The following is a 47415-nucleotide window of genomic DNA, read 5'->3' on the forward strand; positions in this document are numbered from 1 at the left end:
CGATGAGTATGACAGCGACGATGATGATGACGATGACGACGATGATGATGACGATGATGATAAATAAGATTGTTTACGACATAGACAAGACAAAAGACGAGGAGCGAACTCCCCGTCTTTTTTACATCGTTCGACTAGAACCCTCGATGCATGAGCAGGATGTGCCGATGGAACCCCCTAATCACTCGTCCCATAAGGTTGAAATACCTCACTCCAATTCCATCGCTCATAGTAATTGGTCCCGAGTGTCAGATTTGGAATCCACACATGCGCATTCTTGCCATCAGGTCTTGACAGCATAACATCTGCTGTCGAACGATTACTTCGAATCCACGCTACCTTCCTTCCATCTTCCACGAACACAGGCGCATAATCGCCGAATCCCATGGCGGGAGCCGACAGCATCGCTTGTTGCCCTGAATCAAGGTCAACCTTCACAAGCTTAGGCAACGGCCTCTTCTCCGCATCGCTTGACCACAACGCTTCGTCAGCTCTCGACGCGACAATTGTACGATCATTGTACCAAGTGAAACCAGTCTCTACTTTGCCCGCAGGAGTATAGATTTGCTGTTTCATTGGTGTCAAGCTGCTTAATAAGGTCAATTTTTTATTGCTTGTTGCTTCTCTTCCCTCACCCGCAATATAAGCAAGTTGATTTGCACTTGGTGCCCAGTTGAACCATTCTTCATCATGGAGCATTGTTCCTACTTTCAGAAAGGTTGTCCCATCTGAAGACAGCAAGCAGAGTGTATTGCTATCTGCAGATAATGAAGCAGTGGGAACAGCAATAAAGGCGATCCATTTCCTATCAGGAGACCATTTGAATGTGCTGGTTAACACGGCGAAGAAATCATCAGTTTGATTGGGAATCCGATACAGCAGTACTTTATTGGGTGTACCTGTTTCGGTGTCTAGGCCAATACGATATAACAATATATCCTCCCATTTCCCAGTTGGCAGCAGCTTAGAGAGTGTGGATACCAAAAAACCATTTCCGCTCGGATTCCAAGCATAGTTCCCGATGTTGTCTTCTATCGTTGTCACAATTGGGGTGCTAGGTGTATCCACATTGGCCATTCGAAGCGTGTAATCGGTTTGAAATGCGACTATGCCGTGCTTGGGCGACCACTGTATATTCTGACCCTTTCCTACTCTTCGAAGCGATTTCGTAGTCATATGGTATACCCAAACCTCATTTTCTTCCTTGCCTTTTGTAAAAGCGACCCACATCCCGTCATGCGACCATTTGGGATTCCGGATGTACTCCCCTGTTGTGATCTGTGTCTCTTGTGTGCCGCTAGTTATCCATAAATCATTGTTGCGAATAAACGCAGCTGTATAGGACGAATTTGTCGGCCATCCACTAGAGGGTGTCGACCATACGAACATCAGCACGAATACAACTATGGCTTGTATGCACTTTCTCATGACACACCTACTTATCATTTTCCTTAGTGTGCCACTGAAGCGAACAGCATATGTGTTGGCCAGATCATGCATGGATACATTTACAAAAACGTCCGTAACTCTAGTCGATTATCTTTTTAGAAATTCAATCGAATATGATCTTCCTCATGATACTATGCGAATTCCTAACATATAAAAACACTCGATTTATAAGCTGCCGTCAGCTTCATAAATCGAGTGCTATCACTCTTACAATTGGCATTATACTAATCGACAAACCGATATTCCCAGAATACTTCCTTACTATATTTAGCTCGAAATGCCGGATCGTCCAACGTTCCATGGTCTAATAAGAACCTCACTTGCGATTGATGGGCATGAATGGCATAAATCTTTTGCTCGACAAAGTCACTAACATCATTCACTACGCCCGGCTCGCCTAGCACAGCCTTACGATTCGAAGAAAATGCGATGCACAGTACTGTAGGGCGCTCGCTCTCAGGCAGCAGCTTCACCGCTTGCACGACGGCAGCTCCAGTTGCATCGTGATCTGGATGCACACTATGTCCTGGATAGAACGTGTATACAATCGCTGGCTTAAGCTCTACCAGCAAGTCTGCAACTCTTCGCGCCAGCTTCTCCTGTTTTTCGAACTCAATCGTTTTATCATGATACCCCCACATGCGGACATCCTCGATTCCGATCCGCTTGCACGCCTCCAGCAATTCTTGCTTGCGGATGAGCGGCAATGTCACCCGATTGGCAAAGAGAGGGTTACCCATGTTCCGCCCCATCTCTCCCAATGTCAAGCATGCATAAGTAACGGTCATGCCTTGATGAATATGTCTCGCCAATGTACCTGCCATAATCCCTTCATCATCGGGATGAGGCAGCACGACGACAATGCGCTGTTGTGATTCCATTTGATGTCCCCTCTTCAGTTGTCTCCTAATAATGATCATTCGCAATCAGCAGTGAGAAGGCTTGTTCCTTAGAATGGCTGCTCACTAAGCATGAAGCTGACAAGCAAACGTCCCTCCGAATCATGGCCGGCCATAATCAGGCGTTTCTCGTCGCTCTCTTCCCAATGTGTCAGCCCTTCCGCATAAATCCACCCTTGCTCTGTCTTTAGGCCGATACGATAAGGGCCTGTTCCTGCCAATGTGCCATGTGAATAGCGGACGGGGGCATTTTTAAAAAATACGGATGCTGTCATTTTTGATTTATCCCGATGTGCCGCATAAGCACCAGTAGTCATTTCAAGATGCGCATATAACAACTTATCCTGTAAGCTTTGCAGCTGCTGTTGAACGCGATCTGGTTGTATAAGTTGCATGATTCGTTCCTCCATGGATCAATTAACCGCTGACTTTATGATATGAATTTCAGTTCTCATTGTATCATATAAAGTTATAGCTTACGTACCTATTCGAGCAAACAACCCGCATCCTCCCCGTACCCTGCTTTAGCTTGCAATTAATGACCTTTCTCGTCTCGACTTCACATTAACAAGGTATATGCTGAACAAAATGAAGACAAGTCCTACTACCAAATTGATCGTAAATTGTTCATGCAAAAATATGACACTTGCGATATTCGAGATGAGTGGAATTAAAAAAGTAAAGGCCCCCACCTTGCTGGCCTCCCCAGACCCGATCAGCACAAAGTAAGTCAGCCAGCCTAATGCGATGACGAAAATAGATATAAACAATAAATTCAAGATAAACGCCAAGTCCCATACAATATCTGACCAGTTCTCAATGAATGCCCCCGAACCCGTTAGCAGCAAGCCTCCGATCGTTTGCTGCAGCGATACGACCCACAGGGAGTCGACACGCTCGCTAATTCGCTTCATATAGACGGTTCCGAATGCCCAGCTAAGTGCCGTACCAAGTGCGAGACCAATTCCAATCACCGATGCATGCCCAATAATGCCAAACGCACAAATGACGGCAACACCCAAGAAACCAAGCACTAAGCCGAACATTTTTCTCGGATGCATCGATTCGCCCAGCCATAGCCATGAGAACACGCCTAGCAAGACAGGCTGAAGAAATACAACTGCTGAAAAAAGCCCTGCAGGCGTATAGAGCAAACCGAATGTCATTTGGCCATAGTACAGCACAATATTCAAAAAGGCAGACACTAAATAAATGGGCCACGTTTCCTTGAGTCGCAGGCTTTTGTATCGCGGCAGCGCAAGCAGGAGCAAAATGATCCCCCCGATAAAGGTACGCAGCTCCGCAAATAGCAATGGCGGCGCATACTGAAGGCCTATTTTCGTCAAGGGCCAATTCACGCCCCACATAATCACAAGAAAGACAAGCAGCAAGATCGTTTTATGTTTGGACAGCTGATTCATCATATTCATCCATTCCTTCCCTACCATTCTATCTGTAAAAGTTTACTTACACCTCCATGTATCATGTTATATTGTTTATGTGCATAAATAAAATGAATCATTGTTATAAGGAGCATATCAAAATTGTTATGACCATTACACAATTGCGTACTTTTTTGACCGTAGCTGAAACTTCCAGCTTTACAAAAGCCGGAGATATTCTTCATATGACGCAGCCTGCAGTTAGCCGTGCCATTTCAAGCTTGGAAGCCGATCTAGGCGTTACTCTTCTGATTCGTGATCGAAAGAACGGCATACTGCTAACAGATATAGGAAGGCGCATGCTCATCCATATTCGCGACATTATGAATGGAATTGAGAAGCTGGAGCAAGAGGCAGCTGCGGAGAAGGGATTAGAGATTGGCACGATCCGCATTGGCTCATTTCCAACCGCATCTGCCTTTTTCTTACCTAAGATTATTAGCCGTATCGAGCACAGATTTCCTCAATTGGAAATCGAACTGTATGAAGGGACAATAAACGAGGTTAACAAATGGTTAGCTTCGCGCGAGATAGACGTCGGTATTGTTACACAGCCTAATAATGAATTTGAAGCCATACCGCTGTATAGTGACAAGATGGTTGCACTGTTGCGGGAAGATCATCCCTTATGTCACAAGCCCATTATTTGCATTCAAGATCTGAATGATGAACCGCTCATCATTTGCAAGGGAGGTAATGAAATCCCCATCATTGACATTTTTGAGAAGACGGAAACCAGTATGAATATCAAGTTTGTCGTTCATAACACGGGGGCTCTGCTCAATATGATCCAGGAAGGGCTGGGAGTGGCCATTTTATCAGAATTATCACTGATTACTACACCTCCTCATATAGTGACACGCGAGCTCGATCCGATGGTACGAAGAGAGATTTTATTAGCTGCCCCTTCCCTAACGGAATGTTCACTTGCCGTCCAATTATTCATACGAACAGCTCAGGAGTTATTTTGTCATAAAGAAGAGCCTTGATACTCAGATTCTGTTCTGATTCCATCAAGGCTCTACATTATTCCAATTTTGCTTCTAGCACAAACAGCCCTGCCTCAATTGAGAACAGGGCTGTTCTTCATTTTATTCACTCTTCGACTACTTACCGACTACTAACGCCATAACAAATCCATCATAGCCTTTGCTTCCAACGGTTTGGATCGCCGTAGCATTTAAGCGAGGCTCCGCAGCAATCAGTTCGAAGAAGCTGCGCACGCCTAGTACGCTTGGATCATCGCTATACTCGTCCACGACAGCGCCGCCGCGGACGACATTGTCCCCGATTATGAGCGTTCCCGGACGGGATAGCTTTAAAGCCCATTTCAAATATTCCGGATTGCCCTGCTTGTCTGCATCAATAAAAATAAGATCGAAGGGACCGCGCGCTTCTTCTTCAAGCTGAGCAAGCGAATCAGCGGCAAGTCCTGTTCGAATCTCCACTTTATCCGCTACGCCTGCGTTCAGCAGGTTCGATTGTGCGACTTCAGCGTGCTTGAGACTGGCTTCCAGCGTGTATACCCGGCCATCCTGCGGCAGTGCACGGGCAAACCAAATCGTGCTGTAGCCGCCTAATGTGCCGATTTCTAATATCGTTCGAGCAGCTTGAAGTTTGGCCAGAAGATGCAGCAGTTTGCCTTGATTGGGCGATACATCATGAGCCGGCAAGCCTGCTGCGGCATTTGCTGCCAGTACCGCTTCCAGCACAGGATCGGAAGGAATGAGTTGCTGATTAAAGTAATGATCAACTGCTGTCCATGTATCTTGTTGATTCATGTCCTTGCCTCCTATTGATTCATATACTCTTACCTGTTTAGATAGAGACGTTCTACGATCTCTTTCATATGCGTCAACTTCTGCGTACTCCTGCTGCAATATTGATGGGTACGCTGCTCTAGACCGTAACGATCTATGATCACAACCACCCCTCTCATGATCCAGAGGTGGATATTTTCTAGCAGTAAGTCAGCGTCTACCTTCCCGTATAGCATATATCCCTCTATGAAACTGTGCAATGACCTAATACGATCTTCTTGTTCGCCAGTCCACTTCACACTAGAATCCAGCAGGGCAGCAAGATCAAAATGAGTATTGCCGTAACGCGCTTCACCAAAATCAATGATGCGGCATCCTGAATGCGTATATATGACGTTCCACATGCCAAGGTCGGCATGAATCATACCATTCTTCTCATGCTGGTAGGAAATTGCTTGCGTGACTGGAGCCTGGAGTTCACACAGCCATTCTGCTTCCTCATCACGGTATCGCTTTTGCACTCGATTCCATGTCGCGTCCAAGTCATACCGATCTGGCTGATCTGGGATGTTATCCTCATGCTGCATGACAAGATGCATTTGCCCCGCCGTTTGTCCCAATTCAAAATAGTCGGTCTCCTCGCACGCTATCGAATCCATATAAGGTTGTAGGTTGTAGTAAGCTTCATCCAACTTGATACTAACATCTTCCGCTGCAAGAAGGATTGGAGGTGTAATGTTATAGGATTAACGGCTCACTTATCATCTTCTGCATTCCATTCATTATGAAATTGCTCCAAGAACTCTTCCATAACAAGATGACGCTTATGAGCCAATTGTTTGCCACTGTTTGTATTCATGAGCGTCTTCAGCTTTAACAGCTTCTCGGAGAAATGATTAATGGCCGTGGAAGGCTGCTGCCTATACTCGCTTTCGGTCATCGCTTCCCTAGGAGCAAGATAGGGATCATGCATAAGGTGACCCTTGCATCCAGCATATGCGAATGTGCGTCCGATTCCGATTGCCCCCATTGCGTCCAATCGGTCTGCATCCTGCACGACTTGTCCCTCAATCGAGTCCATTGGCGGATTATGACCGCCATTGTAGGACATATTCGCAATGATCGAAAGGACTTTGTCGCGAATCTTTGAATCGACGCCATTTGACTCCAGCCACTGTGCAACTTTCTGCAAGCCGCTGTCATGATCCGGATTAAGCTTGGCATCTGCCACATCGTGAAGCAGCGCCGCCATTTCACATATGAGCACGTCCGCTCCTTCTTCACCTGCGATGCGGACTGCCAGGCGCCTTACCCGAACAATATGCCACCAATCATGCCCGCTGCTGTCGCGGCACAGCTCTTCGTGGACATATTGCTCTGCTCGTTCAATCCATCCTCGCTGCTCCTCGTTCATCTTCATTCTACTGCCTTCCGAATGTCCGCAAGCTGTGGCGACGCCGGATGTCGCAACGCCTCCAGGACAGCCTGAGCTTCATACCCATCACGAAAATCGAAATAATCTGCATGCTCTCCGTGAATGGCCCGAATGACCTGAGCGACTATCGGAGTTTGCTCGATTTCTTCAACGGCAACTTTCTCCAGTGGCTGTCCAATTGCTCCAACATGCAGCTCACTCCAATTTTCAAGGGCAATTGTGCCTTTACTGCCATAAACAACGAGAGAAACACGTTCCGCGCCTGCCATGCCCGATAAGCCATTCACATAGATCGGAACCTCACTGTTCAGCAGCATTTTTGCGCGTATCCCTGTTTCACAGCGTTCTTCATCCGCTGGCAGTTCCAACTCGCTCTGTACATGCGTAATCGTGCCGAACAGTTTCTGTATAACGTTAATCCAGTGAACGCCTACTTCTAACACGAATCCACCCTGTGCTCGTGTCGAAATCCAGCTATTATGCTGCCAGCTGCGCGGCCATGTCGGAAAATGCAGGATAAGCTCCATACTGCGGATCGTTCCAATGGCCTGCTCCTTAATCATCCGTTCCATTCGTTTCACAGATGGCTCGTGTGGCATCGAGAAATGAATAGCATGAACAACGTTCGCTTCTTCTGCCAGCTTGAGCAATTCAGCAGCTTCTTGTAAATTGTTAGCAAGCGGCTTCTCACAGAAGACATGAATTTTTTTGCGTAATGCCGCGCATACGAAATCATAATGATAGGCAGGAGGGACAGATACGTATAGAAGATTGATATCCAATTCTTCTATCATTTTGGAATAGTCTGTATAGTACTGCACATGCGGATAATCCTTCTGATATTGTTCATGTGCAGCCGCATTCGCCTCACATATCGCAACCAGCTCCACCTTTTCTGCCAACCCTGGATTGGAAATGGTTCGAATCATGTACCTCCCCATATTTCCTAAACCTACAACAGCTAATTTGATCTTGTTCTTCGTCATTGTTCGTTCTCCATTCCATTCGCATGTTGTTGTATGTATAAGTTCCACAATTCGGCAACAGGGACAGCTTTTCTGCTGCTGCGCTCCGCCGAGCCTTCTTCCGTCCACAACGGTGGATAATAACTGATTGCTTCATTTCCTTTCAGCGCTGCTATATCGTTTTCCCAGCCATCCCATCTGAATGTACGGTAAAAAAGCTCCAAGTCCCCATCGGCCAGCCACTCACAAAAATCGGAGTAAGACAATTCCGTATCCTCCCACTCTAATGTATCCGGGGCAAAATAATAGACGTTATGTCCTTCGCTAGCGAAACAGCCGCCATTCAAGGCAAAGAAACCACCTGCCAAGTCATAAGCAATTATGCATGCACCATGTAGCAGAGTGATGCCAATGTCATTACCAAAGCCATTCCAGCTCAGTAAATCGCCAAATACAGCATCATTTCCGGAGCCAAGCAGCTTAATCCAACCGCCATCTACGAGGACACCTCCCGAATGACGCGCAATCGCGCCTATATAACTATTTTCGCTTACTTGCAGACTCGATACTGTATTCTGTGCTCGTGCAGGATCAACGAACAAGACGTTAATGCGGTTGGTTCCTTCGTCAAAAATACGGATTATCTCGTTCCATGTCTGCTCATTCACGTTCACGTCACCATTCACATCACTGCTCAATATCTCATCCCCTTTTCCGTCATGATATTCTTGTTGATAGAAAGTGCAAATAGCGTTATTAGCCTCACAGTTTCATGTCTCTGTCCTACTATGCGCTATATGAACCAAGACCGTCAATCAAAATGAATGCCTTAAATTTGAAATGGTAGTTATGCAAAATCTGTTCTCTCCTTCTTCCTGATGTAAAATGAGTAGATCTTACGCAGTCGGAATTGATATATTTCTCAACATGTAATGGTGATTGAGGCCTGTTCCATTACCGAACGGCACTTGTCTCATCGTTCACGAAAAACAAAATTAGGTAGCAAGAGGCAAGAGGCATCCCATTGGTCGGGATGCCTCTCATTTGCAGCATTGTTATTTATATGGACGATTCGCTGCTGCTATATACCTGAGCTTTTCGCTCCCTTTGCCGTATGACAGATTATAGTCCAAGTTCTGCAGCATAGTTGCCCCAGTGAGGTCGGTTCCCATCCTCATCTACGAAATCATACTCGTCAGACAACCCCCACGAGCTAAGGGATTGCCCCGTCTTTTCCATTTTGTTCGGATCTGCCGCAAGCGCCGCAATTGCTCTTCCGACATACATCGGTGTTTCCGACATGATGAAATGCGGATCCTGCTTCACCGCATCCTTCCAATTCTCCTTCGTCACACCGAAGAGTTCAAGCATCGCCTCCGAACGCAAAAATCCAGGCGTAACCGCTACAGCAGTTACTCCGTGTGGGCGCAATTCTTCCGCCATCGCTGCTGCTAAGTGAATAGCTGACACCTTAGCTAAGCTGTAATACAGATTGCCGCGATAACGATAGTCAACGCCGTCTGTAATCTCAATAAGGAGCCCTTGCTTACGCGCTACCAATAGCGGAGATCCATAATAACTTGTGATCATATGCGAGTGAACCGCACGCTCCTGCATGAGTAGACCGCCCGCAAGCGAATGTTCCCAGAACGGCGTTCCCCATTCGGTTAATGGGTCTCCTCCCCATACATCATTGACCAATATATCAAGACGGCCATTCTGTTCCCTGCGAACTCGTTCGAAGAGAGCCTTCACTTCTTCTTCCTTCGTATGATCCACGCGCACTGGAATTCCGACTCCCCCGTAAGCCGTCACGATGTCTGCCGTATCTTCAATGGTTTCACTGCGCTTCATATCGGATTGGAGGGATCGTGCGCTCCGCCCCGTACAATATACGGTTGCTCCAGCTTCTCCAAGCATCGCCGCAATCCCACGGCCTGCCCCGCGGGTTGCTCCTGCTACTACCGCAACTTGGTCTTGTAATGGCTTCATGAATTGTCCTCCTCAATCGACATGTCTTCGATCTCATTATATCGGGACATATATGACAGCAACTGTCATATTGGATATGATACACTAAGATCACCTTGCAACCAAGAAAGGATGAGTTCGCTTGAGAGCTGATCGTTTACTGTCGATTCTGCTCATGCTGCAAAGCTACGGGAAGATGACAACCCGAGACCTCGCCGACCGATTAGAGGTCTCCGAACGAACCATTATGCGGGATATGGAATCACTCAGTATCGCCGGTATCCCCGTCTACGCTGAGCGTGGTTCCTACGGAGGGTGGTCCTTGTCAGAAGGGTATCGAACGCAATTGACGGGAATGAAGCCGCAAGAATTGATGTCATTGCTCTTAATGAAATCCTCGTCATTAGTTGACGATCTCGGTCTTCGACAAGAACTCGACAATGCTTATCATAAATTGCTTGCCGCAAGTCCGATTGAAATGAGGAGAGACGCCGACATCGCTAGAGAACGTATACACATCGATGGAGCGGGATGGCGCCAAACGAAAGAGGGTACTCAGTGCTTATCAATCGTTCAGGAGGCTGTATGGATGCAGCATAAGCTCCGCATCACCTATGAACGTCATGACAGTACTGTGGTTCGAGACATCATGCCGCTAGGATTAGTTGCCAAACGAGGGGTTTGGTATGTCGTGGCTCAAGTAGAAGATGGATTCCGCAGCTATCGCATTTCACGGATACGCAACGCAGAAGTTTTGAATGAAGCCTTTGCTCGTCCTGACGGATTCGATCTGGCTCGCTATTGGGAGGAATCCACGAAGCAATTTACGTCCACCCTCCCCCGCTATCCCGCGCGTATTCGTGTGAGTAATGATCTACTTCAACGTCTCAAGCATGAACGATACGTAAAATTGCTGCATATTGAACCCGATCATAACGGTTGGTCATGTGCAGACGTCGAGTTCCATACACTTGATTCAGCAGCAGAGATAATCCTAGGATTTGGTGCTGCTATGGAAGCTCTTAAACCCGCAGAACTTCGAGACAAAGTCATAAGTGAAATACGAAATATGCTGTCAACTTATGAGGGAGAACAATAGAGCATTCCATTGTTATCTCCCTCGCCTCCTGCTAGCTTTCCAAGAATTCCAATATATCGTCGCGAGTCAGCTCGTAATGCATCCAGCGCAGCCGCTCGTTGACTTCTTGCCATGACCCCTCTTCTGCAATACGAGGCGTCGTGTCCACTTTATCCATACGGAATGATAGGAATCAGCTGTATCATCCATATACTCCTGCAACATGTTCTCCACATGCATTTTCGTAATCATAATCTGGCCACCCTCGTAAGAAATATTTCCTAATTATTTTCTAACGACATAGAATCCTATAAATCTGCCTATCTGCCTTGAAAATATCAAATTATTAAACAACTCTTTCACATGTACAGTCACACACAAGTGATATATTACCAAATTAAATGTAAATTTTGTTAACGATTTTGTTGACAATGGCCTTTTCATTGAAATAACATATAACCATACAGTTATGTGTGAGGTGAATATTACGGATATTTATCGTGTTCTAAGTGATCCGACACGCAGGACGATTCTTCAAATGCTTGCTCAAGGCGATCGAACGCAATCGGATTTTGTTCAGTTTTTCGACATCTCTCAACCCGCCGTTAAAAAGCACTTGCAAATTTTATTAGAAGAAGGAGTGATCAGCGAGCAGAAGCAAGGGAAATATCGAATTTACCGTTTGGAGCAAGCCTTGCTGCAATCTGCCTATCAATCCCTTTTGCAAGATATGGGTTACATATTAGGAGATCGCTTAACTCGACTCAAAACATTTTTGGAAGGTGAGGAAAACTAATGAATAGCTTACAATCCGTAAAGAGATATATGCTGATCGAAGCACCCCTTGAGAAGGTATGGAGCGCATTAACAGAAGCAGAACAATTAACTCGGTGGTATGCCAAGGAAGCAAGTGTTGATTTCCGTGTTGGCGGTCGAATGGAACTGGATCATGGATGGGGAGCGAGCACTTCAGGTATCATTACTGAAATTGAACACGGCAAGCACTTCATTCTGCAAGGCGAAGATATGTCGTTGACCATTACCACACTTACCCAAGAGGCTGCTGGCGTTCGGGTTTCAATCGAGTATCGCCTTGAACTTCCTTTTGGAGATGCGGGACAAGCGATTGCCGACAATATGGCGTATGGAACCCTTCTCTTCCTTCACAACTTGAAGAGCGTATACGAGACCGGTCAGGATTCACGAGAAAAAATGTGGAGAACATGGATCGGCATTCAGCATATGACTGTTCATCCGCAAGACGGGCAACCGGCTGGCTCCAAGGTATTGTCGGTTAAGGATTCTTCACCAGCCGCTGATGCTGGACTCCAACCTGATGACATTATAGTGAACATCAACAATACGACCATTTCCAGCTACTCAGACTTGGAAGCAGCCATCTGTGAACTGGCGATTGATGAGCAAGTTAGCCTAACCGCATGGCGTAACGGAGATATCATTAGCATTACATGCAACATTGGCAGCTATCCCGTTCCATATTGTGCATAAGCATCATTCCGGATAGAATCGAAAAAAAGCAGATCGTTTATTTATCTAACGATCTGCTCTTCTATTTGAATGATGCATGGAATTTTACGAGGCTGAACCAATCATCTGCTTCAAGATAACTTCATAGGCTTCAACAAATCGCTCCATCTCTTCTTCTGTTCCGATTGACACTCTTAGGAAATGTTCCGTTCGAGGCATCATAAAATGGCGTACGAGTATCCCTTGCGTTCTCAATTGCGCCTGCATGGTTTTCGCTGAGATATCTCTCTATATTTCTCTATTTCTTACTATGCTTTTTATAGTTTTTACTTTTTTAGCTCTCTCTAGATTCTATGTGCTACTCACTTCTACTTTTTGTTTCTCTTTGTTTTCCTATGTCATTCGTCACCTATGATTCACCTAAGAACACGGGAACTAGCTCGTTTTCCGTAATGACTCCGTTTCTAGATTCTACGCAGTAGGCTCTTGCATGCGGTCTGGAGCTGATCACTCGATGTATATTCCGATCCAAATAGTGAATACCTACACCATCATCAACAGCTATGCCATGTCCAACCTTGCCTTCCTGCATTAGCCGATGATAGCTGGGTCTCCGCTCTTGTTCCCCATCATAATGCGGACAATTGCTTCCCGGCAAAAAACCTAAGCAAGTTAATCCGGTCAGCTCCCCGGGTACTGAATCTGTTACTCCTTCTTCGAACCAGCAGATGGAGCCAGCGCTTAACCCAGCCAAAATAATGCCTTGCTCCCATGCTTTCTTCAGAATGGCATCCAAGCCCCATTCCTTCCACAACACTAGCATATTGCGTGTATTGCCGCCGCCAACATACATGATGTCTTTGCTCAGCACATAGTCTTCCAAATCCGTCGTCGGAGGGTTGAATAATGACAGATGGGAAGGCTCACATGTATGTTCTCCAAATGCCTTATAAAACCGCTGTATATACCCATCCGCATCTCCGCTTGCTGTTGGCACAAAGCATACTTTCGGATTTTCCGAACTAGCTTGCTGCAAGACATACAGATCCAGAAGGGGATTCTCCGGCTCCATCGAGAATCCTCCGCCTCCCATTGCAATAATTTGCTTCATCATCGTTCCCTCCTGAGATTACTTGTTCATCATCTTTTAAAGATTTCATTGATTTACATGATCGATTCAGCTACTTTGATTTCATCCGCAAACCGTCTAATACAACTCCCAAGCTGTGCAACGCAACGGCCAGCTCCTTCTCCGCATCCTGAGAATTAGCTAACCAGAAGGCTGCGTTCATAAGCCCGCCGTTCAACATCCGTGCTAATGCATGACTATCCGTAACCGCAATGATTCCTTCATCCATAAATTGCTGAAGCATTGTTGCCATTGTCGCTAAGCATTGAGACTGAGAAGGATGAGTAAATCCATTCCCAAGCACGGAAGGCGCGTCTCTAAGTACGATGCGCTGAATTTCCGGCTCAATTGCCATTTCAATATACGCACGGCATCGACCAACAAAGCCTTCCCATGACGTTGCTGCCGCATTCGAAATATCGTGAAGGCGATTATCCATCTCTTGATCAATTTCGTCAACAACTGCCGCAAGCAGACCCTTCTTATCGCCAAAATGATGGTACAGCGCACCTCGCGTCAATCCTACGGAAGCAGTTAACTCATCCATCGACGTATTGGCATAGCCGATTGTTCCGAACGCTTCTCTTGCCGCTTCAAGCAGCTTTCCCTTTGTCTCCTCGATCATTTCTTTTCTTGCTTTTCGAACCATGTTCCCTCCTGCACCGTTATGCAGTTTGCACGATGCTAGCTCAGTTTTATATTTCGTTCTATTCTACAATAAAATTTGAAATTAACAAGATTTATAACATACAAGAGCGAATCATTTCATACCGCATTTTTCCTCGATTGTTATTGACATACGTCCCGTATGTTAATATTATATTTGCATACGCTTCGTATGTAAATGGAAACTACCCTATTTCAGCTAGGAGGAACATTGTAATATGTTACGTGCTTATCGAGAATTATTTGCTGCTCCGGGTTCTCTTATTTTTTCTGCCGCTGGATTTATCGCAAGAATGCCGATCTCTATGACTGGAATCGGCTTGGTTACCATGATTGCTCAAATGCGCGGAGAATACGGTCTCGCTGGAGCCATCGCTGCCACTTTTGCCTTCGCTTCGGCGCTGATTGCCCCGCAAATATCCCGATTGGTTGATCGGTTGGGGCAATCACGAGTTCTTCGTCCCGCAGCAGCGTTAAGCATTATCTCCATATCGGCTCTGCTGCTATGTGCACGATTAGGCGCGCCCGATTGGACGCTCTTTCTGTTCGCAATCATGGCTGGCTGCATGCCCAGCATGCCCGCAATGGTGCGTGCACGTTGGACGGAGCTGTATCGAGGATCGCCCAAACTGCATACTGCTTATTCCTTTGAATCCGTCGTCGATGAAATTTGCTTCATTATCGGCCCTGTCATTTCCGTTGGATTATGCGTGTCCGTTTTCCCAGAAGCTGGCCCTCTCGCCGCATGCTTATTTATGGCATTTGGCATTGTACTATTTACGATGCACAAGAGCAGTGAACCGGCAGTACAGCCGCAGCATAACACGAGTCAGGGATCTGTGTTCAAAATCGGTGCATTGCGCTTGCTTGCTCTTACGCTTGCTGCAATCGGCACGATATTTGGAACCGTGGATGTTGTAAGTGTTGCCTTTGCCGAACAGCAGGGGAACACCATCGCAGCCAGCTACGTCCTGTCTGTCTACGCAATCGGATCATGCTTGGCAGGTCTTATCTTCGGCACACTTACAATCAACATGCCGTTGTATCGTCAATTTGCAATTGCGGTTAGTCTTGCATTGGTAACCTTGTTTCCTCTATTCTTCGTCAACAATCTAACTACATTGGCGATTACTGTCTTCTTTGCGGGTATGTCCGTCGCACCTACGATGATTATCACGATGGGATTGGTGGAGAAGATCGTTCCTTCACATCAGTTAACCGAAGGAATGACATGGGCAACAACAGGACTTGGTATCGGGGTTGCGCTTGGCTCTGCGATTGCTGGATGGATGGTGGATCATTTTGGTGTACATATGGGGTTCACGGTGGCAATTGCAGCTGGTGTGCTTGCGCTTGGCATTATGATGGGCGGTTATAAAACCCTTCGCTCAGCATACAACTTTGCAGTAGCAAGTTCTGATCCAAGTTCAGATCATTCAATGAGTGTGCCGAGCAACAAAACATATGATTGCTGATAAGAGGAATTGAAGAAAGGATACGATCAGAGTAAACGTAGAAAACGAAATCTGTACTCGAAAAAAGTCCACAAACTTATTTCCCGAAGAGACATGACAGAATCATGTTTCTTCGGGTATCTGCACAACATACCACAAGTTTGCTTCTTCGTGAACGTTTTAAAACATGACTAAATCCTGCTTCTTCAGGTATGCCATTCTAGACATAAATGAAAACTCATTTTGTCTACTCATCCCATATGTGATCCAGCTTATCTGCGTAGAAACGAATTGCTTTCTCGAAACTAGCAATTCCTGCATCTTTCGTCGTATCTGCTAACTCTGTCAGCAGCAATTTCATCGCTTCTGCATGCTCACCAACATTGTACAGTGCCATTGCATAGAACACCTTTAGCTCTCTGTGATTCGGGAATTCACTCACACCCTGCGCCAATATCTCCTTCGCACTTTCGTATTGGCCCAGTGTCCGATAGGTGCTTCCTAGGCCTAATAAAGCTCCAGGTCGATGAGATTCACCTAATTGATTGCGAAGAGCTGCTACATAATAGGGCACCGCCTGCTTCTCTAATCCTAAGTTATCGTGTGCGCATGCCATTTGATACAGCAGCTCGGCATTATTCGGGTCCTTCTCCAGCAATTGTGCAAAGATTGTTATCGCCTGCCCGGCTTGCCCTTGAGCCCTCAATTGAACTGCTTCTTCATATGTGCTTTCCATTTCTACCGTTCTTCTCCCTTATTGACCAATTGATAAATGGATCTATAATGAAATTAGCAATCATTTCTTCATCTACCAGAAATAATTACAACCATCTTATCACGTAAGAACTTTTGTTATCAATCTAAAATGCTCTTACCGTCCTCTTTGTCAATCAGCATTGCCTTTCAGCAAATATCATCGCTCAAACCTACATTCAGTAAAAAAGGAGGAATCGTTGATGGTATCAGTAATCAGTCTTGTTGCGGCCTGTATCCTATATCTCATCAGCCTGCTCCATGTATATTGGGCATGCCGTGGTACATGGGGCACAACAGCTGTAATTCCCGAAAAAAATGGCAAGCGCACATTCTCTCCACGACCGGGAATGACCCTGCTCATTGCTGTTCTTCTTGCCCTTTCAGCCGTCATTTTACTTATGCGCGCATCCTACATTTCATTTCGTTTCAATGCTGTTCTCCTGCAAGCAGGCGCATGGATATGCGCTGTCGTATTCGCCTTGCGAGTCATAGGCGACTTCAATTATGTCGGGTTGTTCAAGCGAATCAGCAAAACGAAATTTGCAAAAATGGATACCTGGCTGTATGTGCCTCTATGTACTTTCTTATCGTTTGCATTTCTACTATCTATTTTCTTTGGTGGAACGCAGCAATAAAACCATGATTCCTTCTACATACAACACACTTCGAATAATAGACTCGCTTCCCATTCCGGAAGCGAGTCTTTGTATTTCCTGCAGCGTTAGCAACATCCCTTTTCCCTATTCAACAAACAGGTTACAACATCAACCACATCAGAAACTGGGTAAATGTGGGTTGACAGATAACGCCACCAGTTATATAGTTAGTTACATGAGTAATTAACCAATTTGGTGGTGTAGATATGACAGTCACAATGGACGACAGCCGCCCCATTTTTGTGCAAATTGCCGAACGGATTGAGGATGACATCATCGAAGGTCGATTGCCTGAAGAATCGCAAGTCCCTTCAACGAATCAATTTGCTTCCTTTTTTCAGATCAATCCCGCTACTGCGGCTAAGGGCGTCAATGTGCTGGTTGATGAGAACATTTTGTACAAAAAGCGTGGGATAGGTATGTTTGTATCGACAGGAGCGAGGGCAAAACTCATGGAAAAGCGGAAAGAACTTTTTTACGAACAGTATGTGGTATCCATGATCCGCGAGGCAGAGAAGCTTGGCATTTCCAAGGAACAATTAACAGACATGATTCAGAGAGGAGATCGAACGAATTGAGAACCATTACTGAAGTTCAGGGATTAACCAAGTCATTCGGTGATGTTACTGTCGTACACGATGTTAGCTTTACACTCGAAGCTAACAAAATTTATGGCCTGCTTGGGCGCAATGGCGCAGGAAAAACAACGATAATGCATATGCTGACGGCGCAGTTGTTTCCAACAAGCGGTGAACTTCTTGTCTTCGGAGAAGCGCCTTATGAGAATAATCGCGTTCTGAGCAAGATTTGCATCATTAAGGAAAGCCAGAAGTATCCAGACAGTTTTCGAGTCATTGATGTCATTGAGCTCTGCCCCTCCATTTTCCCGAATTGGGATCAGGAATTGGCGAGCAAACTGCTGAATGATTTCAATCTTCCTTTAAGGAGACGTATCAAGAAGCTGTCACGCGGGATGCTTTCTTCCGTTGGCATTGTTATTGGATTGGCAAGTCGAGCTCCGCTGACCATTTTCGATGAACCCTATCTCGGACTTGATGCAGTAGCTCGCAACTTGTTCTACGACCGCTTGATTGAAGATTATGCGGAACATCCGCGAACGATCGTACTGTCCACACATTTAATTGATGAAGTCAGTCAATTTTTAGAGCATGTGATTGTGATCGATGGAGGAAGGATCATTTTGAATGAGGAAAGCGATGCTTTGCGTGGCCGTGCCTACTCTGTCGTTGGTCAGCGAGAAATGGTCGAGTCATTCATCTCAGGCCATACCATCATCAATCGGCAGCCATTAGGCGGACTATTGTCTGCAACCGTGCTGGGCAATCTAACTTCTCATATCCGAGAACAAGCCGCATCGTTAGGCCTTGATCTCTCAACAGTATCCCTGCAGCAGCTTATTGTTCACCTCACAAAAAGAAAATCTGATCGCAAGGCGGTGGAGACGCGATGAATCGAGTAACAACCGTTATGAAAATGTACAGCAAGGATCACATCATGTGGTTTTTCGCTCCGTGGTGCTTTGTACTGCTTCCTAGTTTTCTGATCAACGTGTTGATCGGTTACTTGCTTCAACCGGAACAAGGCTACTACAGCGGCGGTGTGGTCTCCATTTTTATCTATTTACTGATTCTCGGCATTGTAGCCGTGACCCAGAACTTTTCATTCGCTTTTGGAATAAGCATCCGCAGAAAAGACTATTATTTCGGGACTATATTAATGTTCCTGATAGCCAGCGTAACTGTAGCCACAATTGTGATATTATTGTCTATTGGTGAACGAAGTATTACCCAAATGCTAGATGCAAATTTTCATTTCTTTTCCCTGCCTTATATTACGGATGGGAGTTTGCTCGAACAATGGTGGGTTTACTTCGCAACAGCTGCTCATTTGTCTACTTTAGGATTCATGTTCGCTATGTTTTTCCGTCGTTTTGGCCGCACGGGAATGTTTATCTTATTTCCAGTCACCCTTGCCATCTCCTCCATCTTCAGTTATCTCTGCACGTACTACAGCTGGTGGGGCAACATATTCTCATGGTTCGGCAGCCATTCAGCTGCGCAGCTTGCTTCTTACTTTTTCGCCTTGGCGGTTATCCATTCTTTACTTACCTTCATCATGATCCGCAGAACAACAATTGCTTAGCATATCTACAAACAAAGCCGCCGGATATATATCCAGCGGCTTATCAGCTATATCATTACCTAGTGACTCATGATTTCATATTAAGAAATGATTGCTCTTGCTTCTGCTTATTTAATCGAGACTTCGAACTTAGCTCCCGCTCCACCAGCAAATACAATGGTACCACCGCTTGGCAATTCAATTCCTTGTTTCCCTGTTGATGATAAGGAGAAATGTACGACATGCCCCTGCTCATTGTACACTGCAAATGAAGATTGCTTAGGCATTGTCGTAAAGGTCAGCTTCTTCCCAGCAACTGCTTTTGGCAGCTTAAACCATCTTGCATAACCATCCTCTTGAATGGTTACTGTAGATTTCGACCCTGGATACAAGGGCTTAATTGTATCCTCTGATACCATAATATACCCTGAACTATCTAAGTACTCCACTCCGTCCTTTGTGAAGAACTGATATTCCATAGTATCCCTTCCGCCCATAGCTGGGATTTGCACCTGATTACTTGCCGAATCCGGGCCTGTAATGGTCTTATCGTCCACGTAACCAGGCAGATCGGCGTGTTTATTGATTTTACCCCCATCCATAAGCAAATAAGTGAGGGAACTATATTTTTCATTCACTGGAAAATACTTTTTGCCTATGCGCTTCGTCCATGCGGATTCAACTTCTTTGGAGATATCATTTTTCTCAAGCTTCTCGCCAGTATACTGAGTCAGAGCTAGTTGAGAAAGTCCTGGTACATCTAGGTACATACTTTGCCATAAATAAGTACGTCCATTGTCTTTCGCATCGAACCGTATCTCCGTCGTTCCTTCTTCATTCATAAATGTGCCGTCTGCTGTATATACATACTTCGCTGCAGGCATATCAGGCGCTTGATTATAAGTGATAGACAGTTCGCCGTTCTTGGCAATGGCCACTTTCATGACAACATTGGTTGACGCATAATAACCTGCATACTTGGCAACATCAGCTGGCATTGCTGCTTTCTTCGGCTTGCCGAATGACTTAGCAGGTTGTAACTCCTTAATCGTACCTTTCTCTTTCAATGCCTGCAACACCATCTCGTTCGCCAACATCGCATTCGTCGAGCTGGATCCACCTGAAGACAAGACGGCCGCTGCCATATTGTGCTCTGGAAGTACAACCAGCGAAGCATGATACATGATCGTGTCGCCGCCCTTATTCTCAGCTTGGATACCGTATCTATTGAATGGATAGAGCTTTACACTGTCCCATCCAAGTCCATAGTTCACAACCGTGTCTACTTCTCCTTCTGGCCAGAATCCGCGCTTATATTCCTCTTGACGCATTGCTTTAACAGATGTAGACGACAATACTTTGTCATTCTCCCCTGTAAAGATTTGCGCGAAACGAACTAAATCCTCAGCCGTCGAGTATATTCCCCCCGCACCGATGACATTGCCGTTTTCCGTAGGGAGCTGCCCTTCATATGCAGGGTGATACGTGCCTGCAAACTTTGTTTTATCTGCATTGTCCAATGGTGTTTTTGTATGAGACATAGCTGCTGGTTCTGTAATATATTGATGAAGGAATTTAGTAAAGCCCATTCCACTCACCCGTTCTACCAGAATCTCAGCTAATGTAAATCCATCATTGCAATAAACAGAGAATGCACCTGGATCAGCCTTCAGCGTCTGCTTCTTCAATTGCTCCAGCATCGTATCGTGGTTAATCGTGTCATTGTCCCCAAGCAAGAAGCTATTTCCTAACGTTGATCCCCGGAGCCCCGAAGAGTGATTCAACAGCATCCGCGGTGTAATCTTCTTGTACCGCTCATCCTTCATTGTAAATTCAGGGATGTATTGCACAACAGGAGTATCTAGATCTACCTTTCCTTCTTCAACCAGTTTCATAACGGCTACCGTGGTAAATACCTTGCTGGTTGATCCGATTCCGTACATCGTGTTTTTCGACAGTGGTACTTTTCCTTGAGCATCATTCTTACCGGCTTGCCCAGATACTACGATGTTACCATGATCAATAAGTGCATATTGAACACTTGTCGTACCGAAAGTGTCCGTCAACAGTGAAGCTTTTTCAGTAGCAACTTTTTTAGTAGCGGAGTAATTCAAGCCCCCATTTGAAGCTGCAGCCATTGCGCTCGTCGGAACAAGCATTGCAACAACCATACTTATTGCCAATACCAAAGACAAGCTTTTCTTCATTCTTATGCCTCCCCAATTATGTACTTATAGGATAGTACGTTTGAACGCTAAGAAAGTTCAGTTTATTTCCAGTAACATCTGATTTATCTCGACGAATCACCCCCCATTAGCATGTTGGATTCCTTGATTTAGCTTCAGCAGCAAAGCTTCCGGGTTATCACACCTGAATACCACGGAACGTTTCGGGATCGTCCTCCCGAACAACCCTTTTGTCTCGATTGGTTCTTTTAGAACAATTTCGTATTGTGGGGAATCACAGATAATGACGGCATAATGCATATCTTTCGGAATTTTCTCCCCCATGCTGATTTCTTTGGCCTTCTGTATGACGGCAACATTGTTCAGGGGCACTTCAATCCTGTTTTGATAACCACAACGAATAATGATTCGATTGTCCACAACTAGGTGTGGCAAGTATTTCGCAGATTTATAGAGTGCCATCAGATAGAACAGTCCATAGATATTAATAGCTGAAAGGATCCATGCAGCAAGTTCACTCCACAATTGTACGAGAAAATGAAACAATACACCTTCGATTATAAGTAAAATGGATAAAAAGATGGCCATAGTTTTGAACTGAGAATGTTGATGATAGGAGAATGCCTCTCCCCGCTCCTTACCTGGTTTCTTCATCCAAATCATAATCGAATAATAGATCAGATGACGTACATCTGATACGATGCTTGACATCTTCAGCTCCTCCTTAACTGATTTTCCTCAAATCGATGCACGGCCTCTTTGATGTAATCCTCTACTTCCTTGGAGAATATGGACACGTAAAGCTGCGAATGATCATCGAGATCTAACTCCGCTATTTTCTCCTGATAATGTGGTGCAATGTGTTCATTCATAGTCGTAATCATGTGCTCGATGGTACGCTGAACCACTACTTCGGATGGCGATACTCCTAATTTGCAATAATGCTGCAATTGATTCACAATTGCGAGCATTTCCCTCTCGAATTTTAGTCGTTCCTGTGGGGAAAGATGCTTTAGAAGCGCATGTTCGATAACTGATTGTGGCAATCGGTCTGATAGCCACTCTTCTTGTTCCTTTTCACGATGGATCGAGTGGATGATCGCTAGTAACAGGTCACTGTCTAAATCTTCATCTTGCATGATCTGCTCCACCCGCGTAATCGTATTGATTACATAATCAAGCTCTTCTCTTTTTTTCGCGAGCATAGCCTTCTGCTTTTGCAGTGTATCGCGCATTTGAGGTGAATCGTGGTTCGCAAGGTAATCCGCGATTTCCTGTAAAGAAAACCCCAAATATTTGAGAGTAATAATTTTCTGCATGGTTGAAATGTCATCCTTACTGTACAGACGATGTCCATGTTCATTGTAACTAGAAGGAGCCATCAACCCTTTCCGATCATAAAAATGAAGTGTGCGTTCTGTAACACCAGTTAGTGTTGCAAAAGCTTTAACGGTATACATGTGTTCATTCAATAGGACATCTCCTCTCGTCATAATACCTTCAATGTACACTATGACGTAACGTCATAGGCAAGGCTTGAAAACAGAAAGAAACAGCATCTCACCTTAGATATGGAGAAATGCTGATTCCAGTAGTACCCTATTCCAATAGTTATTAAGATATTACCGTATAACTGAGCTTCTTTTTGCCAAAGTTAATAGCCGCTTGATGATTGGCAGTGCTATATTTCCCGAAATAGACATCAATCCAACGATATGAGAGTTTAGCTGTATTCTTGAGATCCCCTGTATCTTCCACAACAAACGTGTTTATCACGTAACCGCCTGGAATCGATATGCTCTCATTATTATTTAATACAATCATTGTACCAAACGGAAAAACAGGCTTGTTCCAGTTTCCCGCCCCCCAGATTGTCGGATGCACAGCAACACCACCGATGTAGGCAGCTTTTCCACCAGCAAACACCGGGTTATTGTCTCCTGCTGCCCCTGTATAAGCAGTAAAATCTTCATTCATATACGTGATATCCGCCTTCGCTGTAGATACTCCGGTAACTAGAAGTGCTGCTGACATGATTATGGCTGCAAACCACTTTCTCATCTTAATCACTCCCCTTGTCCAGACAATATCCTCCCCGTTACAGCATCGAACTCGATCTGCTGCAGTTGATCTTGATCATCTCGGCCAATCACCAAAATTGTAGTCAATCCTTCTCCTGCCTGAAGAATAAAGTGATAGCCGTTAGCCCATCCATCTCCAGGCAGCAAATGTCTTGAACGTATGCTTTTGAGTACTGCCACAGTACTGTCAATCTTGACCTTGTCGGTAGATACCATCCATTCGGAATTGTAATTACCTATTCCAGGTATGACCTTATCCACCTTTCCATCCCGAATCGCAATAACAGCGCGCTTGTTCGCAGGGGCACCCACTTGTAAATTCCATCGACTCCTTGTACCTTCTTGTCCACTTGTCTTCCCTAACCCGTCATCCACGCTTGTCACATAGAGTAGGACAGCTTCGGGATTCCACTTTTTTGCCGCTACCATTCCAACATGCAGTGCATCGATAAGCGATAATTGACTGTGTGAATTGGTACGTTCAACATGCGAATCATCCATTACAAAATGGTATATTAGTAATGAACATGCTAATACGATGACTGCACTTAGCGTGGCAAACATCTTATTCATCCCTAGCAAGCACCTTCCTGTAATGTACTATGATATAGACCAAAATCCTTTTATTGCCATTATTGCTATCACTACTCTATCAGACATTTCAAAACAAGCTCAATAGACAGACATGGATCTTGGAACAATCCCATTAAAGCCTATGAATATCACCGATTGCAAAAGGAACTTTCCAACTCTACAGACTCTACAGCGAAATCAAAATTTCCAAAGTTCATTTATTGTTGACATCCAGTTGTCAGGTTACCAATGTCATACTATATACAGGAACTGAATAGGAGGGATAACACAATGACAGCATATCATTACAACAATAAGGCTGCCTTAATTGATGCAATCCAATATACCTACAGGCGGTTTGATGAAGAATTCAACGATATCGAGGACAGTGCAAGGGATGTGCGGATCACTGGGGTAGATCGAACTCCAGCCGAGATCATCGCCTATCAATTAGGCTGGCTGCATCTCGTTATGGGGTGGGACAAGCAGGAACAGGAAGGCGAAATCGTAAATATGCCTTCTCTAGACTATAAGTGGAATCAACTCGGTGAATTATATCTATCTTTCTACGAGCATTATTCATCTTACTCATTAACTGAATTGCGCAATCAACTCAAGGATGCCGTACAGCTGTGGGTGAATTGGATTGATAGCTATAGCGATGAGGCATTATTCATACAAGGGGTTCGCAATTGGACAGGGGACAAGCAGAATTGGCCGATGGCTCGATGGATACATATTAATTCGGTTGCTCCATTTACATCATTCCGTACGAAAATCAGAAAATGGAAGAAAGGTTTTCTGAGTATGCCTTAACACTGCTCACCTAGTTGTGCAGCGGCAGATCAGTACGATCGTAACCAGATATGAACCGTCTGCCGCTGATTCAACTAGGAATTTATCTATTCACCTTTTTATCTCTTCTTTTTATCTATATCTATAACTATATATCTATATTTATATCTATATCTATTTCAGCTTTTCTATATCTAGTTCAAGCAAATGATTGTATCTATTGTTACCTCGTCATAATAGAGGCAACGTCCTGAATGGCCGTCCGTGCAGCGCCGCTTATGCCCGCGAGTTGGAAAAATCCGTGATTGACACCGAAGTACTTCCTGCACTCTGCACCAACTCCTGCATCAAGCAGCCGCCGATACAACATTTCTCCCTCGTCTGCAAGAGGATCGAATTCGGCAAGAAGAATATGTGTGTATGGCAATCCTTCCAAGTCGCCGCGCTGAATAGGACTTGCCTCTGGATGTTCTGCCGGAATGTCTTCGAAATAAGCTTCAAAACCGCTGAGCAGTGCGTCGCGAGTGATCACGTAATCATCTCCGTACCGTTGATAACTCTCGCTTGAACCACTAGCGTCCAACATCGGATATATCAAGATTTGTCTTGTTGGCATCCATTCCTTCTGCACCTTGAGCCGCAAGGACGTTACTAGCGCAATATGTCCGCCCGCACTATCACCTGCCAGTGTAATATCATTCGGATTTCCTCCCCAAGATACGGCATGCTCACGCACAATTTGTGCAGCCTTATAGGCATCATCATGAGCGGCTGGATAGGCATGCTCTGGTGCCAAGCGGTAATCTACCGCTACCACGATCGAGTTCCCCTTGTTAGCTAATGCTCTTAACTGGCGGTCATGCGTTGTGAAATCCCCGCTTATAAAGCATCCGCCATGATAATAGATCATAACAGGAAGATTAGACGCATACGACGGTCGGTAAATGCGTAAAGGGATGGAATCGATCGTATGATCAGTGATTTCCCATATAGGCTCCGCTTCTCCTGCCAACACAACCGATTGTACATAACCTTGACGGCGCTCCTGATAGCTCTGCTGTCTCGCAGAAGGACGTCCTGATTCAATAAATTCCTTAACGATGCTTCGAATGCCTGGTTCCAAATCATTCAAGCGCTCCATGATGTGAACTCTCCTCCGACTGAAATACATGATGTAATAGCATAATTCCATCAATATTCATGTTACACGCGAATGATCGAGGAATGCAATCCTTTCATCGAACGGGCAGCTTGAACTCCAGTTGTGGAATATAATTCTTATCCGGGCCTTTTCTAACAAACGGCTTAATGACGATTAAGCTAGGCTTCACCTTGAACGGCTCGTAAGAGGTTGAGAACACCATTCCTGTTCCTTCTCCTGAACCATTCCCAGCAATTGCATTCTGTTCATTTCCCTGCTCATCCTCGATATCGAACTCCAGATTGAGGAACCCATCAACTTTATAGCTATCCGGTATTGCATCCAGCATTTTACGATAATCTTCTTCTCCGCTTGCCCCGTGGACACCGACGAGCAAGCGGGTTGTGATGGGGGTAATTTCGACTCGATCGATCGACATATTTATCGAATCATGTGATTTGGTCTCTGATGTCTTCAGGATAATCGTTCGCTCCGTATCCTTCTTGATCGGGAAGAGAAACTCGTAATTCTCATCCACATCAGCCAAATACACGACCATCTTCATTTCGAACGAGTCTGGAAGCTCAAGATCAGCAGAATCTAAAGCGGTAACGATTATCGATTGCGGAGCATGCTCCCCACCCGGCTGGAGCCCCATCCCGGTATTTATTTGCTTGTCTCCCATATAAAAATCGATATTATTGGCTCGCTTGCTTAGCATGCGCTGCTTGTTCCATAACTGAAAAAAAGAAACCTTCGCCGCTTTCGAATCTTCTCTACTGAGCACTAGAGATAGCCTGCTGCCATCATACATCATCTCAGAAATCGTGAGCGTCACTCCCTTATGGGTTACGCGCTGATTGACTGAGGTGACCATCCCCTTTTCTCCAGCGGTTTGCAAGCCAAGATCCCCCACCAGTTTGAATACGCTATCCATGAACGGAATCTGCTTTAACGTCTGTGCGATCGCTGGAGAGGCAAGACCCGAGAAGATCATGACCATCCCGAGGCTCGCTACACCCGCTGTTGAAATCAACACTCTGCGCAGCCAGCGGTTCTTCCGACTTCTTCTCTTCCGTCCAGGAAGCATCTCGTCGATGATCTGGTATGTCCGATCCATTCGGTTGCGAACGGATTCTGGCAGCTCGCTAATATATGGTTCCCTAAGCTGTTCCAGTCGCTGATCGATAGGCAGTTGTATGTCTTTCATCCGTTCATCTTCCTTTCTTCAGTATCATCCAGCCATTCTGCGAGCGTGTGACGTGCCCGATGCAGCCGTGTCTTCACCGCGCCCACGGACATATCCATCATCTCGGCGATCTGATGCATAGGCAAATCCTGAAAATAAAACAAAATAACAATATTGCGAGATACTTCCTCAAGCCGATAGATCGCCTGACGCAAATCAAGATGATCACTGTATTCAGCCGTGGCAACACCAACTTCTGGGAGTTCAGCCAGCATGATGATGCGAGCCTGCTTCCGCAATATCATATTGCATTCATTGATCAATATCCGAAAGAGCCAAGTCTTAAAATAGGCATGATGATTTAGGTTTGTCAGTGCGCGATAAGCCTTGAGCACAGTCTCCTGCATCGCATCTGCACAATCCTCGTCCCTTCTGACGATCGACCTGGCCATGTTGAACATTTGGGCTTCATGCTGCTTGATGAGTCGAATAAATGCTTCTTTATTACCTTCCTTAGCCAATCTCACTTCTGTCTCTATATCGCTATGCAAGCCGTTTCTACTCCCTTCTTTACCCCATACACGCGAATCAAACTGTCAATTAGATGCATAAGATAGGCAAAAGGTTTCATTAAACGCAAAAAAACTGCCAAATGTTCACTTTCATGCATTTGGCAGTTTACTTAAGAACAGGAATCGCTTCCTGCTTCTATTTATTTTTCGGATTCCCTATGCTTCCAATATAGACGCGTCTCAGACACGACGACTCCAGACAAACCGAGCAGTGCAACTAAGTTCGGCAGCGCCATTAATCCATTTACAATATCAGCAAGCTTCCATATCATATCCAGCTTGATAAATGCCCCAAAGCCAATGATCGCAATGAACATAAGGCGGTACGGCAGAATCGATTTGACACCGAATAAATAAACCATGCACCGTTCGCCGTAATAGTTCCAGCCAAGAATCGTCGTGAATGCAAATAAAATCAAGCAAAACATAAGAATGAGGGAACCGTATGGCAGCGCAGCATCAAATGCTGCCTGTGTCATGGCCGCTCCTTCCATTGGGCCATTCCATACACCCGTTACAATCAATGTTAATCCTGTAAGCGAGCAGACGATGATCGTATCGATGAATGTTCCGGTCATTGATATGAGTCCTTGCTCAGCCGGCCATTTCACCTTCGCAGCCGCGGCCGCAATCGGTGCGCTTCCGAGACCTGATTCATTGGAGAATACACCTCTTGCAATCCCGTTGCGGATCGCCATCATAACCGTTGCTCCCAAGAAGCCGCCACCTGCTGCTGTTGCATTAAACGCGCCTTGGAAAATTAACGACAGTGCGTGCGGTATCTGATCCGCAAATGCAATAAGCACAACAAAGCTCGCGATAAAATAGATAATAGCCATGACAGGAACAATTGTCGTCGTCACATGCGATATACTCTGAATCCCGCCAATTGTAACAAGCGCGGTCACGATAGTCACGATTGCCGCAGTGACTACTGCAGGTACACCAAGGCTTGCTTCTGTAGAAGTGACGATCGCATTAATTTGCGGAAATGTACCAATTCCAAGCAAGGCAACCAGTACTCCGCTAATCGCAAAGAATACAGCAAGCGGCTTGAATTTCATGCCAAGTCCCTTCTCAATATAATACATAGGACCGCCTAGCACTTGTCCATTGTCATCAATGTTGCGATACTTGACAGCAAGCAATCCTTCCGCATATTTGGTGGCCATTCCGAAGAATGCAGCAACCCACATCCAGAATAATGCACCGGGTCCACCCACCTTAATTGCAGAGCAACCCCCACGATATTACCAGTTCCAATTGTCGCCGCCAGCGCAGTAGCCAATGCCCCGAAACTGGATACATCCCCTTCTCCCTCGTTCTTCGACTTGAATATTAACTTCAAGGCGAGCGGCAGGCGGAACAACTGTAGCGCTCCCAAGCGGATCGTTAATAAAATTCCCGTTCCTACTAATAAAATAAGAAGCGGTGCTCCCCATACCATGTTGTTCAATTTGTCTAACCATTGTTCCATCATTGTCAAATCAGTTCCCCTCTTTGTGAATAATAAAAAGAGTCAAATCGAATGATTTGACCCTGGGGACATGTGTGCAGAATAAATAACCTGACGTAAGTGACATACCTAAATAAGATCATCATACCAATGACTTACGATTTTTCTACGCTTCTGCATCCCTGTCCTTTTACCTGAGAGTTTTAACGAATCCACGAGAATCAAATTCGTCTTGCCCCTTCGGTGCCCCAATCATGGAGTCTCTCCAGAGTCCTGTCCATTTACGGTCCTGCTTATACGTATTCGAGCTCAAGGTTCGATATGTCTAAGCGCCTGAGAGCTTACCCCTTCGGCTAGACGATTCGTCTATCTCCCGCAAACTTCATCCAGTTATAAAGTTGTAGGTAACATTATAGTAGACACACTATCATTGTGCAATGATCCATTGCATTGTAATTTATCCCATACCATCTATCACACATGTGCTTGGTGACTGTAATATAGGGATCTGGCCTCATTTAATAAATGAATGAGTTCACTCACATTCTGCACATTCGTATCGTAATTGGTAAAGCATGCACGCAGCGTTGGTACACCATGAATGGTAAATACGGATAGCCACACTTTCCCTGTGCTCAATACGTGTTGATTCACAAATAGAGCGAAGTCCTGGTCGTTTCGTGTCCATGCTTCTTGATCAAGAAAGCAAATGACAGGCAGCACGGTATCATTGGCAACTGTCCAGCCAGATCGCATTAATTCTTCTCGGAATAGCTTGCCCATTTCAACTTGATGTCGCAAGACAGCCCGATATCCTTCCCAACCCGCTGTAGCCAGGGATAAATACAGCTTCAATCCTATAAATCTCCGTGACCATTGAATGGAATGCGTATATGGATCAATCGTGGGCAGCTCCTCACCCTCCTTCGGCATATAATCTGCCGTTATACGGAAGGTTTCATTCAATATACGTGAATGCCGTGTGAAGTACATGCCCGCCCCCATCGGAACGGACAGCCACTTATGAGCATCAAACGCGATTGAATCTGCTTGCTGGATACCATCCATATGGAAGGACAGCTCGGAATCCAATACGATTGCGCCGCCATAAGCAGCATCCACATGAAGCCACATCTGTTCATGCTCCGCTACTGCCGCGATTTCCATTAACGGATCAATTGCACCGGCTCCCGTCGTTCCCGCTGTAGCAATAATAAGAAATGGGGCAAAACCCTGCGCGCGGTCTATACGTATTTGTTCTAATAACGCTCCAATATCCATTTGCAAGGAATCGTTCGTACGAATGGAGCGAATTGAATTCGTTCCAAGCCCGCAGGAACGAGCCGCTTTCACCAATGAATGATGACTCTCTTCAGAAGCATACAGAATGGGTGGCTTCTCCCGAGCTGCTAATCCGTCTGTTGCATACTTTGGAAAATGATAAGATAGAGCCGTTAAGACTGCAGTCAAATTGGCTTCCGCTCCCCCAGTCGTGAAGGTTCCATCAGCAACATCACGCGAGTAACCAAATTGAGTGGCGAGCTCACGCAGTACATAATTCTCAATTTCTACGGCAAGCGGCGCATGACTCCATGCAGCAAGCTGGGGGTTAAACGCCGCTGTTATCGTGTCTGCCATAATCCCCATAAAGTTCGGGCGGGGATTGTATAAGCCATAATATCCTGGATGTGCTGTGTGCACTTGATATCGACGCAGTCCTTCTATAACATGCTGAACCGCAGTTTGAGGCTTGACAGGAGCAGCAAAGTCAATTTGCTCCGCATACTGCACAATCTCTGATGGGATTAATTCAGGGGCAACTGCTACCTCGTCGGTGTATGATAGATACTGACTGATCTTCTCTAACGTATATGAGCCTAGCATATACTGTTCCTCAGTTGATAGATCCAAGATCGGATTCTGTCTAAGCATACGGAATCCAGCAACTCCCTTCCACTGTTCAATTCAAGAAAGATGTTCCAATTGAATAATAGCTTACCGACCAAGACGACAATTGAACAGGTACAGTTTATCAGCTCGCTATGAGGACAGACCATTTATCACTCTATTATACTTACCGTCCTTCCATTTACATCGTTTTTCGAATATGAGCGCAAGATTTCGAAATCTCAACTCAAAAAAACCGCCCCTATTACCTAGAGGCGGTGTCTATTGCTTCCTTACTTTCTCATTTACTCAGGCAATCGGTATACAGCAAAAGGTTCACCATACCGATATCGACGGCTTATTTCATCCAATCGGTTCAACTGTTCTTCATTAAGTTCGACATTGACACTCGTTATATTGTCCTCTAACTGCTCCACCTTCGTCGCTCCTACAATGACTGTCGATACACAAGGCTGGTGCATAAGCCAAGCTAATGACAACGAGCTTGGGCTGCAGCCGATGTCCGCTGCCAATTCGCTCACCTGTTCACTTAACGCAAACCGTTCTTCATTGAAGAACTTGTAGAAATTCGGATCCGTATCTGCTCGTGACCCAGCTGGCTTCTGATCTTCTACTCGATATTTTCCTGTCAGAATTCCTCCTGCAAGCGGATAATATGGAATGATTCCCACCCCTTGATCCTGACATAGCGGAACCAGTTCCAGTTCTGGCGTTCGATCAGCCAGTGAATAGCTGGTTTGCATGGACACATAACGATTCAGACCAAGCCGTTCACTGATGCCAATCGCCTTCATCAGCTCCCAAGCAGCGTAGTTAGACGCTCCGATATACCGCACCTTGCCTGAACGTATCATATCATCAAGCGTCCGCAGCGTCTCCTCAAGTGGAGTATGCGGATCAAATGTATGTATTTGATACAGGTCAATATAATCGGTATTTAGCCGCTTCAAGCTATTGTCTAATTCCTGCTGCAAATGAAAGCGAGATGACCCGCGCTCGTTCGGCCCCTGTCCTCGAATTAATCCTGCCTTCGTTGTCAGCACGACATTGTGTCGATTGCCTATCAGCGCCTCACCGATGATGCGTTCTGATTCTGAACCAGCATAAATATTAGCCGTATCAATAAAGTTAATGCCATAGTCCAGCGCTTGATGAATAATTCGAGTCGAAGCCAGCTTGTCAGCCCGCTTGCCGAAAGCATTTGTTCCTAATCCAAGCACTGACACCTTCAATCCACTATTGCCAAGACGACGATATTGCATGACGATCAACTCCTTGCTTTCCTTATTTAGCAGTAATTATATCACAAGCTATCCCCTTGATCTGAATCCGATCAAATATGTGTCTGCCTTATGATTCCACTTCCGCGCACAAAAAAAAAAAAAAAACTCATGCAGGCATGAGTTCTCAACAACAATAAAGAATCCAGAATCTCTATGGATTACAAGACATTTATACGAATGGAAAAATCGTCGGACATTGCATTGGAAGGCTGATGCTGCATGACTCTGGTATCGGAATTAATGCCCTAGGTTGACAGAATGTAGCTTCAACCATCAGCGGTATTGTAAATTTCACGATAAGCTCCAAACACCAATCCAATTGCAACTCAATCGTTAGGCTGTCAGTAATTCGTGCAGCACAATGGATATCGAATATTTGAGAAGTAATGTTGGATTCATCTAATGGGAGCGGTAAGCAGAGTGATACTTTCTCGTTGTTCTTGACTAATAGTGTAAACGTGCATGTTTCTCCTGTTCCGCTATCTGTTAACGTAATTGTTACCTCTGCAGAGCACGTCGTCAGTACAATAGCTGCTTGCGATCCGATAATGGGCAGCGGCAGCCGCTTTACAACCGTGATGCTGCATTCTCCCATAGCTGGCACTGCATTGCAGCTTACAAGCACTTGCCAACCGCCAGCAATTGCTTGTTCTACGAAAGCCCTGCAGTTTTCGGGAATAGACTCTTCCACGATGAAATCACTCCGAGTAACAACCCAATCGAACAGTTTGCTGACAGAAATGCACTCTAAAGGACGTACAACTAGCGTCGTAATCGTAGCTGTAACAGGAGGCGTATTATCCGCCTGAGCGGTAGCCGTGTTGGTAACCACCCCTTCTAACAAAGGAATGACTGTAATGATAATCGTCTGTTCTTGTTGACCCTCCAATGTGCCCAAGAGACAAGTAACGGTCTGCCCGGATACAGAGCAAGTGCCTCCTTCAGATTGAACACTAACAAATTCAACCGTAGGAGGAATGACATCACGCACGATTACATTCGTTAGAGGAAGTTCTCCGAGATTTGCAACACTGATCGTATATTGCAACAGGCTGCCGACAAGCACAGGGTTGCTTGAAGCTTGCTTCGAAATGGCGAGCGGCTGTAATACCGTAATGCTTGCGGTTGCTGTTTCAGGGTCTTCAACATTATCAGCGGTCACCACTGCTGTGTTCGTTAATATTCCTGTTATAGTCGTAATTGCTTCGATCGTAATCATAGCGCACGTTCCAGGGACAATGACACCGAAAGATGCTGTGATCGTTTGCCCGACCTGCGTGAATGTGCCTTCAGATACTTGGATACCAGTGACTTCAACGCCTGCAGGCAATGTGTCCACCGCAACCACATTTGTGGCCGCCGTTTCTCCCATGTTGCACACCGTCACTTGAAAGATGACTTCATTTCCAAGGGTTACAAGATCCGGCTCGGCAAGCTTCTCAATGGTTAAAAAAGCTGGAGGAAGCGCATTGACGGTTGTATCAATCGTGGATGATACAGGTTCTGTTTGATCAGATGTCGCTGTAGCTGTGTTCGTTACGACGCCCGGAGCTGTAGGAATAACGGTAATCGTGATGATTTCAGACTGACCAGGATCAAGATCGCCAATCAATGCTGTCACGGTGCCAGCCACTTCAGTTACGGTTCCTTGCGTAGTTTCGGCAGTTACGAAGACGAGACCAGGCGGCAGCACATCCACCACTTCCACGCCGGTTAATAACTCCGTCGTCTCGTTGGAGACAACGATCGTATAGATGAGTTCTTCTCCAACAGTTGCAGGATCCGGCCCTGCAAACTTCGATATCATTAACTCAAGTATCGGCTCTTCGATAACTAGAGTTTCGGTAGTAGAGGATTGTGGCGCAGTCTCATCTGAAAACGTCGTTGCCGTGTTCAAGACTGTACCTGTGACCGTTGGGATGACGACGATAAAAATGACCACAGTCTCTCCCGGAGCAAGTGAACCAATGTCATTCGTAATTGTCGTGCCATCGAACGAAATCGTCCCTTGATCCGATTCAGCGGATACAAAGGTGGTTCTTGCCGGCAGCGGATCATTCATAACAACATTGGTCGCTGTGCTCCCTCCAATATTGGAGACAAATATAATATAAACGAGTTCTGAATTTACGGCGACGATTGGGGGAAAGTCCAGCTTCTCAATTTCTAGGATTGGAGGTGGCAGAGGATTTACGGTATTGACTGCGGTTGAGGAGATGATGCCGGTCTGATTTGCTTGGGCTGAAGCTGTATTGGATATGAGACCCGCCGCTGTTGCCAGCACGGTAATATTGACGGTAACACTCTGACCAACCGGGATCGTCCCGATATCTACGGTAACCGTTCCAGCAGCAAACGATGCCGAACCTTGCGTAGTTTGAACCGATTGAAACGTAACACCAGCTGGTAGCGGGTCAGTAAGTACAGTGTTCACAAGCGGGGAGTCTCCATCGTTGCTGACGACAATGGTGTATACGATCTCTTCTCCAACGGTGACTGTATCAGGAAAAGAGGTCTTCTCCAGCAGCAGCGTCGGTGGAATATTGTCAATTTGAATCGCCAGCAGATTGACGGTATATCCGTCGCCATTCGTTCCGAATTGAAGTGCTGCTGAAGTTTGCCCGTTCACGAGACTGTTGGAAATGCTTACGTTGGCAATATCCCATCCTTGACGGTTCCCTGCAATGATATTCGTCCCTGGCTGCCCAGGTATAGGATTGCGATCCCCGAAAGTAGCTGTCGGGTTGATATTCCCGTTATCATCTAATTTATGTGATTGGAAGAAGTTATTCGTAAATCCTGCGGGCTGCGGAATCGTTGTAAGGTTGGCAAGGGTTGGGCCAAAGCGTACGAAATCTCCCGTAATCTCCGCATCTCCTTCTTGCGCGCTGACGAGCAGGCGGCCGGTAATAGGGCCTGTTGATGGAGTTTGGAAATTCCCGATCATTTCATTGACTGGTGGAGATATGGCTTGAATCGGGACGTTCCCGACATATAAATTCATGCTGCGGAAAGGCAATGCAGGATTCACGTATACGACCCCGAGTGACCAACCTGCGAAACTTGTCGTATTCGGATCCGGAACCAGTGTCCCAACAATTCTGCCAGCCCCGTATGTTCCCGCACCGCCTCCCGCAACCAGCGCAGTTACGTTGGCAGAGCGCACATAGCCTAAATCGCCTTGAGTATTAACGGCATAATTGAAGAACGTCTCTGGCTGGATATTGAACATGCCTGCCGGTGTACTGAATCTGACCGGGTCATTCAAGCGGGCTGATAAATCCTCGCCGCCCGGTGTATTGATCAAATATGTCCCGCCCCATACCAATTCAGCGTATACAACTGTACTTCCAGGAGGGAGGACGAGCGAATTTGTTGAGAAATTTATCAAATACATATTCGTCGTCCCCCCGCCAGTCGAAGGACTGGACGGAACTGTACCGCACATTACATTTGGATTATTAATAATAAAAGACCCTATCGCATCAGCCGTACCCGGTGTACAAGCAGGAGAAAATCTAGAGGCGCGGCTAATACCAAGAGAATTCCCAGTGAACGTAATCGCACCTCTTGTTATCGTACTGAAGCGCAATATAAATGGCATTGTCTACACATCCTTACAGCATACGTGATCGTGTGAGCATTATATTCTGTACGTACGCTGATAGTTCATTAACCCGATGTAGGCTTAACCACCCATCCTCCAAGTCCCTCAATGAGGGGAAATCATTGATTACAACTGCAAAATTATTTACAAATGCAAATACATTTCATATTGCTCGAGCTCATTTCGATTGAATCCATGCTTAGATACAAAGCCTTCTAGATAATGATTATTCGCAAAAGAAACCGATAATCGCTCTGGCTGCTTCTCTCTTATCATGGTCATAAGCATTTCGGCAGCAATCCCCTGATTTCGATATTCAACATCTACATAGAGAAAACTAACCTTGCCACTATCATTCATACATAAACTTGCAATGACCTTATCGTCTTTATAAGCTGCGACATAGTTATTGGTGTCAGACAGCCTCATGTAATCCAAATCATTCTGCCAATTGATATGCGGGATGCGCCAATTATGCACATGCCTCTCAAAACATTCGTACAGAACTGGCTTTATTTCAAGCCCCTTAACATTTCTGCCTACCATACTAGCTGGATGATGCAATGTAAAATAGCTAAGATCGTATACTTTGGAGTAGCCTTTCTTTTTATAGAATTGGATCGCTCTGTCATTCCCAACAATGACTTCAAGGAACAACTGCCCACAACCGCACTCCACTGCTCTAGCCTTGTGCAGCTCGAATAATTTTGAGCTCACTCCGATTCCACGATAATCAGGATGGATTGCAAGCGCTCCACAGCGCATCGTTAATATGCCCTCATATCTCTTCAATCCGCCTAGCATCAGTCCGACTGGGCGTTCCCCATCCATCGCAATATAGGAATTCTCCAACTGGTTGCCCTCAACGCCAAAGAAACGAGTCTTGAACATCTCTTCGGTGATATCCATCTTCACGATATAATCAGAAAATCCAACTGTAAACGCTTCATAAATCATTGAAATATCGACTTCTGAACATGCAAGATACTTTACCATCTACCATCATCCTCCAGTCCATTCCTCTCGGGACATATCTTACTCCACACAAAGAAAAGAAATCAACCAAAAGGTTGATTTCAAGGTAGGTCAATCTAACTTACATGTAGGTTCAATGTAAAGTTGCCGGGGCAGACCTCTGCTGCTTCGCTGAGATGGAGGCGGGATTGGTGTGCTTAAGTATGAAGGCAATTTGCCCAGCATGCAGACTGGTATGATACAACAGGCGTCCAACCGCTTGCAGCGGTGTGATCGTCCCCATTGGGGACTTCACCGGAACATGCCATGCTTGTTCAGGCAGCGTACACATCGCTTGACGAATATGATGTTGCGAATGTTGAATCAATTGCAGCATGTCAAGTATGCTTGTATATCGATTCGAGTCTCCTGACGGCCCTCGACTCGTGCGAATTTCCACATCCGCAGGCAACTCTTGTCCAAAGTACCAATCTGCAAATAAATATTCCACCTCTGCATTGTGTCTAATCATGTAGCCAATTGTGACACTGCCCACTCCATAACTCAATTCATCATCAGTCAGTTCCTGCACCATCTGATAGAACCGTTCTTGGATCGTATCCCATATGACCGATACCGTATCGTACGTCATTCCCTTCATCTCCCTCCTACATTGTTGGTTCAGACTGTTGATGCCCATCTCTTGCAACATGATCGAAGCGCAATGCTTCCAAATCGATATCATAGGCTTGACCAAATCCAGCAACATATCGTCCTTCTGTAGGTGATAGTTCAAACAATGAGAAATCAAGTCCTCTTAGCATGTGAATAAGACTTGATCCAAACGACGCTTCAAACTCAGCAAATATGTCCTCATTCGCCTCATTTTCCAGCTTCGCCGCTTGACATGAGAAGCGAGCACGTTGTCTAGCGAACATGTTTCCGGTCCTGGATTCATCTTCAATCATGAGAACATCTACACACGGATTATGCTCAAGATACCGATAATGCTGCGCAATTTTACTCAAATAAATATACAGCTTGCCATCCTTCCGCACATAGGGAGCGTATGAGCCAAACGGAGAGCCATCTTCGGCAATTGTGCTGAGCACTACAGATTGAACACTATCAATAAAATTCATATATTTTTGTTTCATTTTGTCATTATCCTGTTGCTTCATTCCCATTCCTCGCTTCCTTATTCCATTTATTCAGTACATGTATTCGTGGATGTTCTCGATCCGGTAAATACTGAATATCTACATCTACTCCATATACACTGCGAATCAGCTCTGATGTAAATACCGTACTCGGGGTCCCACATATGCGGATTCCCCCGCTCTGGATGACACATACTCGGTCACTGTAGGCACTGGCATGGTTCAAGTCATGCAGCACCATAATAACAGTTAGATTCAGATCACGATTTAGTTTGCGAACCAATTCCAAAACCTCAAGCTGATGCGCGATATCGAGAAAAGTCGTTGGTTCATCCAACAACAGCACTTTTGGCCGCTGGGCCAGCGCCATTGCAATCCATGCGCGCTGCGCCTCTCCACCTGATAAGGATACAACCTTTCTCTCCTTATAGGAGGTCATCCCCGTTAGCTCCATTGCCCAGCAGATAATCTCCTTGTCCTCATCATTCATCCGTTCATACCATTTCTTATGGGGCATTCGCCCATATCCAACCAGTTCTTCTACGGTCATATCGGAAGGGCTTGAATTGGATTGGCACAACATGCACATGATCTGCGACAACTGTTTCGAACTGAACTGCTGCAATTCCTCATTCGCAATACAAATTCGCCCACTATCACAGGGAATTAATCGAGTAATTGCCTTCAGAACAGTAGACTTGCCCGACCCGTTAGGGCCGATGATCGTAAGCACCTCGCCTTCATTCACATCAAGCGAGAAGTCGTGCACAATCTGTTTGTTCCCATAACGAATGTTCAGTGATGTCAGATGCAGCATCGATCAGGCATCCCCTTTCCGCATCAAGTATAAGAAGTATGGCCCTCCTACCATGGCCATGACAATTCCTGCGGGAATCTCTACAGGACTAAAGATTGTCCGACCAATGGTATCAGCGATGAGGAGCACCATTGAACCAAGAACAAAACTAAGAGGAAGACGATAACGATAGTCAGAGCCGATTAGTATTCTTGCAATGTGCGGCACAAGCAGGCCTACAAACCCAACAAGTCCGACCGTGGACACGGATATCGCTGCTAGATAGACCGCAATAAAAGAAAGTAGGATTCGAATATGAGTCAGATTAAGGCCTAAATTGTGTGCTACCTGCTCGCCTAATCGCAAAATATTCGCATGCCGTATACATAGCAGTGCTGCTGCCCATCCTATCAATGAATACGGAAGGATGACGAGAACATCTGCCATACTAGTACTGGATAAACTCCCGTTCAGCCATTGCAGAGCAGCAGGAAGCCTGTCGCTATACAAGATGGAAAGCAGTCCAATCATTCCTCCAAATACTGCATTCACAGCTACCCCTGACAAAATGATGCGCACAGGCGTTAAACCAAAGTGCTTCTTCCATGCGAGTCCATATACCATAAGCGCTGCTATACTGCCCCCAACAATTGCCGCGAGCGGAACCATCGAATAGTACCCAGGAATAACAAGCATAATGAACAGTACCGTTACTGCCGCACCGCTCGACACTCCAGTGAGTCCTGGATCTGCAAGCGGATTGAGCACCACTGCCTGCATTAGTGCGCCTGAAGCGGCCAGATTAGCACCAATAAACAAGGCCATCAGCACCCTCGGAATTCGAATATCCCACAATATCGTATTGGCGACATCATTCCCGTATCCGAGTACAGCATCTAGCGTTTCCTTCATACTGAACTGCACGCTCCCAATCCCAATGGAGAGCAGCGTCAGAATGGCAAGCAGAACAACAGCTAGAAGTAGTAGGATATATTTATGTCGTGACGCACTCTTCTTCACTCCGTAAGAACCCCTTATTCACCAAATAGGATTTGTGCCATATCTTTATAGGCTGCAGGCGCCTTGACTATGGACGCAATACCGTACAATTTGGAATCAAGAGCCTTCAATTTTCCATTTTTAAAGGCATTCATTTTCTCCCAAGCGCCATTCTTCTTCACGTCATCCTCAAATTTCTTGGCAACCGCATTCGGATCGCCGTGCGCGACCAGCAAGATGGCATCAGGATTTGCAGCTATCACACTCTCCATATTGAGCGGTACATAGTCCTCTGACTTCTTCATTACGTCAGACAACACATTTGTAGCCCCCAAATTGCGAGCAATACTTCCGGCGAATGTATTGTCATTCATTAGCATCAAGGCTTCTGCTGAACCGAACAGAATCATAACCTTTGGTGCAGGCTTGCCCTTCACGGAATTGAGTACTGCCTGCTCCTCATGCTGAATCTTCTCCAGATAAGCATTTGCCTTGTCTTCTCGGCCGAACACACGTCCTAGTACAGTCGTTGATAATTTCAACTGTTCTAACGAATCTGCCGGCAAATAAGCCGTAGGCAATGACGCTGGCTTCAACTTCTTCTCAATGCTGTCTTTAATAGACATTGGGCTTACGATTACATCTGGCTGCAGTTTAGCGATTTGCTCGAGATCAGGCTGGTGTGAAGAACCTACACGGGGGACGTTATCAAATGCTTCTGGCAGTTTATTGCTTGACTTAGGGACACCAGCTGGCGTTACCCCGATTTCGTTCAAAATCTCCGTAATGGAGACTGATAATGTCACAATCTTCTCTGGCTGCTTCGTCCCGAATTGCTTCAAGAGCTTCTCTACTTCTGGGTCTTCTTCCGGTTTCTTATCAACATGATTTGGCGAGTCTTGACCCGAATTTGTTGTGGACTTAGTTGCAGGCACCGAACCAGTGACCGTTGAATTCTCCTTCGCATTGCCGCAAGCGGCAAGCACGACGATCATGAGTGCGATGACCCCATATTTAATTACTTTCATTGATTATGTAAGCCTCCTTATTACCTTGTGTATGAGAATGATTATCAATTATATGATAACGATTCTCATTATATAGATATTGATTCTCATTATCAATGATATTTTTAATCTGATTCTCATTTGATTATCATAAAGCTCGATATTTGCTGTAGTGGTGCGGGATTCACGGATCGAAGGAAGATTATGGACGAAAAAAGATATGCTATGCTGATTGCAAGTCAACTAGGCGGTTATCACATTTGTTTATCCATAAGGAGGATTACAACATGAACAACATCATGGCAACACGTATGGGAAAAACTCTACTCAGCATCGGAATATGCGCAACGCTCGCCTTGTCGGGTAGTATTGTTAGTGACGCTGCAGTCATGAAGGTGGAAGCAGCCTCCTCTACTTCCGTAGCAAATAAGGTGATCCAAACAGGCAAGAAATTTATGGGGACTCCATATGTATTCGGTGCAGCAACAGGAAGAACGAGTGCATTTGATTGCTCTTCCTTTACACAATATATTTTCAAAAAGAATGGCATTAACCTCCCTCGCTCTTCCAGAGAGCAATCGCGAGTGGGTACTAAAGTCTCGAAGAGTCAATTGAAGGCGGGAGACCTTATCTTCTCTGACACGAATCGTGATGGCATCATCAATCACGTATCTGTATATATGGGCAATAACAAAGTCATCCACACATATAAGAAAGGTGTAGGAGTGACGATTTCCAACTTTAAAGGCAGCGCGTGGGACAAGACCTTCAAAACAGCACGTCGTGTGATTAAATAATTGTGAATTGGACGAGCACTTCCTTACATTCAGTTGTTAAGTAAAAGAAATTATTGCAACAGAAAAAATATAGGAGCCCATATCATTCGGATATGAGCTCCTCTTCTTTTTATCCTTCCGAGGAATGAAGATGGATAACGAAGAATATATTGTCCCCTCCAACTTCTCCTCCTAACCTACTTACGGCAGTTCCCATTCCTCATTATCGGTTCAATATATGTTCATATCCAACCGGCTCACACTGCAGCAGCAGCGCTTATGAACTAGTGGTGATATGTCGGTGCATAGAACGATTATTTATTGTACAATATAAGAAACTCTACCTGACGTATGGGCAAGAATAACGATGAACGAATGCTTCTGGATTTGTTCAATATGGTTCGAACGCCTAGGCTCATGTGAACGCGTCAAGTTCTGTTTCTATTATGACCTCATTCTTAGATACGTTGCGTATACGAAGTGTCGAGGTCATCCATCCCACACATAGGAAGGAGAAACATCAATGAACAAGGAACAAGTGGAACGAATTCATACGGGAGAGGGTTTTATTGCAGCATTGGATCAGAGCGGCGGAAGCACGCCAAAGGCTCTGCTGCAATATGGGGTTACAGAAGATCGTTACTCCAATGACGAGGAGATGTTCGAGCAAGTTCACGAGATGCGCACACGCATAATTACGAGCTCAGCATTTGATTCGAAGTACATATTGGGGGCCATCTTATTTGAGAATACGATGGATCGGACGATCGATGGACAGTTTACCGCAGATTATTTGTGGGAAAGGAAAGGCATCGTACCTTTTTTGAAGGTGGACAAAGGATTGGCTGATCTTGAACAGGGTGTTCAACTGATGAAGCCTATGCCTGATCTGAACGACCTACTGAAGCGTGCAGTCGAGAAACATATTTTCGGCACGAAGATGCGCTCAGTCATTAAGGAAGCGAACGCAGAAGGAATACGTAAAGTAGTCGAACAGCAATTCGAAGTCGGCATGCAGATTTGGTCGATGGGTCTTGTCCCAATTATTGAACCTGAAGTCGACATCTATAGCAAGGACAAGCAGCAATCGGAACAACTATTGAAGGAAGAGCTTCTGAAGCAATTGAATGCGCTTGGCGAAGACGTAAGAGTCATGCTGAAGCTGTCCATCCCTACTGTCGATAATTTCTATCGTGAATTGATTGAAGATCCGCATGTCCTCCGCGTTGTAGCCTTGTCAGGCGGATACGATCAAGATGAAGCGAATGAAAGACTGGCTCGCAATCATGGACTCATTGCCAGCTTCTCACGCGCCTTGTCGGTAGGATTAACTGCGCAGCAGACAGCTGAGGAATTCGATGAGACACTGTCCCGCTCCATTCATTCCATCTACGAAGCATCCATAAGCTAACACGTATGCTTGCATGACGGACATCTCAATAAGCAGTGGACTGTCATGTGTGTAAATATGGAAGGAACTCCCGTGAATGCAGCCATTCACGGGAGTTTTTCTGTTTACTTAACCCTTAACTATCCCGCCGGTACAAGATGAGATCCGATATATAGACTCAAGGATTGTTCGTATTCCATTCACTTAGTAGATTGAGTGGTACCTTCTCATGAACGCAGCTGATTACTTGTTAGAAAGGCTTCAATCGTAGGACTTCCCGTTCGAAAGGCCAGACTGATCGGACGACTTGTCGCCTGCTTCACTGGTCTGATCGCCATTTGCTCATTGGACTGAAACAACAGTTTTGGCCCAATGGTAACACCGATCTCTTGGGATACCATGTTCATAATCGTGTTACAATGCAGGACTTCCATCAGCACATTTGGCGTCACCCCATGATTGGACAGACACTCCATCACCTGTGAATGATAGGACGCCATAGGCATGATGAAATCGACACCCTCAAGCTGCGAGATATCGATTGTGTCCAGCTGTGCAAGTGGGTGCTTTGGCGACATACCGATGACAAGCTCATCTTCATGAATGAATACTTGATGCAGATCTTGGTTCTGTCCCGCATTCATCATAAATCCAATATCCACAGTTCCCTTTCGAATCCATTCTTGAACTTCTTCATACGTTCCCTCAAATAAAATCACTTTCACACACGGATGATGTTTTTTGATTTGTGCAATCATCGGTGGCAGCAATTGTGACGCTGCACTTGTAAAAGCACCGATTCTAAGCAAACCTTCAAGCTGGTTGTTCTCTAGCGATACTTCCTCGCGAATAATTGCTTCGCTGCGCAGAATTTGCATCATATGCGGAATAAGACGATCTGCTAACACCGTCGTACTAATCTTAGCTTGCTTGCCTCGATTCAGCAGCGCATGACCAAGCTCCTTCTCCAAACTCGCAATCGCATGGCTGACCGCAGACTGAGTCATATTCAACTGCTCAGCAGCCTTCGTGAAATTCCCCTGCTCCACTACCTTCATGAACACTTCATAGCGCGCCAATGTCATGAGTTATCCTCATACCTTTCATGCCAAACATTAATTTCACTAATATAAGTATACTCGATACAATACATTCAGAACAGATGCTTGCTCTTACAGCGATCCATGTGTTTCATGCATATTATCATAAGGTTGGTGATCATCTTGAGAAACATTACTCTTCTACTATTCGGCATGTTCGCCTTAGGTGCTGATGCCTATGTGATGGCCGGAATCCTCCCCCTTATCGCAGGAGACTTCAACATTTCTATTGGTGCAGCAGGACAATCGGTCAGTACGTTCACCCTCTGCTATGCCATCGCAGCTCCATTCTTTGCAGCTATCTTAAGTCGAGCAAATACGAAACATATTTTACTTGCTGCATTATCGCTCTTTACATTGGCCAATATCATGTCTGCGATTACGCATCAATTTGCCGTATTTCTTATATCCAGGGGAATAGCGGGAATCGGAGCAGGATTATATTCGCCATTGGCATCCTCTGCGGCCGTTCATCTTGCTCCTGAAGGGCAGCGGGGCCGAGCCTTAAGTTTAATCTTGTTCGGTATGAGTGCTGGAACCGTTATCGGCGTGCCATTAGGGATTTATATTTCTTCCTTGTATAATTGGCGATTGACAATGTGGTTTATTGTAATTGTCGGTCTCTTGGGCATAATGGCACTAGCGAGTCAGTTTCCTACAATTCAGAGCAATAGTTTGCCGACGTTGAGCGATAGATTGTCGCTGTTCAAAAATAAGCAAATCACGCTCGTAATGCTTGTTACGGCGATTTTAAGCTTTTGCAGCCTAGGATTATATACGTATTTGGATCGAATCATCGCCGCATTCGAATATGAGCAATCGATTTGGTTCATTTGGATGTGGGGGCTGGGCGGAATCGCCGGAAGCTTCTTGATTGGCTCAATTATGGATCGATATAAGCGTCCGCGAACGATTATGCTTATTCTCATCATTGTGCTCATGTTGTCCATGATGCTCATGGGTAGTGTTCATCAAAACGCAGCAAGTCTCGCATTCTTGCTCATACTGTGGGGTGCGGCGGGTTGGGCATCCATAGCTGCCCAGCAAAAAACACTTGTCGAGATCAGCCCAAGCCATGCGACAATCTCAATCGCACTCCTTAGCTCGATGAACTATTTGGCGGGATCTTTCGGTACAATGACCTTCGGTGCCTTTCTTGAGCGGAATGCAGATCCTGCCAATCTCCCCTATCTCGCAGGAATGGTTCTCGTCGCTGGATTCTTGCTTCAATGCTTCTTCATGCACAAGGCACGTACCAGTAGAATCCGTACATCAACATAAGGCGCTTACTACAAAAAAGGATGGACTTCATAATGAAGCCCATCCTTCTTTCTATCATTCCGATAAATTGCGTACATTCGCTTCGTGATGCGGTTTGTCCACAATACGGCTTTTGCTGTCCTTGTCCTGAACCGGAACAATGCCGAATGCAATCCATGACCATGAAGTAACACGCGAAATCATATATACGATGAACCAAGAACCAATGAAGGCAAATATCCAGCCGCCTGCAATATACAGTGCATACTCGAGCATATTTCCCTTAATCCCTATTTTCCGATAAATAAAGAGCAGGAACGGATGCAGCAAATATATGCCGAATGAGCATGCTCCGATGGAAGTAACCCATGAAGATACTTTTCTTCCACAACGGTAAAATAGAACAAATGAGATTTGGATCAAAATGATGCACGACAATAAGGAATGAATATACCAAACGAGCTCATACCACAAGGTGTTGACGAATATCTTGCCAACATTCGCACGATAAAACATGTATGCATGATAGATTCCGAGCCCAATCCACGCACTCCATAAGATGACCCAGCCTACAATTTGCTTATATCCCTTCGACAAGTGAACAAGCCAATTCCGGATCGATTCGTAATGCATAGCGATCCATGCCCCGAATATGAAGTATGACAGATAGGAGATTGCCAGATTCCCTCTTGGGATTTGCCAACCATACTTATTAACAATGATAAATCCCCATTGCAGCAGTGCAGCTGCCAGGAACATGAGCGGCACAGTCCGACGCATCTTTTGGAATACAGCCAGCAATAACGGAAACAATATATAAAACTGAACCATAATAATTATGTAATAGAGGTGCGTATACGCCCTGCCGCCGAACAGAGCTTTTATAAAGTCATATCCCACCGCCCACGATAGATCGAATAACATGTCGCTGCGATAGAGCTTCAATAAATAATAGAAGGCGGAAAAAACAAGGTATGGTACTAATATGTACAGTAATCGTTTCCGGTAAAACTGTCGTATCGTTCCTCCGCTTAACGGCTTGTCCGCATAATTATAAAACAATACGAACCCACTTAAAAAAATAAAAACAGGTACGGCAAATTTACTAAAGGTATTTATCAATAAGTAAAGCGGGTATGCCCGACTGCCGATTGTCGCTGCCAGCGCTTCCGATGTCGCATGGATCGCCAGCACCGCCATGATAGCAAGTGCCCGATAAGCATCGAGCTCTTGTATTCGTTCTCTCTTTGTCACGTATTTACAACTCCTCATTTGAGTTTTCTTATCATACGAAAAGTGCTCTTCACCATATCTAACAATCGAAAAGCCAAAAATGTGACATTGACAAAAAATTTTTTTATATAAAAATTGTAGCACAAAAAAAAGACCGAGTGCGGGAACATTTCGTCCCTGCTCTCGATCTTCTTCTGAATATTTACTTTTGCTGCTTGGTTTCACTCAGCCTATCCAATATGTCTTGTCCCTTGATTTGAAGTTCAGCAACCGCCTCATCCAGTGTTTTCTCTTTTTCAATCACAGAATTCAATGCATCCGACAGTAAAGCATCAAATTCGGAATGGAAACCCGCCGGAATACTCTTTTTATCAGACACACCACTGACTTGCATTGGCTTTAACAGGTAGAACGCATCCGTTTCCCGACCTCTAAAATCCTTGAAATAGTCTGACCGCGTGGGGAGCGTATCGTTCATTGCCTTCCCAGCGACCTGTGCCATTTCCGGCCCGTTCACGAACTTGACGAATTCCCAAGCTGCCCGCTTGTTCGGAGAATCCACAGATATGGCATAGATCTCCGACAATTTCACGTAAGCCGATTCATCGGGCATAGCAGGATTAACAGGTGCGGCCGCGATGCCCCAGTCGATCTCCGGT

At 45.4% G+C, this 47415-nt stretch carries 47 protein-coding genes, 2 pseudogenes and 1 riboswitch; of the genes and pseudogenes, 13 read left to right on the plus strand and 36 right to left on the minus strand.

What is annotated here, in order from left to right:
• Nucleotides 1-177: 177 nt before the first annotated feature.
• The 4 genes from BBG47_RS16115 to BBG47_RS16130 all read right to left on the minus strand — a co-directional run bounded on the left by BBG47_RS16115 (nt 178) and on the right by BBG47_RS16130 (nt 3769).
• On the minus strand, nt 178-1428 hold the full coding sequence (locus BBG47_RS16115; RefSeq protein ID WP_065292534.1) for a TolB-like translocation protein: 1251 nt from the start codon (nt 1426-1428) through the stop codon (nt 178-180).
• A 245-nt stretch (nt 1429-1673) separates the two neighbouring features.
• Complete coding sequence (bshB2, locus tag BBG47_RS16120) at nt 1674-2330, minus strand: bacillithiol biosynthesis deacetylase BshB2 (RefSeq protein ID WP_065292535.1); 657 nt, start codon at nt 2328-2330, stop codon at nt 1674-1676.
• A 68-nt stretch (nt 2331-2398) separates the two neighbouring features.
• Nucleotides 2399-2743, minus strand: coding sequence for a YojF family protein (locus tag BBG47_RS16125; RefSeq protein ID WP_021253524.1), 345 nt, complete (start codon nt 2741-2743; stop codon nt 2399-2401).
• A gap of 129 nt (nt 2744-2872) precedes the next feature.
• Nucleotides 2873-3769: a DMT family transporter gene (locus tag BBG47_RS16130; RefSeq protein WP_065292571.1), complete on the minus strand. Its 897-nt coding sequence runs from the start codon at nt 3767-3769 to the stop codon at nt 2873-2875.
• Nucleotides 3770-3897: 128 nt separating this feature from the next.
• Here BBG47_RS16130 and BBG47_RS16135 point away from each other — a divergent pair, with 128 nt between their 5' ends.
• Nucleotides 3898-4779 carry a LysR family transcriptional regulator gene (locus tag BBG47_RS16135; RefSeq protein WP_065292536.1) on the plus strand — a complete coding sequence of 294 codons (882 nt, stop codon included), beginning with the start codon at nt 3898-3900 and terminating at the stop codon, nt 4777-4779.
• 117 nt (nt 4780-4896) lie between these two features.
• Here the strand turns inward: BBG47_RS16135 and BBG47_RS16140 are convergent, their stop codons facing one another.
• From BBG47_RS16140 to BBG47_RS16165, 6 genes are all read right to left on the minus strand, one after another.
• Nucleotides 4897-5571, minus strand: coding sequence for an O-methyltransferase (locus BBG47_RS16140; RefSeq protein ID WP_065292537.1), 675 nt, complete (start codon nt 5569-5571; stop codon nt 4897-4899).
• A gap of 29 nt (nt 5572-5600) precedes the next feature.
• A complete protein-coding gene (locus BBG47_RS16145) occupies nt 5601-6170 on the minus strand; it encodes a phosphotransferase (RefSeq protein ID WP_065292538.1) in 570 nt (189 codons plus the stop codon).
• 134 nt (nt 6171-6304) lie between these two features.
• Complete coding sequence (locus BBG47_RS16150; RefSeq protein WP_065292539.1) at nt 6305-6970, minus strand: HD domain-containing protein; 666 nt, start codon at nt 6968-6970, stop codon at nt 6305-6307.
• Nucleotides 6967-7971 carry a Gfo/Idh/MocA family protein gene (locus tag BBG47_RS16155; RefSeq protein ID WP_065292540.1) on the minus strand — a complete coding sequence of 335 codons (1005 nt, stop codon included), beginning with the start codon at nt 7969-7971 and terminating at the stop codon, nt 6967-6969. The genes BBG47_RS16150 and BBG47_RS16155 overlap by 4 nt, the downstream gene beginning before the upstream one ends.
• Nucleotides 7968-8648: a DUF2625 family protein gene (locus BBG47_RS16160; protein ID WP_254659838.1), complete on the minus strand. Its 681-nt coding sequence runs from the start codon at nt 8646-8648 to the stop codon at nt 7968-7970. Before BBG47_RS16160 ends, BBG47_RS16155 begins: the two co-directional genes overlap by 4 nt.
• Before the next feature lie 424 nt (nt 8649-9072).
• A complete protein-coding gene (locus tag BBG47_RS16165) occupies nt 9073-9942 on the minus strand; it encodes an SDR family oxidoreductase (RefSeq protein WP_065292542.1) in 870 nt (289 codons plus the stop codon).
• A gap of 121 nt (nt 9943-10063) precedes the next feature.
• On the opposite strand from BBG47_RS16165, the gene BBG47_RS16170 reads away from it, so the two are divergent.
• Nucleotides 10064-11020, plus strand: coding sequence for a helix-turn-helix transcriptional regulator (locus tag BBG47_RS16170; protein ID WP_065292543.1), 957 nt, complete (start codon nt 10064-10066; stop codon nt 11018-11020).
• A gap of 66 nt (nt 11021-11086) precedes the next feature.
• Here the strand turns inward: BBG47_RS16170 and BBG47_RS29950 are convergent, their stop codons facing one another.
• A complete protein-coding gene (locus tag BBG47_RS29950; protein WP_175400549.1) occupies nt 11087-11251 on the minus strand; it encodes a hypothetical protein in 165 nt (54 codons plus the stop codon).
• A gap of 217 nt (nt 11252-11468) precedes the next feature.
• On the opposite strand from BBG47_RS29950, the gene BBG47_RS16175 reads away from it, so the two are divergent.
• Nucleotides 11469-11795, plus strand: a complete 327-nt coding sequence (locus BBG47_RS16175; protein WP_285852943.1) for an ArsR/SmtB family transcription factor — start codon at nt 11469-11471, stop codon at nt 11793-11795.
• Complete coding sequence (locus BBG47_RS16180) at nt 11795-12508, plus strand: SRPBCC domain-containing protein (RefSeq protein ID WP_065292544.1); 714 nt, start codon at nt 11795-11797, stop codon at nt 12506-12508. The genes BBG47_RS16175 and BBG47_RS16180 overlap by 1 nt, the downstream gene beginning before the upstream one ends.
• Before the next feature lie 84 nt (nt 12509-12592).
• On the opposite strand, the gene BBG47_RS29485 is transcribed toward BBG47_RS16180, so the two are convergent.
• The 3 genes from BBG47_RS29485 to BBG47_RS16190 form a co-directional block, all read right to left on the minus strand.
• Nucleotides 12593-12754: an aminotransferase class I/II-fold pyridoxal phosphate-dependent enzyme gene (locus tag BBG47_RS29485; protein ID WP_139070712.1), complete on the minus strand. Its 162-nt coding sequence runs from the start codon at nt 12752-12754 to the stop codon at nt 12593-12595.
• A 142-nt stretch (nt 12755-12896) separates the two neighbouring features.
• Nucleotides 12897-13598: a Type 1 glutamine amidotransferase-like domain-containing protein gene (locus BBG47_RS16185; protein WP_065292545.1), complete on the minus strand. Its 702-nt coding sequence runs from the start codon at nt 13596-13598 to the stop codon at nt 12897-12899.
• Nucleotides 13599-13668: 70 nt separating this feature from the next.
• Nucleotides 13669-14265: a TetR/AcrR family transcriptional regulator gene (locus BBG47_RS16190; RefSeq protein ID WP_065292546.1), complete on the minus strand. Its 597-nt coding sequence runs from the start codon at nt 14263-14265 to the stop codon at nt 13669-13671.
• A 235-nt stretch (nt 14266-14500) separates the two neighbouring features.
• Between BBG47_RS16190 and BBG47_RS16195 the strand changes: the two genes are divergently transcribed.
• Complete coding sequence (locus tag BBG47_RS16195) at nt 14501-15757, plus strand: MFS transporter (RefSeq protein WP_065292547.1); 1257 nt, start codon at nt 14501-14503, stop codon at nt 15755-15757.
• Between the two features lie 226 nt (nt 15758-15983).
• On the opposite strand, the gene BBG47_RS16200 is transcribed toward BBG47_RS16195, so the two are convergent.
• Entirely contained in the window at nt 15984-16472 is a 489-nt protein-coding gene (locus BBG47_RS16200) for a tetratricopeptide repeat protein (protein ID WP_065292548.1), read from the minus strand.
• A 220-nt stretch (nt 16473-16692) separates the two neighbouring features.
• Between BBG47_RS16200 and BBG47_RS16205 the strand changes: the two genes are divergently transcribed.
• The 4 genes from BBG47_RS16205 (at nt 16693) to BBG47_RS16220 (ending at nt 19311) form a co-directional block, all read left to right on the plus strand.
• Nucleotides 16693-17127, plus strand: coding sequence for a DUF3995 domain-containing protein (locus tag BBG47_RS16205; RefSeq protein WP_021253542.1), 435 nt, complete (start codon nt 16693-16695; stop codon nt 17125-17127).
• Nucleotides 17128-17354: 227 nt separating this feature from the next.
• A complete protein-coding gene (locus tag BBG47_RS16210) occupies nt 17355-17726 on the plus strand; it encodes a GntR family transcriptional regulator (protein WP_021253543.1) in 372 nt (123 codons plus the stop codon).
• Nucleotides 17723-18619, plus strand: coding sequence for an ABC transporter ATP-binding protein (locus tag BBG47_RS16215; RefSeq protein ID WP_065292549.1), 897 nt, complete (start codon nt 17723-17725; stop codon nt 18617-18619). Before BBG47_RS16210 ends, BBG47_RS16215 begins: the two co-directional genes overlap by 4 nt.
• Entirely contained in the window at nt 18616-19311 is a 696-nt protein-coding gene (locus BBG47_RS16220) for a hypothetical protein (protein ID WP_065292550.1), read from the plus strand. Before BBG47_RS16215 ends, BBG47_RS16220 begins: the two co-directional genes overlap by 4 nt.
• Before the next feature lie 107 nt (nt 19312-19418).
• Here the strand turns inward: BBG47_RS16220 and BBG47_RS16225 are convergent, their stop codons facing one another.
• The 5 genes from BBG47_RS16225 to BBG47_RS16245 all read right to left on the minus strand — a co-directional run bounded on the left by BBG47_RS16225 (nt 19419) and on the right by BBG47_RS16245 (nt 24130).
• Entirely contained in the window at nt 19419-21497 is a 2079-nt protein-coding gene (locus BBG47_RS16225) for a serine hydrolase domain-containing protein (protein ID WP_065292551.1), read from the minus strand.
• 96 nt (nt 21498-21593) lie between these two features.
• Nucleotides 21594-22187 (minus strand): hypothetical protein, encoded by a 594-nt coding sequence (locus BBG47_RS16230; protein ID WP_065292552.1) that lies wholly within the window; start codon nt 22185-22187, stop codon nt 21594-21596.
• 2 nt (nt 22188-22189) lie between these two features.
• On the minus strand, nt 22190-22948 hold the full coding sequence (locus BBG47_RS16235; protein ID WP_065292553.1) for a MerR family transcriptional regulator: 759 nt from the start codon (nt 22946-22948) through the stop codon (nt 22190-22192).
• Between the two features lie 142 nt (nt 22949-23090).
• Nucleotides 23091-23537, minus strand: a complete 447-nt coding sequence (locus tag BBG47_RS16240) for a hypothetical protein (protein WP_021253549.1) — start codon at nt 23535-23537, stop codon at nt 23091-23093.
• Nucleotides 23538-23542: 5 nt separating this feature from the next.
• Nucleotides 23543-24130 carry a hypothetical protein gene (locus BBG47_RS16245; protein WP_065292554.1) on the minus strand — a complete coding sequence of 196 codons (588 nt, stop codon included), beginning with the start codon at nt 24128-24130 and terminating at the stop codon, nt 23543-23545.
• Between the two features lie 291 nt (nt 24131-24421).
• Between BBG47_RS16245 and BBG47_RS16250 the strand changes: the two genes are divergently transcribed.
• A complete protein-coding gene (locus tag BBG47_RS16250) occupies nt 24422-24946 on the plus strand; it encodes a ClbS/DfsB family four-helix bundle protein (protein ID WP_065292555.1) in 525 nt (174 codons plus the stop codon).
• Between the two features lie 202 nt (nt 24947-25148).
• Here the strand turns inward: BBG47_RS16250 and BBG47_RS16255 are convergent, their stop codons facing one another.
• The 13 genes and pseudogenes from BBG47_RS16255 to BBG47_RS16315 all read right to left on the minus strand — a co-directional run bounded on the left by BBG47_RS16255 (nt 25149) and on the right by BBG47_RS16315 (nt 41018).
• A complete protein-coding gene (locus BBG47_RS16255) occupies nt 25149-26066 on the minus strand; it encodes an alpha/beta hydrolase (RefSeq protein ID WP_065292556.1) in 918 nt (305 codons plus the stop codon).
• Between the two features lie 94 nt (nt 26067-26160).
• A complete protein-coding gene (locus BBG47_RS16260; protein WP_065292557.1) occupies nt 26161-27276 on the minus strand; it encodes a DUF4179 domain-containing protein in 1116 nt (371 codons plus the stop codon).
• Nucleotides 27273-27806 carry a sigma-70 family RNA polymerase sigma factor gene (locus BBG47_RS16265; protein WP_021253554.1) on the minus strand — a complete coding sequence of 178 codons (534 nt, stop codon included), beginning with the start codon at nt 27804-27806 and terminating at the stop codon, nt 27273-27275. Before BBG47_RS16265 ends, BBG47_RS16260 begins: the two co-directional genes overlap by 4 nt.
• Before the next feature lie 161 nt (nt 27807-27967).
• Nucleotides 27968-29313, minus strand: a pseudogene (locus BBG47_RS16270) (alanine/glycine:cation symporter family protein).
• A gap of 142 nt (nt 29314-29455) precedes the next feature.
• Nucleotides 29456-29562, minus strand: a riboswitch (glycine riboswitch).
• A 195-nt stretch (nt 29563-29757) separates the two neighbouring features.
• Nucleotides 29758-31215, minus strand: a complete 1458-nt coding sequence (locus tag BBG47_RS16275; protein WP_065292558.1) for a pyridoxal phosphate-dependent decarboxylase family protein — start codon at nt 31213-31215, stop codon at nt 29758-29760.
• Between the two features lie 260 nt (nt 31216-31475).
• A complete protein-coding gene (locus tag BBG47_RS16280; RefSeq protein WP_065292559.1) occupies nt 31476-32453 on the minus strand; it encodes an aldo/keto reductase in 978 nt (325 codons plus the stop codon).
• A gap of 190 nt (nt 32454-32643) precedes the next feature.
• Nucleotides 32644-36078, minus strand: coding sequence for a BMQ_0737 family morphogenetic spore coat protein (locus BBG47_RS16285; RefSeq protein WP_083189357.1), 3435 nt, complete (start codon nt 36076-36078; stop codon nt 32644-32646).
• A 147-nt stretch (nt 36079-36225) separates the two neighbouring features.
• Complete coding sequence (locus tag BBG47_RS16290) at nt 36226-37077, minus strand: GNAT family N-acetyltransferase (RefSeq protein ID WP_065292561.1); 852 nt, start codon at nt 37075-37077, stop codon at nt 36226-36228.
• A 112-nt stretch (nt 37078-37189) separates the two neighbouring features.
• Nucleotides 37190-37687 carry a DinB family protein gene (locus tag BBG47_RS16295; protein WP_083189359.1) on the minus strand — a complete coding sequence of 166 codons (498 nt, stop codon included), beginning with the start codon at nt 37685-37687 and terminating at the stop codon, nt 37190-37192.
• A gap of 16 nt (nt 37688-37703) precedes the next feature.
• Entirely contained in the window at nt 37704-38222 is a 519-nt protein-coding gene (locus BBG47_RS16300; protein ID WP_368072452.1) for a pyridoxamine 5'-phosphate oxidase family protein, read from the minus strand.
• Complete coding sequence (locus BBG47_RS16305) at nt 38200-39012, minus strand: ABC transporter ATP-binding protein (protein WP_065292563.1); 813 nt, start codon at nt 39010-39012, stop codon at nt 38200-38202. Before BBG47_RS16305 ends, BBG47_RS16300 begins: the two co-directional genes overlap by 23 nt.
• Nucleotides 39013-39015: 3 nt before the next feature.
• Nucleotides 39016-40011, minus strand: a complete 996-nt coding sequence (locus BBG47_RS16310; protein ID WP_065292564.1) for a FecCD family ABC transporter permease — start codon at nt 40009-40011, stop codon at nt 39016-39018.
• A gap of 14 nt (nt 40012-40025) precedes the next feature.
• Nucleotides 40026-41018: an ABC transporter substrate-binding protein gene (locus BBG47_RS16315; protein ID WP_065292565.1), complete on the minus strand. Its 993-nt coding sequence runs from the start codon at nt 41016-41018 to the stop codon at nt 40026-40028.
• Nucleotides 41019-41284: 266 nt separating this feature from the next.
• Between BBG47_RS16315 and BBG47_RS16320 the strand changes: the two genes are divergently transcribed.
• Both BBG47_RS16320 and BBG47_RS16325 read left to right on the plus strand, forming a co-directional pair.
• Nucleotides 41285-41794 (plus strand): C40 family peptidase, encoded by a 510-nt coding sequence (locus tag BBG47_RS16320; RefSeq protein WP_065292566.1) that lies wholly within the window; start codon nt 41285-41287, stop codon nt 41792-41794.
• Between the two features lie 502 nt (nt 41795-42296).
• The gene (locus BBG47_RS16325; RefSeq protein ID WP_065292567.1) at nt 42297-43184 is read left to right on the plus strand and encodes a fructose bisphosphate aldolase; all 888 of its coding nucleotides are present in this window, start codon (nt 42297-42299) and stop codon (nt 43182-43184) included.
• 206 nt (nt 43185-43390) lie between these two features.
• Here the strand turns inward: BBG47_RS16325 and BBG47_RS16330 are convergent, their stop codons facing one another.
• The gene (locus BBG47_RS16330) at nt 43391-44248 is read right to left on the minus strand and encodes a LysR family transcriptional regulator (protein ID WP_065292568.1); all 858 of its coding nucleotides are present in this window, start codon (nt 44246-44248) and stop codon (nt 43391-43393) included.
• Between the two features lie 138 nt (nt 44249-44386).
• Here BBG47_RS16330 and BBG47_RS16335 point away from each other — a divergent pair, with 138 nt between their 5' ends.
• Complete coding sequence (locus BBG47_RS16335) at nt 44387-45544, plus strand: MFS transporter (protein WP_065292569.1); 1158 nt, start codon at nt 44387-44389, stop codon at nt 45542-45544.
• 54 nt (nt 45545-45598) lie between these two features.
• Here the strand turns inward: BBG47_RS16335 and BBG47_RS16340 are convergent, their stop codons facing one another.
• Nucleotides 45599-46777, minus strand: a complete 1179-nt coding sequence (locus BBG47_RS16340) for an acyltransferase (RefSeq protein WP_065292570.1) — start codon at nt 46775-46777, stop codon at nt 45599-45601.
• A gap of 181 nt (nt 46778-46958) precedes the next feature.
• A pseudogene (locus tag BBG47_RS16345) lies at nt 46959-47415 on the minus strand (sugar ABC transporter substrate-binding protein); the annotation flags it as partial.

Origin of the sequence: Paenibacillus sp. KS1, from assembly GCF_001680695.1 — a bacterium.
Taxonomy (GTDB): Bacteria; Bacillota; Bacilli; order Paenibacillales; family Paenibacillaceae; genus Paenibacillus_B; species Paenibacillus_B suaedae.

Bases quoted from the DNA above. Each gene is read 5' to 3' on its own strand.
- BBG47_RS16130 (WP_065292571.1), bottom strand. From the start codon at position 3,769: ATGAATCAGCTGTCCAAACATAAAACGATCTTGCTGCTTGTCTTTCTT.
- BBG47_RS16315 (WP_065292565.1), bottom strand. From the start codon at position 41,018: ATGAAAGTAATTAAATATGGGGTCATCGCACTCATGATCGTCGTGCTT.
- BBG47_RS29485 (WP_139070712.1), bottom strand. From the start codon at position 12,754: ATGCAGGCGCAATTGAGAACGCAAGGGATACTCGTACGCCATTTTATG.
- BBG47_RS16295 (WP_083189359.1), bottom strand. From the start codon at position 37,687: ATGACGTACGATACGGTATCGGTCATATGGGATACGATCCAAGAACGG.
- BBG47_RS16190 (WP_065292546.1), bottom strand. From the start codon at position 14,265: ATGGTTCGAAAAGCAAGAAAAGAAATGATCGAGGAGACAAAGGGAAAG.
- bshB2 (WP_065292535.1), bottom strand. From the start codon at position 2,330: ATGGAATCACAACAGCGCATTGTCGTCGTGCTGCCTCATCCCGATGAT.
- BBG47_RS16185 (WP_065292545.1), bottom strand. From the start codon at position 13,598: ATGAAGCAAATTATTGCAATGGGAGGCGGAGGATTCTCGATGGAGCCG.
- BBG47_RS16225 (WP_065292551.1), bottom strand. From the start codon at position 21,497: ATGAAGAAAAGCTTGTCTTTGGTATTGGCAATAAGTATGGTTGTTGCA.
- BBG47_RS16240 (WP_021253549.1), bottom strand. From the start codon at position 23,537: ATGAGAAAGTGGTTTGCAGCCATAATCATGTCAGCAGCACTTCTAGTT.
- BBG47_RS16300 (WP_368072452.1), bottom strand. From the start codon at position 38,222: ATGGGAATGAAGCAACAGGATAATGACAAAATGAAACAAAAATATATG.
- BBG47_RS16125 (WP_021253524.1), bottom strand. From the start codon at position 2,743: ATGCAACTTATACAACCAGATCGCGTTCAACAGCAGCTGCAAAGCTTA.
- BBG47_RS16330 (WP_065292568.1), bottom strand. From the start codon at position 44,248: ATGACATTGGCGCGCTATGAAGTGTTCATGAAGGTAGTGGAGCAGGGG.
- BBG47_RS16250 (WP_065292555.1), top strand. From the start codon at position 24,422: ATGACAGCATATCATTACAACAATAAGGCTGCCTTAATTGATGCAATC.
- BBG47_RS16200 (WP_065292548.1), bottom strand. From the start codon at position 16,472: ATGGAAAGCACATATGAAGAAGCAGTTCAATTGAGGGCTCAAGGGCAA.
- BBG47_RS16285 (WP_083189357.1), bottom strand. From the start codon at position 36,078: ATGCCATTTATATTGCGCTTCAGTACGATAACAAGAGGTGCGATTACG.
- BBG47_RS16325 (WP_065292567.1), top strand. From the start codon at position 42,297: ATGAACAAGGAACAAGTGGAACGAATTCATACGGGAGAGGGTTTTATT.
- BBG47_RS16255 (WP_065292556.1), bottom strand. From the start codon at position 26,066: ATGGAGCGCTTGAATGATTTGGAACCAGGCATTCGAAGCATCGTTAAG.
- BBG47_RS16210 (WP_021253543.1), top strand. From the start codon at position 17,355: ATGACAGTCACAATGGACGACAGCCGCCCCATTTTTGTGCAAATTGCC.
- BBG47_RS16220 (WP_065292550.1), top strand. From the start codon at position 18,616: ATGAATCGAGTAACAACCGTTATGAAAATGTACAGCAAGGATCACATC.
- BBG47_RS16195 (WP_065292547.1), top strand. From the start codon at position 14,501: ATGTTACGTGCTTATCGAGAATTATTTGCTGCTCCGGGTTCTCTTATT.
- BBG47_RS16305 (WP_065292563.1), bottom strand. From the start codon at position 39,012: ATGCTGCATCTGACATCACTGAACATTCGTTATGGGAACAAACAGATT.
- BBG47_RS16260 (WP_065292557.1), bottom strand. From the start codon at position 27,276: ATGAAAGACATACAACTGCCTATCGATCAGCGACTGGAACAGCTTAGG.
- BBG47_RS16320 (WP_065292566.1), top strand. From the start codon at position 41,285: ATGAACAACATCATGGCAACACGTATGGGAAAAACTCTACTCAGCATC.
- BBG47_RS16230 (WP_065292552.1), bottom strand. From the start codon at position 22,187: ATGTCAAGCATCGTATCAGATGTACGTCATCTGATCTATTATTCGATT.
- BBG47_RS29950 (WP_175400549.1), bottom strand. From the start codon at position 11,251: ATGATTACGAAAATGCATGTGGAGAACATGTTGCAGGAGTATATGGAT.
- BBG47_RS16115 (WP_065292534.1), bottom strand. From the start codon at position 1,428: ATGAGAAAGTGCATACAAGCCATAGTTGTATTCGTGCTGATGTTCGTA.
- BBG47_RS16135 (WP_065292536.1), top strand. From the start codon at position 3,898: ATGACCATTACACAATTGCGTACTTTTTTGACCGTAGCTGAAACTTCC.
- BBG47_RS16140 (WP_065292537.1), bottom strand. From the start codon at position 5,571: ATGAATCAACAAGATACATGGACAGCAGTTGATCATTACTTTAATCAG.
- BBG47_RS16280 (WP_065292559.1), bottom strand. From the start codon at position 32,453: ATGCAATATCGTCGTCTTGGCAATAGTGGATTGAAGGTGTCAGTGCTT.
- BBG47_RS16165 (WP_065292542.1), bottom strand. From the start codon at position 9,942: ATGAAGCCATTACAAGACCAAGTTGCGGTAGTAGCAGGAGCAACCCGC.
- BBG47_RS16150 (WP_065292539.1), bottom strand. From the start codon at position 6,970: ATGAAGATGAACGAGGAGCAGCGAGGATGGATTGAACGAGCAGAGCAA.
- BBG47_RS16205 (WP_021253542.1), top strand. From the start codon at position 16,693: ATGGTATCAGTAATCAGTCTTGTTGCGGCCTGTATCCTATATCTCATC.
- BBG47_RS16275 (WP_065292558.1), bottom strand. From the start codon at position 31,215: ATGCTTAGACAGAATCCGATCTTGGATCTATCAACTGAGGAACAGTAT.
- BBG47_RS16155 (WP_065292540.1), bottom strand. From the start codon at position 7,971: ATGACGAAGAACAAGATCAAATTAGCTGTTGTAGGTTTAGGAAATATG.
- BBG47_RS16175 (WP_285852943.1), top strand. From the start codon at position 11,469: ATGTGTGAGGTGAATATTACGGATATTTATCGTGTTCTAAGTGATCCG.
- BBG47_RS16180 (WP_065292544.1), top strand. From the start codon at position 11,795: ATGAATAGCTTACAATCCGTAAAGAGATATATGCTGATCGAAGCACCC.
- BBG47_RS16245 (WP_065292554.1), bottom strand. From the start codon at position 24,130: ATGAATAAGATGTTTGCCACGCTAAGTGCAGTCATCGTATTAGCATGT.
- BBG47_RS16290 (WP_065292561.1), bottom strand. From the start codon at position 37,077: ATGGTAAAGTATCTTGCATGTTCAGAAGTCGATATTTCAATGATTTAT.